Origin of the sequence: Alkalispirillum mobile, from assembly GCF_003664325.1 — a bacterium.
GTDB lineage: Bacteria > Pseudomonadota > Gammaproteobacteria > Nitrococcales > Halorhodospiraceae > Alkalilimnicola > Alkalilimnicola mobilis.
Window position 1 is genome coordinate 55934 of record NZ_RCDA01000004.1, and the last position, 56944, is coordinate 112877.

Consider the following 56944-nt stretch of genomic DNA (forward strand, 5'->3'; position numbering starts at 1 on the left):
CATCGCCGGTGCCGGTGTTATCGGTCTGGCGGTGGGCTTCGGTGCCCAGAAGCTGGTGCAGGACATCATTACGGGGGTGTTCATCCAGCTGGAGAACGCCATCAACACCGACGATGTGGTCACCGCGGCCGGGATCACCGGCACGGTGGAGAAGCTGACTATCCGCTCGGTGGGCATCCGCGATCTGTCCGGCACCTTCCACATCGTGCCCTTCTCCTCGGTGGACAGCGTCTCCAATTACAACCGGGAGTACGCCTACCACGTGGGCGAGTACGGCATCGCCTACCGCGAGGACATCGACGAAACCATAGTGCGGCTGCGCGAGGCCTTCGCCGAGCTGTTGCAGGACGAGGAGCTGGCCCCCGCGATCCTCAGCCCGGAGTTGGAGGTCTTCGGCGTGACCGCGCTGGCGGACAGCTCGGTGAACATCCGGGTGCGGATCAAGACTGTCGGCGGCATGCAGTGGGCCGTGGGCCGGGCCTACAACCGCCTGGTCAAGCGCCACCTGGATGCGGCCGGTATCGAGATCCCGTTCCCGCACCTCACCCTCTACTTTGGCAGCGACAAGGAGGGCGGTGCGCCGCCGGTCAACGCCAACGTGAAGGTGCTGGAGGGCGTGGCCGGGGCCGCGGGGCTGCAGGCGGCGAGTGGGTCGGAGCAGGCCGCCATGCCCGGCCGGGGCACCGCTGCCCCTGGGCGGCACGAGGCACCGGATGTGGACCGGAAGGACGCCCGGCCCAACCCCAAGAAGTGGGAGGACTACGACGAGGAGGGGGACTGAGGCTGAACCGCGGCCGGCGGCCTGAGCGGGCTCTCCGACCGGTGGGCGTCAGCCCTGCCGGCGGCGCCGGTCCTGGCGCTGCTGAGCGAGGATGATACTGAGCAGACCCAGCAGGGCGGCGAGGACGCCGGCTACCTTCCAGAGCGTGCCGTAATCCGGGCGGCTCGGGCCGTCGGGCAGTTCGGCCTGGCGCAGCATGCCCGGGCCGGGCTGTTCCAGCCGCTCCAGCTGATTGGCCAGATCGGCGCGTTCCGCCTCCAGGCGTTCCAGCCGTTCCTGGCCGCTGTCCTCCACCAGCGCTCGGGTGGCCAGGTAGAGGTTGTCCACTTCCTCCGGCCGATCCGCCGAGAGCCGTCGGAGCGTGCCGCGCAGGTCGCTGATGCGGCTGTCCAGCCCCTCCAGGGCGTCCTCAAGCCGGCTGCGCTGGCCGTGGTGATGGCTGCGGAATTCGCTCAGCAGCCCGCGCGACAGGTCTTCGGCCAGCAGTTCCGCCGCCTCGGCGCTCTCACCCTGTACCCGCAGATGGACCCGGTCGCTGTCGGTCTCCAGGGCCAGCAGGGCGGATTCATCCTCCAGTCCTTCAGCGACCCGGAAGCGCTCGATGATCGCCTCGGTCTCATCGGCGTAATCGCTTACCCCCGGCGGCAGCCCGGTGTTGATCACCGCCTCGCTCTCGTAAACCGGGCTGCTGAGCAGGTGGTAGGCGCCGGCACCGCCCAGTACCAGGGCAACGGTCCCGAGCAGCCAGTACTTCTGCCACCAGAGGATGACCAGGCCTTTGAGCAGGGTACGTAGCATGTGCCCTTAACCCAGGTCGAACTCGGCCACCGCCGGCGCGTGGTCCGACGGCCGCTCCCAGGTCCGGGGCTCCCGGTCCACGGTGCTGGCGGTGCAGGCCTCGCGCAGCGCCGGGCTGCCCAGGATCAGGTCGATGCGCAGGCCCCGGTTGCGCTTGAAGTTGTTCATCCGGTAGTCCCACCAGGACCAGGTCTTCTCCGGCTGATCGAACAGCCGGAACGTATCGGCCAGTTCCAGGCCACCGGTGAGACGGGCCAGCGCCTCGCGCTCCGGCGTGGAGCAGAGGATCTTCTCGTGCCACGCCTCCGGGTCGTGGACGTCGCGGTCGTCCGGGGCGATGTTGAAATCCCCCACCACCACCAGCTTGTCGTGGCGGGCGCGCTCCTCCGCCAGCCAGTCGGCCAGCCGGGCCAGCCAGTCCAGCTTGTAGGCGTACTTCTCCGATCCCACCTCGGAGCCGTTGGGCACGTAGAGGTTGATGAAACGAAGATCGCCCACCGTGGCGGCCAGCACCCGGCGCTGCGGGTCCTCCAGCCCGGGGATGTCGCGCACCACGTCCTGCGGCGCCTGGCCGCGGGCGAGCACCGCGACCCCGTTATAGGTGGGTTGGCCCGCGTAGGCCACCTGGTAACCGGCCTCGTTCAGGGCCTCGACCGGGAACCGGTCGTCGGTCAGCTTGGTCTCCTGCAGCCCGACGATGTCCGGTTGCCGGCTCGCCAGCCAGTCCAGCACCTGGGGCAGGCGTACCTTGAGTGAATTGACGTTCCAGGAAGCGAGTTTCATCGACATGGTGGTTCCGTTTATCAGGGGGTTCTCGCCCCGGGTAGCGGGGCTCGGTGTCAGGTGTGGTGGCTCAGCCAGTCGCCAAGGGCTTCGGCGAAGCGCTCGGGTTGCTCCACATGCAGCCAATGGCCGGCGCCCGGCACCCCGGTGATCTCCGCCTGCGGGAACAGACGCCGGATGGCGGGTGCTTGTTCCGCCTGCACGTAGTCGGAGCGCTGGCCGTGGATGAACAAGCTCGGCCCCCGGTACTGGTCGTCATACGCCGGGAAATCCATCAGCAGCGGCAGGGCCTGCTGCAGCGTGGCCACCGGGAGGCGCCAGCCCCAGCCGTCGCCCTCGCGCTGGAGATTGGTCAGCAGGAACTGCCGGACCATGGGGGTGGTGACCACCCGTGCCAGCGCGGCGTCCACGTCCTCGCGCCCCGCCACCCGGCCAAAGTCCACCCCGGCCATGGCGTCGAGGATGTCGTCGTGGCCGTGGTCCGCGGTGCCGTAGTTCACCGGGGCGATGTCGGCCACCACCAGGGCCCGTACCCGTTCCGGGTGCGCCAGGGCCATCGCCATGGCCGCCTTGCCGCCCATGCTGTGGCCCATCACCACCGCCTGCGGGCAGTCGCAGTCGTCCAGCAGCTGGATCAGGTCGGCGGCCATGGCCGGGTAGTCCATGCGCGGGTGGTGCGGCGAGCGGCCATGGTTGCGCAGGTCGGGCAGGATGACCCGGTAGCGCTCGGCCAGCCAGCGGGCGTGCCGCGACCAGTTGGCACTGGAGCCGTACAGCCCGTGGAGGATCAGCAACGGCGGCCCGTCACCGCGTTCCGTCTTGTTCAGTCGGAGTATTTCAGTCATAAAGTCGTCAGGTGCTTGTTAAGGTGGCCCATGATGCCATTGTCGGCATCGCCGCTGCAGGAGTCGCGAACCCATGATCTTGCCCGATTATCGAGGCGGCAGCATCGTCAACCTGATGGCCAGCATCAGCCGGGGGCTGGGCGCACCACGTGTCGGCATCCCCGAGGCACGGCTGCTGCCGGCCCACCAGATCGGCCGCGCCCGCCACGTGGTGCTGCTGATGCTGGACGGGCTCGGTTATGAGTACCTGGTCAGCTATCGGGACGCCCTGCTGCGCCGTTACCTGCTGGGCGAGCTGACCTCCGTGTTCCCCTCGGCCACGGCCATTGCCGTCACCACCTTCGCCACCGGCATGACGCCGCGCCAGCATGGGGTGACCGGGTGGCACATGTACATGGAGGAACTGGACCGGGTCTGCACGGTGCTGCCCTTCCGCGACCGGGTGACCCGCGAGACCATCGCCGAGGTGGACCCGGACGCGGTGCGCGTGCTGGAGCAGCCGCCGCTGGCCGACCTGCTGGACGCCGAGGCCCACCTGGTGATGCCGGCGGAGATCGCCGACTCCACGTACAACCTGGCCACCGGCGGCCAGGCCTGGCGCCACGGGGTGTCCGACCTGGCCGACTACGTGGACACCGTGGCCGGCCTGATCCAGTCGGCGGAGCAGCGCCAGTACGTCTACGCCTACTGGCCCAGGCTGGACAGCCTGGCCCACCAGTACGGCATGGCCAGCACCGAGGTCCAGTCCCACTTCGCCGCACTGGATGCGGCCTTCGATGAATTGCGCCAGGAACTGGCCGGCACTGATACCCTGCTGCTGGTGACCGCCGACCACGGCCTGATCGACACCGCCCCGGACCGGGTGCTGGAGGTGGCCGAGCACCCGGACCTGCTGGCCACGTTGGCGCGCCCGGTTTGCGGCGAGCCGCGGGCGGCTTACTGCTACCTTCGCCCCGGCGCCGAGGATGACTTTCTGGCCTATGTGCACGGCCCGCTGGCCGGCTGGTGCGATGTGCACACGCCCAATGAACTGGTGCAGGGCGGCTGGCTGGGACCGGGACCGGCGCATCCCCGGCTGCTGAGCCGGTTGGGGGACTATGCGCTGGTCATGCGGGACAACCGCGTGATCCACCAGCAGATGAACGGCGATGACCCCTTCCGCCTGATCGGGGTGCATGGCGGGACCAGCGGCGCCGAGATGCGGGTGCCGCTGATCGCCGCCGCCTGCGACTGACCCGGCGACCGGGCTATGGCCCGGTGGCGCCGGCCTGGGCCAGGTTCTTCAGCTCCTGGGTGGTTACCGCCAGCATGGGCAGTTCCACGTGGCCCACGGAGCGCAGCTCGGAGAGAATCTGTTCCACCCGGTCCACGGCGGTGCCGTAGTCACTGAGGAACTGCGACAGGCACTCCTCCGGCGCCTGGTCCGGGTCGCTGTCCCGGACCAGGTCGCGGGTCAGCTCCCGCAGTTGCTGGTAGTAATCCTCCTCCAGACCCAGTCGGAGCCGCTCCTGCCAGGCATCCGCCGGGCTGAACTCGGTGATCGCGCGCCGCAGCCAGTCCAGGCCCAGCTGCTGGGCGAGTCCGAAGTAGAGGCGGGCGACCCGGTCCAGGTCGCAGTCGGTCTCCTGGGCCACCTTGACCAGGTCCAGCGCCGGGTACAGCGCTTCCAGCGTGCCGGCTTGCCGGGCCAGCTCCGCAGGTACGCCCCCGGCCTCCAGCGCGGCCGTCTGGACAGCGAGGTCATCCCGGTCCTGGGCCGGCAGCAGGTCCACCAGCTGCGGCTGCAGCGGAGCCACCAGGGGCTGGATGCGCTGTACCGTCTCGCCGATATCCAGCCTTGCGCCCAGGTTGCGGAGCAGCCAGAGGGTGGCCCGCTCGTGCAGCGCCTGGGCGGCGTGCAGCATGGTGGTCTGGTGGCTGGCGGCCACCCGGTTGTCCAGCCCGCAGACCGCGTGCCACAACCCGCCCAGGCTGAAGATCTCCATGGCCGCGTAGGCCGCCCGGGCCACCGCATCGGGCGGGGCGCTGGCCTTCTCCCCGAGCCGGAAGAAGAAGGTCGGGCCCAGGCGGTTGATCAACAGGTTGGCCACCTGGGTGGTGATGATCTCCCGACGCAGGCGGTGATTGCTGATGCGCTCCCCCCAGCGCTCGCGGATGGGGGCCGGGAAGTAGGCGTGCAGCACGTCCTGCAGCCAGGGGGCTTCCGGCAGGTCGGAGCGCGCCAGGGCCTCCTGGGCAACGATCTTGCCGTAGGCCAGCAGCACCGCCGTCTCCGGGCGGGTCAGGCCCTGACCTGCCGCGGCCCGCTCCGCCAGTTCCTCCTCGTCGGGCAGGGCCTCCAGGCGACGACTCAGCCGCCCGTCCCGCTCCAGCCGGCGGATGAAGTGGACCTGCTCGTTGAGCAGTTGCGGCGCGGCCGCCTCGGCCAGCGACAGCGCGCCGGTCTGGGCGTAATTGTCCGCCAGGACCAGCTCGGCCACCGATTCGGTCATGTCCTCCAGCAGCTGGTTGCGGTGTTTGACGGTGAGGTCCCCGGCGTCCACCACCTCCTTGAGGAGTATTTTGATGTTTACCTCGTGGTCGGAGCAGTCCACCCCGCCCGAGTTGTCGATGGCGTCGGTGTTGATCCGTCCGCCGCGGCGGGCGAACTCGATGCGGCCGCGCTGGGTGATGCCCAGGTTGCCGCCCTCGCCGAAGACCCGCACCCGCAGCTCGCTGGCGTCGATGCGGGTGTCCTCGGTGCTGCGATCCCCCACGTCGCCGTGGTTCTCGCTGCTGGCCTTGACGTAGGTTCCGATGCCGCCGTTCCAGAGCAGGTCCAGCGGGGCGGCCAGGATCGCGCGGATCAGCTCCGCCGGGGTCAGCTGCTGGGCGTCGATGGCCAGCACCTCCCGCACCTGCGGGGTGAGGGTGATGGACTTGGCAGTGCGCGGCCAGATGCCGCCGCCTTCGGATATCAGGGACTTGTCGTAGTCCGCCCAGGAGGAGCGGGGCAGCCGGAACAGCCGCTCGCGCTCAGCGTAGCCCTGCTCGGCATCCGGGTCCGGGTCGATGAAGATATGCCGGTGGTCGAAGGCCGCCACCAGGCGGGTATGGCGTGACAGCAACATGCCGTTGCCGAACACGTCACCGGACATGTCGCCGATGCCGGCGGCAGTGAATGGCTCGTTCTGGATGTCGCGGCCCAACTCGCGGAAGTGGCGTTTCACCGCCTCCCAGGCGCCGCGGGCGGTGATGCCCATCTTCTTGTGGTCGTAGCCGTGGGCGCCGCCGGAGGCGAAGGCGTCACCGAGCCAGAAGTTGTAGGCCTCGGCGATGGAGTTGGCCAGATCGGAGAAGGTGGCGGTGCCCTTGTCCGCGGCCACCACCAGGTAGGGGTCGTCCTCGTCGTGGCGGACCACCTCCGGCGGGGGTTCGGTGCGCCCCTCGACCATGTTGTCGGTGACATCCAGCAGGGCGCGGATGAAGCCCTGATAGCAGCTGCGCACCTCCTGCGCCATGGCCTCGCGGTCCTCCAGGCTGCGCTTGACCACGAAGCCGCCCTTGGCACCCACCGGGACGATCACGGCGTTCTTCACCGTCTGCGCCTTCATCAGGCCCAGGATCTCGGTGCGGAAGTCCTCGCGCCGGTCCGACCAGCGCAGCCCGCCCCGGGCCACAGGGCCGCCGCGCAGGTGCACGCCCTCCACCCGCGGCGAGTACACGTAGATCTCCGCCCAGGGGTGGGGGCGGGGCACGGCCGGGATATGTTCCGGACTGAGCTTGAAGGCGATGGCCTCCACCGGTGCCCCGTCCGACTCGCCCAGGTAGTAACTGGTCCGGCGAGTGGCCTGGATGGCCGCCAGATAGCGCCGCAGGATGCGGTCTTCGTCCAGGCTGGCGACATCGCGCAGGGCGGTTTCGATCTCCGCGACCACCCGGGCCTCCCGGCGCGGGTCGTTATGCCGGGGGTGGAAGCGGGCCCGGAACAGGCGGACCAGCAGCCGCGAGATCTCGGCGTTGTTGCTCAGGGTGTCCTCGATGTAACGCTGGCTGAAGGGGGTGCCCGCCTGGCGCAGGTACTTGCAGTAGGCGCGCAGGATCACCACCTCCCGGGGTTTGAGCCTTGCGGCGAGGATCAGCCGGTTGAAGCCGTCGTCCTCGATCTCGCCCTGCCAGATGCGGATGAAGGCTTCCTGGAAGGGGTCGCGCACCGCGTCCAGGTTGAGGTCCTCCGCCCCGGGGTAGCGCAGGCCGAAGTCGTGCATCCAGCCGATCGGGCGCCCGCTGGGGGCGATCTCGTAGGGGCGTTCGTCGAGCACCTCCACGCCCATGTGCTCCAGCACCGGCAGGGCGTCGGAGAGCACGATGGGCTCGCCCAGCTTGAGCAGCTTGAGGCGCAACTCGTCCGGGGGCGACTCCAGCGACCGGTACAGGCTCATGGCCAGGCCGCCGGCATCCAGCCGCTCCATGCGGCCCACGTCCAGCACCGCGGTTCGCGCCGAGACATCCTCCCGGTAGGCGGCGCTGAAGGCGTGGCCGTAGCGGTTGTGCAGGGCGTTCCCCCGCTCCTCGCCGAAGTGCTCCACCAGGGCGTCGTGCAGGTCGTCCTGCCAGGAGCGCATGGTGGCGGCCAACCGCCGCTCCAGTGCAGCGATGTCGTACTCCGGGATGCCCGGCTGGTCCAGGCGGATGATGAAGTGGATGCGGGCCAGTACGGACTCCGACAACTGCACCGTGAACTCGCTGCGCGAGCCACCCAGCTCTTCCTGCAGGATGGCCTGCATCTGCTCGCGGATCTCGGTGTTGTAGCGTTCGCGCGGGGCGTACACCAGGCAGGAGATAAAGCGCTGGTAGTCGTCATGGCGCACGAACAGCCGCACCCGTTGCCGCTCCTGGAGGTGCAGGATGCCCAGCACGGTCCGGTATAGCCGCTCGGTGTCGATCTGGAAGAGCTCGTCCCGGGGGTAGGTCTCCATTATGTTGACCAGCGCCTTCCCGGCGTGACTGCGCGGGTGGAGCCGGGAGCGGTCGATTACCCGGTGGATGCGCCGGCGCAGCAGCGGGATGGTGCGAGGATTCCGGTTGTAGGCCGCCGACGTGTACAGGCCGAGAAAGCGGTGCTCGCCGATCACCTTGCCGTTGCGGTCGTACCGTTTGATGCCGATGTAGTCCATGTAGCCCGGGCGGTGGACCAGGGAGCGGGAGTTGGACTTGGTGATCACCAGCGGGCAGGGGTCCTGCGCCTTGCGCCGCACCTCCGGCGGCAGGGTGGCGAAGCTGGTGGAGTGGCTGTCGGGGGCGTCGCGCAGGATGCCCAGCCCGGTCTCCGGATGCGACCGCAGTTGCAATTGCCCCCGCTCCTCGCGCAGGTCGTACTTGCGGTAGCCCAGGTAGGTGAAGTGGTCGTCGGTCAGCCAGTCCAGGAAGGCGCAGACCTCGCTCAGCTCATCATCGTTTTCCGGCGGCGGGGTGCGCTTCAGGTTGGTGATGCAGCGACGCATGCGGTCCTTCATGGGCCGCCAGTCCTCCACCGCCCGGCGCACCGCGCGCAGAACCCTTTCCAGTTCCTCGCGCAGGGCGTTCAGCGCTTCGGTCCCGGACTGGTGGTCCACCTCGAAGTGCATGAAGGCCTCGGCCCCGGTCACGTCGCTGGCATCCGGGTCCAGCGCCTCCAGGTGCTGCAGCCGGCCGCTGCCGTCGCGCTCGGCCCGGAGTACGGGGTGGATCACCAGGTGCAGGGTGAGCCCCAAGCGGTTTACGGCCAGGGACAGGGAGTCCACCAGGAAGGGCATGTCGTCGGTCACCACCTGGGCGATGGTGTGGGTGGATTCCCAGCCGTGGCGCTCCGGTGAGGGGTTGTAGACCTGGATCAGCGGCATGCCGGGTCGCCGCTTCTGCGCCAGTTGCCAGTGGGAGAGCGCCGCGCCGTAGAGGTCGTTGGGGTCGCGCTGGGTCAGGTCGTCGGGGGAGGCGTCCTCGTAATAGATGTGAAGGAAGCGCGCGACCTCCTCAGCCTTATTATCGGGCCAGCGTTGCTGGGCCTGGTCGATGACCACCTGAACCAGTTCGTCGTGCTCCCGGTCAACGGCGTAGACCATTCCGCCTCCTTCCAGCGTTCTGGCTTTTTTTGATGGGTTATGGGGCCGGGTGGCTTACCTTCCAGAGTAGCGCAGGGGGGCGGGGTTTTGGGGCCTGGTTGGTGCGGTTCTGCGGTGGCGGGATCAGCGCCGGCGGTAGTCCACGAAACGCGCGAGCACGCGGTCCATTTCGGCGGCATCCAGCAGGTGGGGGCGGCCGGTCTGCAGGGTCTGGTGGTAGAGCCGGCAGAGGTACTCCACCTCGCGGGCCATATCCAGTGCAGCGGTGAGGTCGCCGCCCAGCGCGATCATGCCGTGGTTGGCCAGCAGGCAGGCCCAGCGGCCTTCCAGCGCCTCCAGCGCGGCCTCGGACAGGGCCTGGGTGCCGAAGGTGGCGTAGTCGCTGCAGCGGATGTCGTGGCCGCCGGCCAGCGCCACCATGTAGTGAAAGGCGGGCACCGGCCGGCGCTGGCAGGCAAGGGTCGTGGCGTAGGGGGCGTGGGTGTGCACCACGGCCTGCACCTCCGGCCGGGCCACGAGGATGTCCCGGTGGAAGCGCCACTCGGAGGAGGGGCGGTGACGGCCCCGCGGGTGGCCGTTGAGGCCCATGTAGACCATATCGTCGGGGGCGAGCGTGGCCAGCGGTAGCGCGGAGGGGGTGATCCAGAAGCCCTGGTTGCTGCCTGGGCCGCTGCGCACGCTCAGGTTGCCGGCGGTGCCCTGGTTGAGCCCCAGAGCCTCCAGCTGGCGGGCGGCATCCAGCAGCTCGGCGGCGGTGCTCACGGCCGCTCCGGTCTGTCCTGGAAGAGATCGGGGGCGGTGTCCGGCTGGCTGGGCGGGTTGAGCCCGAAGTGCAGCCAGGCGTTGCGGGTGGCCATCCGCCCCCGGGGCGTGCGCATGAGGTAGCCCTGCTGGATCAGGTAGGGCTCCACCACGTCCTCGATGGTGCCGCGCTCCTCGCCAATCGCGGCGGCCACGCTGTCCAGGCCCACCGGGCCGCCGTCGAACTTCTCCATGATGGCCAGCAGCAGGCGGCGGTCCTGCTCGTCGAAGCCGTTGCGGTCCACGTTCAGCAGCTCCATGGCGGCGTGGGCCACCTCGCCGCTGATGTGGCCGTCGGCGCGCACCTCGGCGTAGTCGCGTACCCGGCGCAGCAGCCGGTTGGCGATGCGCGGGGTGCCACGGGCGCGGCCGGCGATCTCCCGGCAGCCGGTCTCGTCGATGGAGAGGTTGAGCAGGTGGGCGGACCGTTTCACGATGCCGGTGAGGTCGGCCACGTTGTAGTACTCGAGCCGCTGGACGATGCCAAAGCGATCGCGCAGCGGCGAGGTGAGGAGGCCGGCGCGGGTGGTGGCGCCCACCAGGGTGAAGGGGGGCAGGTCCAGTTTTATGGAGCGCGCCGCCGGGCCCTCGCCGATCATGATGTCGATCTGGAAGTCCTCCATGGCGGGGTAGAGGACCTCTTCGACCACGGCGGAGAGGCGGTGGATCTCGTCCACGAAGAGGACGTCGTGGGGCTCCAGGTTGGTGAGCAGGGCCGCCAGGTCGCCGGGCTTGTCGAGCACCGGGCCGGAGGTCTGGCGCATGCTCACGCCCATCTCGTTGGCGATGATGTGGGCGAGGGTGGTCTTGCCCAGGCCTGGGGGGCCGAAGATGAGGGTGTGGTCCAGGGCCTCGCTGCGGCCGCGCGCGGCGTGCACGAATATGTCCATCTGTTCGCGCACGGCGGGCTGGCCGATGTAGTCGGTCAGGCGGCGCGGCCGGATGGCGCGGTCGATGGCTTCGTCGTCGCCGGAGGCGTCCGGGGTGATCAGGCGGTCGTTCATCGCGGCCCTGGGGTTGTTGGTGTGCGTGGGTATGGCAGGTGTGGGGCTCGAGACGGGGTGTCAAAACCCGCGGGCCTCCGATTGCGCACCCCTTCGGGGTGCCCTGCGCTACTCACGAAAAATCGGCGCGCGTGAACTCGCTTCGCTCGGACAGGCACGCACTTTTCCCGATTTTTCGCTCCGTTGCTCGGTGCGCAAAAGTCGGCCCGCGGGTTTTGACACCCCGTCTCGAGCCCCGCACCTGCCACGGATTGTAATGGGCTGCCAGCCGCTGTGCTAATCTGCGCGCAATCAGGGTAGTTCAGCTGCTTGGCGAGGTGTGAGATGGCAGACGCTCAGAAACAGGCCGCTCGGCCCGAGGACGATGCCTCCGGCAATGAGAAGGTCTTGGATGCGCTGCTTTATGGTGCCGGCATGATCGGTGCCGTGATGGTGCTGCTGGTTGTCCGCTGGCTGCTGTCGCTGGCTGGTGTGCTCGCTGGCGATGATCTCTGGGAGGGCATCGGCGTGGTCGCGGCCTTCATGTTCGCCGTGATGGTCGCCGGCGGCGCGGTCTATGGCCTGCTCGGCGATATCCTGGGGTGGTTGCGGGGACGTGATGCCTCCACGGGTCGCCCGGCCTCGGACTAGGGCGCGTCAGAACAGGGCAAGTTGCCGGGCCTGGTCCGGCGTGACGGTGACCAGGCCCGAGACGGTGACGCCCAGCAGGCGCACGGGGGTGCGGCCGGCCTCGGTGTCCTGCAGCAGGGCCGGCAGGCGGGTGCGGATGTCCGCGGCCGATTGCACCGGGTCGCCGCTGAGGCTGCGGGTGATCTGGCGGAAGTCGTGGTATTTCACCTTCAGCGTCACGGTGCGGCCGGCCAGACGGCGCCGTTCCAGGCTGGCGGCCACCTTGTCGGCCAGTAGGGCGAGCCGGTCCAGCATGTCTGCCGGGTCTGTGAGGTCCTGGCCGAAGGTGGTCTCGGCCCCCACGGATTTGCGTTCCCGGCTTGGCCGGACCGGCCGCTCGTCCACCCCCCGGGCGAGGTCGTGGTAGAAGCGTGCCCGGCTGCCGAAGGCGCGTTGCAACTCTAGCAGGGAGAGCCGGCGCAGGTCCGCGCCGGTGTGGATGCCCATCCGTTGCATCTTTGCCTGGGTGGCCTGGCCCACCCCGTGGATCTTGCCCACCGGCAGTTCCGCCACGAAGGCCGCCGCCTGCTCCGGCGGGATGACGTACAGGCCGTCCGGCTTGTCCAGGTCGGAGGCGATCTTGGCCAGGAACTTGTTGCCGGAGACCCCGGCGGAGGCGGTCAGCCCGGTCTGCTCCCGGATGCGGGTGCGGATCTCGCGGGCGATCAGGGTGGCGGAGCCCTCCAGCCGGGGGCAGTCGCTCACATCCAGATAGGCCTCGTCCAGCGAGAGCGGTTCCACCAGCGGGGTGTAGTCGCGGAAGATCGCCTGGATCTGAGCCGAGACGGCGCGGTAGACCTCGAAGCGCGGGCGCAGAAAGACCGCGTCCGGGCAGAGGCGGGCAGCGCGCCAGGCCGGCATCGCGGAGTGGATGCCGTGGCGGCGGGCCTCGTAGCTGGCGGCGGCCACCACGCCCCGTCCGTTGGGGTTGCCGCCCACCACCACTGGCCGGCCGCGCAGCTCGGGCTGGTCGCGCTGCTCCACCGAGGCGTAGAAGGCGTCCATGTCCACGTGGATGATCTTGCGCTGGCTCATCGCGGGGGTGTCTGTTGCGGCGCAACGGGGCCTCGGCTGGTATAGTAGGGCGCTTCCACCACGGGGTGCTTTATGGCCGGACAGCGGCCGGTTAGACTGCGCCCGCCAATCCCTTTCCGAATCAACAGTTCAGCAACGGACTCGCCGCATGAAAAAGCATATCGCCGACTGCCTGCAACAGGCCGTGAGCCGCCTGTGTGATGAGGGGTTCCTGCCCCCGGACACCGAAGTGGACATCCAGGTGGAGCGGGCCCGCGACCGGGCCCACGGCGATTACGCGGCGAACACGGCGATGATGCTGGCCCGGGCGGCGCGGCGCAAGCCCCGGGAGATCGCCGAGGCGCTGGTGGGCGCACTGCCCGCCTCCGAGTACATCGACCGCACCGAGATCGCCGGCCCGGGGTTCATCAATTTCATCCTCACCCCGGCCGCGGCCTGGGCACCGGTGCGCCAGGCGCTGGACGAGGCCGGAGCCTTCGGGCGCAGCGACCTGGGGGGCGGGCGCAAGGTGATGGTGGAGTTCGTCTCCGCCAACCCTACCGGGCCGCTGCACGTGGGCCACGGGCGGGGCGCGGCCTTCGGCGCGGCGCTGGCGGATCTGCTGGATGCCGCGGGCTACGACGTCTACCGCGAGTATTACGTCAACGACGCCGGCCGCCAGATGGACATCCTGGCCGCCTCGGTCTGGCTGCGCTACCTGGAGGCGCGGGGCGAGGCGGTGCGCTTCCCCGACAATGGTTACCGGGGCGGCTACGTGGCCGATATCGCCGCCGGGCTGGCGGAGCAGGTGGGGGATGCGCTGCGCCACCCGGCCGACGCGGTGATGGCTGACCTGCCGCCGGATGCCGAGCAGGGGGGCGACAAGGAGCAGCACATTGACGCCCTGGTGGCCCGGGCCCGGGAGCTGCTGGGTGAAGCGGGGTATCGGCAGGTCTTCGATGAGGGGCTGAACGGCATACTCGCCGATATCCGCGATGACCTGGCCGGCTTCGGCGTCACCTACCAGAACTGGTACTCGGAGCGCTCGCTCACCGAGACGGGGCGGGTGGACCGGGCGCTGGCCAAGCTGGCCGAGGCGGGCCACACCTACGAGGCGGAGGGCGCCCTCTGGTTCCGCTCCAGCGAGTTCGGCGACGACAAGGACCGGGTGCTGCGCCGGGAGAATGGCCAGACCACCTATTTTGCCTCCGATGTCGCCTACCACCTGGATAAGCTGCAGCGCGGCTTCGACCAGCTGGTGGACGTCTGGGGCGCCGATCACCACGGCTACGTGCCCCGGGTGCGGGCTGCGCTGGCCGCCTTCGGCGAGGACGAGCAGCGGCTCTCGGTACGGCTGGTGCAGTTCGCCATCCTCTACCGGGGCCGGGAGCGGTTGCAGATGTCCACCCGCTCCGGCGAGTTCGTCACCCTGCGCCAGTTGCGCGCCGAGGTGGGCGACGACGCGGCGCGCTTCTTCTACGTGATGCGCAAGCCCGAGCAGCACATGGACTTCGACCTGGAGCTGGCCAAGTCCGAATCCTCCGACAACCCGGTCTACTACCTGCAGTACGCCCACGCCCGCATCTGCAGCGTCTTCCGCCAGCTGGAGGAGAAGGGCCTGAGCTGGGACCGCGAGCGCGGCCTCGCCGCCCTCGACCGGCTGGGGGAGGACCACGAGCAGGCGCTGGTCACCGAGCTGGGGCGTTACCCGGAGGTGATCGAGTCCGCCGCGCGAGCCCATGAACCACACCAGGTGGCCGCCTACCTGCGCGAGCTGGCCAACGCCCTGCACACCTACTACAACGCCCACCAGTTCATCGTCGAGGACGAGGGCCTGCGCGATGCCCGCCTCTGCCTGGTGGCGGCCACCCGGCAGGTGTTGCGCAACGGCTTGGAACTGCTGGGCGTGAGGGCCCCGGAGCGGATGTAATCATGGCACAGCGGCCACGCAAGAAGCCCAGTCGCGGCGCGACCCGCCAGGCCCCGCGCAGGAAGTCCGGCGGCTCCGCCGGGGGTGGCGGCGGGGCGCCGGGCTGGGCGCTGTTGTTGGTGGGTGTGGTGCTGGGGGCCGGCCTGGTGCTGGCCTGGGAGGCCCACCAGGATGGCCGCCTGAACATCACCTTCGGTGACGGCGAGCAGCCCGCCGTGGAGCAACCGGCACAGCAGCAGGTGGCCGAGCCCGAGTCCGAGCCCGAGCCGACCCAGCAACGGCCGCGCTTCGAGTTCTACACCCTGCTCCCGGAGGAGGAAGTGGCCGTGCCCGAGGCGGCCCGCGAGGACACCACGGACCAGGCGCCCTCGGACCGGGCCCGGGAGGTGCCGGGCGAGGCGCCGGAGGCCAGCCGGCAACCCACCGAGGTGGAGCCCGGCTACCAGTACCTGCTTCAGGCCGGCTCCTTTGGCCGGGAAGAGGACGCCGAGCGCATGCGCGCCAGTCTGGCCCTGCTGGGCGTGGAGGCGCGCATTCAGCGGGTGGAACTGGACAGCGGCCAGGTGCGTCACCGGGTTCAGGTGGGGCCCTTTGACGATGGCGAGCGGTTAGACCGCATCCGGGCGCGCCTGGAGGACAACGGTTACGAAACCCTGCGCATGCGCGCCAGCAGTTGACCGGCAGCGTCAGCCGTAGCGTGTGCCGCGCTCGCGCAGCGGGCTGGTTCGTGGGAAGTGGGCGCGCAGGAATTCCATCTGGTCGGCCAGGATGCGCCGGCCCTGAAGGTAGACGTATTCGGCATGGGTGGGGGTGAAGGGCACCGCCAGCAGCTCCATGCCAGCCTCCTCCGGCGTTCGGGCCCCCTTGTGGTTGTTGCACCGCTTACAGGCGGTGACCAAGTTGTTCCAGTGATCGGCGCCGCCCTGGGCAACGGGGGTGACGTGGTCGCGGGAGAGTAAACGGTCAGGGAAGCGGTCGCCGCAGTAGAGGCAGAAGTGGTCGTCGCGGCGGAAGAGGGTCTGATTGTTAAGCGGGGGAATGTAGCCGGGGCGTCCTTTGAAGCGAGCCTGCCTTGCGCCTTCCGTGGCCACTATGCTGTGCAAGTCCAGGTGACTCCTTAGCCCCGTTCGGGCATTGAAGCCGCCCCAGATCCGGTACAACCTGCGCCCTACCGAGTACACCACCTGTTCCAGGTAGTAGAGCCGTGCCGCTTCCTGGTAGTCGACCCACTCCAGCGGCATGCCGGATACATCGGTGCGCAGTATGCGGTGCGCCAGTAAGTTCACGCCAGCCCCTCCAGTTACAGGCTTGAGCGTCGTATCCTGGCCCCTTTATTGCAGAAATCGACACCGGGATCAAGATTTTTACGGCCTGCCACGACGCCTTTTGCATGCTGCCGGCCGGCTGTTTCAGCCTGATGAAGCCCTTCGGGCGTGCAATCGGTCACGCGTCTGCTAATATGGCTGACTCACGTAACTCATGTATAGGACCTGGCCTGTAACGAGGTCAGGGTGCGGCAATGTGTCGCGGTCCGCGGTGGCGGCCAAGGTTCACATGAAAAAGCCTTTCCGCTAGCATTCGTCGGTTCCGCATGCCACATTGCAGTGGCAGGCTTCGCTGGCAAGAGTTAAAACCATCGGTACGCCGACGATTAATTGTCGGCAAAACCAAACTCTTAGAACCAGAACCCCGCGCAGTGGCGCGGAACCAATGGGAGCAAAACCATGGCAGTAAAAGTAGCCGTGCCTAAGGAGACCCGTCCGGGTGAGCGGCGCGTGGCCCTCGCACCGGCGGCACTACGGCAGTTCGAGAAACTTGGGGTAGAGCTCCTCCTGCAGAAAGGAGCTGGTCTCGAGAGCGGCTTTGATGACGCGGACTACAAGAACGTCAAGATCGTGGACTCCGAAGAGGAGCTCCTGGGTCAGGCGGATGTGGTCATGAAGGTACAGCCGCCCACCGAGAAGGAGGTGGGCATGATGCGCGAGGGCGCCGTGCTGTTGGGCTACCTGGCTCCGCACGAGGGCGACAGCCGCATCAAAGCGCTGTGCAAACGCAATGTCACCAGCCTGTCCATGGAGCTGGTGCCCCGTATTTCCCGCGCCCAGGCCATTGACGCCCTCTCGTCCCAGGGCGCGATCTCGGGCTACAAGGCGGTACTGATCGCCGCCGAGCGCAGCCCGCGCTTCTTCCCCATGCTGACCACCGCGGCCGGCACTATCCGTCCGTCCAAGGTGCTGGTGATCGGTGCCGGTGTGGCTGGCCTGCAGGCCATCGCCACCGCCCGCCGTCTCGGCGCGCAGGTGGAGGCTTACGACGTGCGCTCTGCCACCGCCGAGCAGGTGGAGTCGCTGGGGGCGAAGTTCGTTGACACCGGGGTGAAGGCCGAGGGTGAAGGGGGCTACGCCCGCGAGCTCACGGCGGAAGAGAAGAAAAAGCAGGCCGAGGTGCTGAATGATCACATCGCGGCCTCCCACGTGGTGATCACCACGGCGGCGATTCCCGGACGCCCCGCGCCGAAGATCATCGACAAGGCAACCGTGGAGCGCATGGGTCGCGGTTCGGTGATCGTCGACCTGGCGGCGGAGACCGGCGGCAACTGCGAACTGACCGAGGCCGGCAAGGATGTGGACCACAACGGCGTCGTGGTGGTTGGGCCCACCAACGTGCCCGCCTCTGTGGCGGTCCACGCCAGTGAGATGTACTCGCGCAACCTCTACAACCTGCTGACCCTGCTGATTCAGGAGGGTGAGCTGCACCTCAACTGGGATGACGAGGTCATTGCCGACAGCTGCCTGACCCACGGTGGCGAGGTCAAGCATGATCCCACCCGGGCGCGTCTGGAAGGAGATAAGTCATGATCGAAGGTATGACGGGCGTTATCGCCATCTACGTCTTCATGCTCTCGGCGGTGGCCGGCTACGAGGTCATCGCACGGGTGCCGGTCATCCTGCACACCCCGCTCATGTCGGGTTCCAACTTCGTGCACGGCATCGTCGTCGTGGGCGCCATGGCGGCCCTGGGCATGGCCCAGACGCCGCTGGAGCAGGCGCTGGGCTTCCTGGCCGTGCTGCTGGGTGCCGGTAACGCCGTCGGCGGTTACGTGGTGACCGAACGCATGCTGGAAATGTTCAAGTCCAGCGACAAGGACAAGAAGCAGGGAGCCAAGTAAATGTCTCTCGTGATTCAGTTCAGTTATTTCGCAGCGGCGCTGCTCTTCATCCTCGGGCTGAAGGGCATGGCCTCCCCCCTGACGGCCCGCAAGGGTATCGTCTGGGCCGGGGTGGGCATGGTGATCGCCACCGTGGCCACCTTCTTCGAACCGGTCATCGTGGGCACCACCAACTACGTGCTCATCATTCTGGCCATCGCCATTGGTAGTGCCTTCGCCTACGTCACCGCCAAGAAGGTGGAGATGACCGAGATGCCGCAGATGGTGGCCATCTACAACGGCCTGGGTGGCGGTTCCGCCGGCCTCATCGCCGCGGTCTCCTTGGTCAAGGCGCAACGTGAGCTGCACACGGTGGCCGTCGACGAGGCCTCCACGGTGGCGGCCAGCCACAACCTGCCCCTGGACGCCGCGTTGCGGCTGATAGATGGCGGCAGCATCGGTGGCTGGTTGGGCGCCGATGTGGCCATCCTCGCCCTGCTGGGTGCGGTGATCGGTACCGTCGCCTTCTCCGGCTCGGTGATCGCCTGGGCCAAGCTGGACGGCCGCATGAAGCGGAACAAGCTGGTGGGTGGCCACCAGTACGTCAACATCCTGCTGGCCGCGGCCACTGTGCTGCTGGGCATCTGGGTGTTTTTCAGCGGTAGCGGCTTGCCGATCTTCCTGTTCTTCCTGGCTGCCTTCCTTTTGGGCATGTTCATCACCACCCCCATCGGCGGGGCGGACATGCCGGTGGTCATCTCCCTGCTCAACGCCCTGACCGGCTTGGCGGTCGGCTTCAAGGGTTACGTGCTGGGTAACCCGGCGCTGATCATCGCCGGTATCGTGGTGGGCGCCGCGGGTATGCTGCTGACCCACCTGATGGCCAAGGCGATGAACCGCCCGATCAGCAACGTGCTGTTCAGCGGCTTCGGCGCGGCCCCGGATGCCGGCGGCGACGGCCCCGAAGGCGAGATGAAGGAAGTGGGTCCGGACGATGCGGCCTACATGATGGGCTTTGCCGAGAAGGTCATCATCGTGCCGGGTTACGGCATGGCCGTGGCCCAGGCCCAGCACAAGGTCTGGGAGATGGTCGAGCTGCTCGAGGAGCAGGGTGTGGAGGTGAAGTTCGCCATCCACCCGGTGGCCGGCCGGATGCCGGGTCACATGAACGTGCTGCTGGCCGAGGCCGGGGTGCCCTACGACAAGATCTTCGACATGGAGGAGATCAACGCCGAGTTCGCCACCACCGACGTGGTCCTGGTCATCGGCGCCAACGACGTGGTCAACCCCGCTGCCAAGACCGACGAGAGCAGCCCGATCTACGGCATGCCGATCCTGGACGTGGACGAGGCCGACAACGTGCTGATCGTCAAGCGTGGCCGTGGCGCCGGCTTCTCCGGTGTCGAGAACCACCTGTTCTTCGACGAGAAGACCCGCATGGTCTTCGGCGACGCGCAGAAGGTGGTCAACGGCATGATCCAGACCGTCAAGACGCTGTAACTCGTCCCGCCCGTACCCGGGCCAAGGCAGGGGTCGTCTCCGCGAGGGGGCGGCCCCTTTTTCATGGGGGTGCCGGCGCCGCGGGTCGGCCCGACGCCCGTTACAATGGGGGCAATCGAGGGTGCCGCCTGATGGGCACGAACCGAGCTATCCGTCGCGAGCTATCCGTCGAAGGAGTCCCGGTCAACTACCCCGGCCTGAAGGCCGGAGCTTGTGAAGGCAAGCTCGGTTGACCAGGGAGAGCGGTAACCAATCCGCTACGTCAACAACAGGTCGTCAAGACCCACTCCGGGATGCTTCCTCAGTCCCGGACACTGGAAGGTCTGGATCATGTTGGCGAAAGGTAAAGCGCCGAAGGTCTGGATCGCCGCAGAGGCGGGAGCCGGTTCGTGACATTCCCGAGGGGAGACGGGGCGCAAGCCCCGCGTGACAAGGCCCGTAAGGGCAGCGAACAGGAGGTATGGCATGGCCGTACTGGTGCTGGACAAACGAAAGCGACCGCTGATGCCGTGTTCGGAAAAGCGGGCCAGGTTGTTGCTCGACCGTGGCCGGGCGGTGGTGGTGCGGGTTCACCCGTTCACAATCCGTCTCAAGGATCGGGTGGGCGGTGACACCCAGCCGACGCGCATCAAGATTGACCCCGGCAGCCGGATCACGGGCATGGCGCTGGTGCGGGAAGGGGCTGACGGTACCGAACACGTCCTCTGGCTGGGTGAGATTGCCCACCGGGGGCACGCCATTCGAGACCGGCTGGCGCAGCGTCGGGCGTTTCGTCGGCGGCGTCGAAGCCAGTTGCGTCACCGCGCCCCCCGCTTCGACAACCGGACCCGGCCAGCCGGGTGGCTGGCGCCGAGCCTGCAACATCGCCTTGGTACCACCATAGCGTGGGTGAAACGGCTGCGGCGCTGGGCGCCGGTCACGGCGGTCAGCCAGGAATTAGTGCGTTTTGATACGCAGAAGATGGAAAACCCAGGGGTCAGCGGCGTGGAGTACCAACAGGGCACCCTTCAGGGTTTTGAGGTCAGGGAATATCTGCTGCACCGCCACCAGCACCAATGCGCCTACTGCGCCGGGCGATCGGGGGACCCGGTGCTGGAAGTCGAGCATGTACATCCTCGCCGCCGTGGCGGAAGTGATCGGGTGGGCAACCTCGTGATCGCCTGTCGCTGCTGCAACCAGGCCAAAGGCAACCGCACGGCCGGCGAATGGGCCGAGGCGCTGGGTCAGCGCTCAATGCTGGATCGAACCCGTAAGGCGAACGCCGAGCGGATCGAAGCTGGCAAGCGCCCGAGCCTTCGGGATGCCTCGGCAGTGAACAGCACCCGATGGGCGCTGTTCCATGCCCTCAAGGCCACGGGCCTGCCGGTGGCGGCTGGAACCGGCGGGCGGACCAAGTGGAACCGCCAGCGTCTGGGTATCCCGAAGGGCCATGCACTCGATGCCGCCTGCGTCGGCACAGTGGAATCTGTCGTGGGATGGAATTGCCCCGTACTGGCGATCAAGGCATCGGGGCGCGGCAGTTACCAGCGCACTCGCCTCGACCGGTACGGGTTCCCCCGTGGGCACCTGATGCGAGCCAAGCAGGTCCGTGGTTTCCAGACCGGCGATCATGTCCGGGCGGTGGTGCCGACCGGGCGGAAGGTCGGCACGCACACGGGACGCTTGGCCGTCCGGGTCAGCGGCAGCTTCAACATCCAGACGCCAAAAGGCGTCGTGCAAGGCATCAGCCACCGCCATTGCGTGCTCACGCAGCGGGCCGATGGCTATGGCTACACCGCAAAACCCAAACCAATGGAGGAACGGGAACGGGCGGCGTGATCGTGCTCCGCACGATGCGCTATCCCTCCCCGCCCTGAACGGCGGGGTCTCCCGCGCAAACTGATGAGCCAAGCTGACGATCTATGGGAATTCTCCATTCGCTTCTACCGCCAACCCGGGGTGGAGCCCGCCTGCCTGCGCCTGCAGGCCCGCTACGGCCTGTCGGTGAGCCTGCTGCTGGCGGCTATGTGGTTCGGTCGCGAGGGCTGGGGCCGGCTGGGAGCCACCGAGATGGAGGCCGCCATTCGCCGGGCCCAGGAGTGGGACCGGGAGGTCATCGAGCCGCTGCGCGCCCTGCGTCGGCATCTGAAGAAGCACCCGCCCCGGGGGCTGGAAGAGTCCACGGAGGCGCTGCGTCGGGACCTGCTGGGACGGGAGCTAGAGGCGGAGCGGATCGAACAGCGGCTGTTCCTGGCCGACTACCCGCAGGGCATGCCGGTGGACGCGGTGCGCTGGCAGGATGCGGTGGTGAACGCCGCGCTGGTGGTCCGTCGCAAGTGCCCGCGGCTGGACGAGCACGCCCGTGAGACCCTATGTGAGATCTTTGCGGAGGCCTTTCCGGAGGTGTCGCGGGACGAGTTCGTGGCGCCGATGCGCCTGGTCTGGCCGGACAACGGTGCGCTGGCCGGCTGACGGGTCAGTCGGGCCGCGGTTGTTGCTCTGCGCGCAGCCGGGCGTTGATGAAGTCGGCGTGCCGGACGTAGATCAGTTCGGCGACCCGGCGGACCAGGTGCTCCTCGTCGTGGTGCAGGCGGGCGTCGGCCAGCGCCACCTGCCACAGGTATTCGATCAGCCGTACCCGCTGGCCGTAGTCGAAGTGGTCCTTGATCAGCGACGTGAACTGGAAGTAGTCCATGGCCTCGGCCAGCTCGGCGTCGGCCAGCGCGATCAGGTCGCGGCTTTCCTCTGCAGTCAGGTCCAGCTTATCGCGCACTGCCCGCTCGGCCGCCTCGCGCTGTACCGGCTGCAGCCCCCCATCCATCCGGGCCATTTCCAGTAGCAGGGCGGCGGCGGCCAGGTGTACGGCGTGCTCATCCGGGTTCTCCGGCGCGGCGGCCGGCGCGATGTGACCATTGAAGTAGCGCTTGATCGCCTCGAGCATGGCGCCTCCGGACGGGTGGATCTATCAGTGAGACCGGGAATCAGCGGCGGCGTTCAGCGTCCGCGTCCTCCACCGGCGGCGTCTGGCCGTGGGCCAGGACCTTCTCCGCCCAGTCGATGACCCGGCAGACGCGGGGGGCGGCCAGTGCCCGCGCTTTCTCCAGCGGTAGCCAGCGGTACTCGTGGTGTTCCGGGCGACCCAGTTCCGGGTTGATGCCCAGGACCACCCGCTTGGTTTCGGTGACGGCGATGTAGTAGCGCGCCACCTTGCCTCGGGCGTAGGGGCCGGTCTCGGTGAAGCCCAGGCCCCAGGCGAAGTCCAGGGTGGTGATGCCGGTCTCCTCCTCCACCTCGCGCAGGGCGCCCTCGAAGGGGGTCTCTCCCGACTCCACCTTGCCCTTCGGGAAGTCCCAGTACTGCCAGGCGCGCAGCATGAGCGCCCGCCAGGCACCGTGCTCCCGGCGGAGCACGATGACGCCGGCGGAGAGGGTGCGGACCCGGGGCTTCCTAGCCCTGGGTGAGGCTGGACGCCTCCGCCTGCTGCTCATGGTATTGCGGGCTGAATTGGTGGACGGCCTCGATCATGGCGCCGGCATGCTCCGGCGGGATCGCCGGGTGGATGCCGTGACCGAGGTTGAAGACGTGGCCGGGGCCGCTGCCGTAGCTCGCCAGCACCCGGGCCACCTCGCTGCGGATGGTATCCGGCGAGGCGTAGAGTACGCAGGGATCCAGGTTGCCCTGCAGCGCCACGCGGTCGCCCACCCGCGCCCGGGCCTGGCCAAGGTCGGTGGTCCAGTCCAGCCCGAGGCCGTCGCAGCCGGTGGCGGCCATGGCCTCCAGCCATTGCCCGCCGCCCTTGGTGAACAGCACCACGGGGACATGCCGGCCGTCTGCTTCGCGGGTGAGGTCGCGGACAATCCGCTCCATGTAGGCCAGGGAGAACAGCCGGTAGGCGTCGTGGGCCAGGGCGCCACCCCAGGAGTCGAATACCATGACGGCCTGCGCCCCGGCGGCGATCTGGGCGTTCAGGTAGGCGGTGGTGGCCTGGGTGACCTTGTCCAGTAGCCGGTGCAGCAGCTCGGGCTCGTCGTAGAGCATGGCCTTGCAGCGGCGGTAATCCTTGGAGCTACCGCCCTCGATCATGTAGGTCGCCACGGTCCAGGGGCTGCCGGCGAAGCCGATCAGCGGGACGTCGCCGTTCAGTTCGCGGCGGATCAGGCTGACCGCGTCGGTGACGTAGCGCAATTCATCGCACGGGTCCGGCACCGGGAGGTGGTCGATGTCGGCCGCGCTGCGCACCGGGTGATCGAACACCGGCCCCTCGCCGGGGAGGAAGCGAAGCCCCAGCCCCATGGCGTCGGGGATGGTCAGGATGTCCGAGAACAGAATGGCCGCATCCAGCGGAAAGCGGCGCAGCGGCTGGAGGGTCACCTCGCAGGCCAGGTCCGGCGTGCCGGCCAGTTTCATGAAGCTGCCTGCCTGGGCGCGCAACTCCCGGTACTCCGGCAAGTAGCGGCCGGCCTGACGCATCATCCAGACCGGGGTGCGATCCACCGGCTGGCGCTGCAGCGCTCGGAGCAGTCTGTCGTTTTTGAGTTCGGACACCTGGGAACTCCCATTGGGGGATGTGGCGCAAGGATACCATCTCGAGCCCGGGTGTGTGGACGCGCGCCCTCCCCGTCATCGCGAGGGCCGAAGGCCCGCGGCGATCCACACGCCGGCATGGACTGCCACGCCCCTACGGGGCTCGCAGCGACGGGGGCAACTGCCACGCGGGCTTCGCCGCCTCGCAGTGATGGCGGAGTAACCCCGTACCCCGCAGTGGCGGTGGGGACAGCCCCGCGCGCGCAGTGCCGGGAACGCGGGTCCGAACCGCGGTGTCGGGCGGTCAGACCTCCAGGTAGTCGAGGATTCCCTCGGCGGCCTGGCGGCCCTCGAAGACGGCGGTGACCACCAGGTCGGAGCCGCGCACCATGTCACCGCCGGAGAAGACCTTCTCGTTGCTGGTCTGGCCCCACGGCCTGCGCCCGCCCTTGGCGATGGTCACCCGGTCCCGTTCATCGGTGCTGATGCCGAATTGCTCGAACCAGGGTGCCGGGCTGGGCCGGAAGCCGAAGGCGATGAGCACGCGGTCGGCGGGAATGACCTCTTCGGAGCCGGGCACCGGCTCCGGGCGCCGCCGGCCGCGCTCGTCCGGGGCGCCCAGCTGGGTGCGGACCACCTTGACGCCTTCCACCCGGTCGTCGCCCACGATCTCCACCGGCTGGCGGTTCCAGAGGAACTCCACGCCCTCCTCCTTGGCGTTGGCCACCTCCCGCCGGGAGCCGGGCATGTTGGCCTCGTCACGGCGATAGGCGCAGGTGACAGAGGTGGCGCCCTGTCGGATCGAGGTGCGGTTGCAGTCCATGGCGGTGTCCCCACCACCCAGCACCACCACGCGCTTGCCCTTCATGTCGATGTAGTCGCCGGCTTGCTGCTGGAAGCCCATCAGGCGGTTGATGTTGGAGACCAGGAAGGGCAGGGCCTCGTAGACGCCGGGCAGGTCCTCGCCGGGGAAGCCGCCGCGCATGTAGGTGTAGGTACCCATGCCGAGGAAGACCGCGTCGTAGTCGTCCACCAGCTGCTGGAACTCGATGTCCTTGCCGATCTCGGTGTTCAGCCGGAATTCCACCCCCATGCCCTCCATGATCTCGCGGCGGGTGCGGATGACCTCCTTCTCCAGCTTGAAGGGGGGGATGCCGAAGGTGAGCAGGCCGCCGATCTCCGGGTACTTGTCGAAGACCACCGGCTGCACGCCGTTGCGCGCCAGGATGTCGGCGCAGCCCAGCCCGGCCGGCCCGGCGCCGACGATGGCCACCTTCTTCCCGGTGGGCTCCACGCCCGACATGTCCGGGCGCCAGCCCTGCTTGACGGCCTCGTCGGTGATGTACTTCTCCACCGAGCCGATGGTTACCGCCCCGAAGCCGTCGTTGAGGGTGCAGGCCCCCTCGCACAGCCGGTCCTGGGGGCAGACCCGCCCGCAGACCTCGGGCAGCGAGTTGGTCTTGTGCGAGAGCTCCGCCGCCTCGAACAGGTTGCCCTCGGAGACCAGGCGCAGCCAGTGCGGGATGTAGTTGTGCACCGGGCACTTCCACTCACACCAGGGGTTGCCGCAGTCCAGGCAGCGCGCGGACTGGGCGGCAGCGACCTCCGGGTCGAACTGGCGGTAGATCTCCTTGAACTGGCGGGATCGGACTTCAGGGCGCTCCTTGTCCGGGTCCTGCCGCGGGACGTCGAGAAACTGAAAGACGTTGGACATAGCTCGTGATCCGTTTTCGCGGCCCCCGGGCGGCGAATGCCCGGGGGCGTGGGCGCAATCAGGCTGCCTGGCGCAGGGTGTCCAGGACAGTGTTGATGTCGGCGGCCTTGGGTTTCACCAGCCAGAACCGATTCACGTAGTCGCGGAAGTTCTCCAGCACCTCGGTGCCCCAGGCGCTGTTGGTGGCTTCCACGTACTCGCTGAGCAGCCGGCGCAGGTACTCGCGATGGGCCTGCCGGTTCTCGGCGACCAGCCGGTTGATGTCGATCAGCTCGTGGTTGTAGCGGTCGACAAACCGGTTGTCGTGGTCCAGCACGAAGGCGATGCCGCCGGTCATGCCGGCGCCGAAGTTGAGCCCGGTCTCACCCAGCACGCAGACCACGCCGCCGGTCATGTACTCGCAGCCGTGGTCGCCGATGCCCTCCACCACCGCGGTGGCGCCGGAGTTGCGCACCGCGAAACGCTCGCCGGCCAGGCCGGCGGCGAACAGCTTGCCGCCGGTGGCACCGTACAGGCAGGTGTTGCCCATGATCGGCGTATCGCGGGTGTCGAAGCGACTGCCGGCGGGGGGGCGGATGCTCAGCTGGCCGCCGGCCATGCCCTTGCCCACGTAGTCGTTCGCATCACCCTCCAGGTCCAGGTGCAGACCGCCGGCGTTCCAGACACCGAAGCTCTGCCCCACCGACCCGTTCAGCTTCACGGTGATGGGCCGGTCCGCCATGCCCTGGTTGCCATGGCGGCGGGCGATCTCGCCGGAGAGCCGTGCGCCGATGGACCGGTTGTTGTTCTTGACCGCGTATTCGAAGGTGCCACCCGATTTCGACTCGATGGCCGGCAGGGCGTCCTGCACCATCTGCTCGGCCAGCTCGCCCTTGTCGTAGGGCACATTGCGCTCGCTCATGCAGAACTGGGGCTTGTCCTTGGCCAGGCCCCAGTCGGAGAGGATCGGGCGCAGGTCCAGGCGCTGCTGGCGCGGGGTCTCGCCGGGCAGGATCTCCAGCAGGTCGGTCCGGCCGATGAGGTCCTCCAGCCGGCGGACGCCCAGACGGGCCATCCACTCCCGGGTTTCGCGGGCGACGAACTTGAAGAAGTTCATCACCTTCTCGGGAGTGCCGACGAAGTGTTTCAGGCGCAGCACCTTCTCCTGGGTGGCCACGCCAGTGGCGCAGTTGTTCAGGTGGCAGATGCGCAGGTACTTGCAGCCCATGGCGACCATCGGCGCGGTGCCGAAGCCGAAGCTCTCGGCCCCGAGGATGGCGCCCTTGATGACGTCCAGCCCGCTCTTCAGGCCGCCGTCGGTCTGCAGCCGCACCTTGTCGCGCAGGTTGTTCTGGCGGAGGGTCTGGTGCGTCTCGCTCAGGCCCAGCTCCCACGGACCGCCGGCGTACTTCACCGAGGTGACGGGGCTGGCGCCGGTGCCACCGTCGTAGCCGGCGATGGTGATGAGGTCGGCGTACGCCTTCGCCACCCCCGCGGCCACGGTGCCCACCCCGGCCTCGGCGACCAGCTTCACCGAGACCAGCGCCTCGGGGTTGACCTGCTTGAGATCGAAGATCAGCTGCGCCAGGTCCTCGATGGAGTAGATATCGTGGTGTGGCGGCGGCGAGATCAGCGCCACGCCCGGCTTGGAGTAGCGCAGGCGGGCGATCATCTCGTTGACCTTGTGGCCGGGCAACTGGCCGCCCTCGCCGGGCTTGGCGCCCTGGGCCACCTTGATCTGCAGCACCTCGGCGTTCACCAGGTAGTGCGGGGTGACGCCGAAGCGGCCGGAGGCGATCTGCTTGATCTTGGACACCCGGTCGGTGCCGTAACGTTCTTCGTCCTCGCCCCCCTCGCCCGAGTTGGAGCGCCCGCCCAGCCGGTTCATGGCCATGGCCAGCGACTCGTGGGCCTCCGGTGACAGCGCGCCCAGGGACATGCCGGCGGAGTCGAAGCGCGGCAGGATGGCCTCTTCGGGCTCCACGGCGTCCAGCGGCAGCGGCTTGGCAGCCTCCTTGACCTTGAACAGGTCGCGCAGCACGGCGGCCGGTCGGTCGTTTACCAGCTGGGCGTAGTGCTGGTAATCCTCGTAACGGCCCGACTCCACCGCGCGCTGCAGCCAGGCGACGATGTCCGGGTTGTAGGCGTGGTACTCCCCGCCATGGATGTACTTGAGCAGCCCGCCCTGGTCGATGGGCTGCGAGGGGCGCCAGGCCTTGGCGGCCAGTGCCTGTTGGTCCGCCTCCAGGTCCTCGAAGTGGGTGCCCTGGATGCGGCAGGTGGTGCCGGTGAAGCACAGGTCCACCACGTCCTGGTGCAGGCCCACCGCCTCGAACAGCTGCGCACCGCGATAGGAGGCGATGGTGGATATGCCCATCTTCGAGCAGATCTTGTACAGGCCCTTGTTGATGCCCTTGCGGAAGTTGCGCAGCAGCTCGGCCAGGTTCTGGTTGTTGATCCGGCGGCTGCGCGCCATCTGGGCCACGCAGTCATAGGCCAGGTAGGGGTACACCACGGTCGCGCCGTAGCCGATCAGCACGGCGAAATGGTGCGGGTCGCGGGCGGTACCCGTCTCCACCACGATGTTGGCGTCGCAGCGCAGCCCCTGGCTGACCAGCCGGTGGTGGACAGCGCCGGTGGCCAGTGCCGCGTGGATGGGCAAGCGCCCCTTCGCCACCTGGCGGTCGGAGAGCACGACCAGCACCGTGCCGTCGCGTACCGCCTGCTCGGCCTGGTCACACACCGCCCGGATCGCTGCCTCCAGGCCCTGCTCCGCGTCGTAGTTGAGGTCGATCCGCACGTGGCGGTAGTCGGGGTCTGTGTCCCCCTCGGCCAGCAGCGCGCTGAACTTTTCGTCGGAGAGCACCGGCGAGTCCATGGTCAGTCGCTTGGCGTAGTCCTCTTGCTCGTGGAAGAGGTTGCACTCCCGCCCGATGCAGGTCTCCAGCGACATGACAATGCGCTCGCGCAGCGGGTCGATGGCCGGGTTGGTGACCTGCGCGAATTGCTGGCGGAAATAGTCGTAGGGCGAGCGGACCTTGCGCGAGAGCACCGGAAGCGGCGTGTCATCGCCCATGGAGCCCACGGCCTCCTGGCCGTTCTCCGCCAGCGCCTTGAGGATGTGGTCGCGCTCCTCGAAGTTGACGTTGAACAGCTTCTGGTAAATACCCAGCTCGCGGTCATCGAGGGACGGGCGCCGGGGTGCGGTGCCATTGGGCAGGTTGGAGCCCAGCTCCCGCATGTGCTTTTTCAGCCACTGCTTGTAAGGCTGGCTGCTCTTTACCCGCTGGTCGATGTCAGCCGGCTCCAGCAGGTCCCCGGTCTCGGTGTCGGCGGCCAGCATTTCGCCGGGCTTCAGTCGGCCCTTGGCCACGACCTGCTCGGGGGCGTAATCCCACACGCCCACCTCGGAGGCCAGGGTGATATGGCGGTCGTCGGTGATCACCCAGCGGGCCGGGCGCAGGCCGTTGCGGTCCAGCACGCAGGCCGCGTGGCGGCCGTCGGTGAGCACAATGCCGGCGGGCCCGTCCCAGGGCTCGAAGTGCATGGAGTTGTACTCGTAGAAGGCGCGCAGGTCCGGGTCCATGCTGTCCACGTTCTGCCAGGCCGGCGGCACCAGCAGGCGCATGGCGCGGAAGATGTCCATGCCGCCGTTGAGCATCACGTCCAGCATGTTGTCCAGGCTGGAGGAGTCGGAGCCGTCGGTATTGACCAGCGGGCGTACCGTGGCCATGTCCAGCAGGTCCGTCTCGAAGACGTGGGAGCGGGCGTTGGCCCAGTTGCGGTTGCCCTGGATGGTGTTGATCTCGCCGTTGTGGGCCAGGTAGCGGAAGGGCTGGGCCAGGCGCCACTGGGGCAGAGTATTGGTCGAGAAGCGCTGGTGGAACACGGCCATGGAGCTGGCCAGGCGCTCGTCCTGCAGGTCGCGGTAGAAGGCCGGGAGGTTCTCCGGGAGCACCAGCCCCTTGTAGGAGAGCACCCGGGCCGAGAGGCTGGGGACGTAGAAGTCCGGTTCGTCGGCCAGGGCTTTCTCGGCCTGGCGGCGAGCAATGAACAGTTGCCGCTCCAGCGCCTGTTCGTCCATCTCAGTGCGGGCGTTGACGAACACCTGCTCAATACGCGGCAGGGAGGCCAGTGCCTCTTCGCCGCAGGCCTCGGTGTCCACCGGGACCTCGCGCCAGCCCGCCGGCGCCAAGCCCTGCGCCTGCAGGGCGGCTTCCATCGCCTCGCGGGCGCGCTTGGCGGCGTCGTCGTCGCGGCTGAGGAATACGCAGCCCACGGCGTACTGCTCGTTCAACCGGATGCCTGCCTCCTGGGCGACGGCGCGCAGGAAGCTGTCCGGTTTGGTGATGAGCAGGCCGCAGCCATCACCGCTCTTGCCGTCGGCGGCGATGGCGCCCCGGTGGGTCAGGCGGGCCAGTGCCTTGATGGCGGTGTCCACCAGCCAGTGGCTGGGTTTGCCGTCCATGTGCGCGATCAGGCCGAAGCCGCAGTTGTCTTTCTCGAATTCCGGACGGTAGAGGGTCGTCGGTGCGCTCAGGTTCTCGTCTTTCACGGGAGACCTCTGGTGCGGTGTATGGGCTAGGGATGCCGTGAGTACTGCCGTGTCTGCAGTATAGGCGGCGGCTGCGCCGGTATTCCGGCCGCGCCTTGAGGGGGTGTTTTTAGAAGTAGGGCTCGTTGTTGCAGCGCATCATCGAGTGCCTTTCAAAAAACGGTCGGCCAATATATCGCGATGCAATGGATTTGCCAAGCAGTTCAAACCGGGGTTCGGCGAATTTTTACGGGGCAGGGAGGGGGCGCGGGTGCCAGGGAGGTCGGCACCCGCGAAAGGCCGGATTCAGTCTGCGTGGGCGCAGTAGTGGGCGAGGGTGGCCTGGAGTGCGGCCGGATCAAAGGCGTCGGTGACCACGGCGTCGCCCAGGGCGCGCAGCAGCACCAGGCGCAGGCGACCGTCCTGCACCTTTTTATCCACCGCCATCAGCTCGCGGAAGCGTTGCCCGGTCATCTCCGGTGGTGCTACCGGGAGCCCGGCGGCGGAAAGCAGCCGCTCCAGGCGTTGGAAATCGGCCTCGCTGAGCCAGCCCTGGTGCATGGACATCCAGCCGGCCATGACCATGCCCGCGGCCACCGCCTCGCCGTGCAGCCACGCCCCATAGCCGGTGTGGGTCTCGATGGCGTGGCCGAAGGTGTGGCCCAGGTTAAGCAGGGCGCGTTGGCCGGCCTCCAGTTCATCCTCGGCCACCACGGCGGCCTTGTGCCGGCAGGAGCGTTGCACGGCCTCGGCCAGGGCGGGTTTGTCCCGGGCCAGCAGGGCCGCCATATTTGCCTCCAGCCAGTCGAGGAAGCCGGCATCGCGGATCAGCCCGTACTTGATGACCTCGGCCAGGCCGGCCCGCAGCTCCCGGTCGGGGAGGGTGTCCAGGGTGTCCATGTCGGCGACCACGCAGCGGGGCTGATGGAAGGCCCCGATCATGTTCTTGCCGCCGGGGTGGTTCACCGCGGTCTTGCCGCCCACCGAGGAGTCCACCTGCGCCAGCAGGGTGGTGGGCACCTGCAGGTAGCGAACGCCGCGCTGCCAGGTGGCCGCCACGAACCCGGCCAGGTCGCCGATCACGCCGCCGCCCAGTGCCACGATGGCGGAGCCGCGGTCGAAGCGGTGCTCGATGAGGCTGTCATAGACCCGCATGGCCGTCTCCAGGCTCTTGAAGCGCTCGCCATCCGGCAGCACGACGCTGTGGGCCTCGCGGTCGCCCAGACTGTCCAGGACGCGGTCCAGGTAGTGGGGGGCCACGGTCTCGTTGGTGACCACCAGCACCCGCCGCGCGGGCAGGTGGTCGGTGAAAAGCGGGGACTTGTCCAGCAGCCCGGTGCCGATATGAATGGGGTAGCTGCGACTGCCCAGGTCTACGTGCAGGGTAGTGGTATCGCTCATGGTTGTAGCTCCTGGCCCGCGGGCGTCTCCAGCGCCTTGAGGATCTGGCGGGCTACCGACCTGACGGTGCCGCCTCGGGTGTCCACGACGATGTCGGCGATCTGGCGGTAGAGGGGGTCGCGCTCGCCCATCAAGGCTTCCAGCCGGGCGCGCGGGTCGTCTGTCTGCAGCAGCGGGCGGTTGCGGTCCTTGCCGGTGCGGGCGAGTTGGGTCTCTACGGGGGTGTAAAGGTAAACGACGATGCCGCGGGCACCGAGCAGGTCGCGGTTGGCGGGGGTGGTCACCGCGCCGCCCCCGGTGGCCAGCACCAACTCCTCTCGCCCGGTGAGGGCGCGGATGGCGTCATGCTCTCGCTTGCGGAAGCCCGCTTCGCCCTCGATCTCGAAGATAGTGGGAATGTCCACGCCGGTGCGAGCGACGATGTAGCTGTCGCTGTCCTCAAAGGGCAGGCCGAGCGCGTCCGCCAGCCGGCGTCCGACCGTGCTCTTGCCGGCTCCCATGGGACCAATGAGGTAGATGCGGGGCGGATGGTTCATGGTACTCGCGAGCTCCCTGTTTCAGGGGGACACGATACCAGAAAAGCCAGGGGCCGGCGGTGCCGGCCCCTGGCTGAATAACGGGTCCGAGCGGGTCGGCCTATTGCCCGGCGTTCCGGGCGTTCAGCGACTCGTCCAGGATCCGCGGGGTGACGAAGATCAGCAGCTCCGAGTGTTCGTCCTGGGTTTCTCGGTTCCGGAACATCCAGCCGACACCGGGCAGGTTGCCGAAAAAGGGAACCCGGCGGACCTGGTCCCGGGAAAAGCGCTCATAGACGCCCCCCAGCACGACGGTTTCCCCGTTGTCCACGAGTACCTGCGTTGTGACGGATTGGGTGTTGATCGCAGGGCCATCCGGGGTGTTCTCGCCTCGGGAGTCCTGGCTGACGTCGAGGTCGAGTACGACCCGCTCGTCAGGGGTGATCTGAGGGGTCACCGTCAAGCCCAGTACTGCCTCCTTGAACTCGGTCTCGGTGCCGGCATCGGAAACGGTCTGGTAGGGGATCTCCTCACCCGTGCGAATGTTGGCCTCACGCTGATTCGCGGTGATGACCCGCGGGCTGGAGATGATCTCACCCCGACCTTCGGATTCCATCGCGGAGAGTTCCAGTTGCAGCAGACGGCTCCCTACGCGGCCGATAGCCAGGCCTACGGAGCCGGTCGCTCCGGTGGCGGGCATATCCACCATGAAGTCATCGAGCCCTGCATCCGTGTCGGCGCTTCCTCCAGCCTGAATGCCGGTGCCGCTGTCCCGATCGACGCCATCGCTACCCGATCGGGCGCTGGCTCCGAAGCGCACGCCCAAGTCCTTTGCGAAGTCATCGTCGGCGATCACGATTCGCGATTCGATGAGCACCTGCTGCACCGGGATATCCAGCCGCTCAACCAATCGACGGATATCATCGATATTGCGCTCCATGTCCTGCACGATCAGCAGGTTGGTTCGCTCATCCACGCTGACCTGGCCGCGCTCGGACAGTAGGCTGGTGGCATCGCTGCGAAGCATGGCGGCGATGTCCGATGCCTTCGCGTAATTGACCTGAATGAACTCGGAGGTGAGCGGCGTGACCTCCTCGACCGACCTCTGGGCCTCCGCACGCGCCCGGTCTCGGGAGGCAAGTTCCTCTGTGGGGGCGAAAGTGAGCACATTGCCTCTTTCGCGCACATCGAGCCCTCGGGATTCCAGGATGATCTCCATGGCCTGATCCCACGGGACTTCGACCAGCCGCAGGGTGATGCGGCCGTCCACGCTGTCGCTGATGACCGCGTTCTTGTCGTCAAAGTCCGCCAGAATCTGCAGGACTCGCCGTACCTCCACGTCCTGAAAGTCCAGGTTGATCGGATCCCCCGTGTACGTGGGTTCGTCCTCCAGTTCGTCCTCTTCCACGCGCGGGTCAATGTCCAGGGTGAAGCTGTTGCCGGTCTGGAAGCCGGCAGTGCGGAATGGCCCGGTGGCGGTGATCGTCATGCGCACCCGGTCCTCGCGCTGCCGCGTCTCGATCTGGTTTACGGGGGTGGCGAAGTCGGTCACGTCCAGGCGGCGGAGCAACTCTTCCGGTACCTCGGTGCCCGGGAACTCCAGCACTACCCGGTCAGAGCGCTCGTCCATGTTAACGGGCACGCGGCCGTCACTCAGGGACACGACGATGCGCCCGCCCTCATCCTCGGTGCGCCGGAAATCGATGTCATCTATCCGGCTGGTCGCGGTGCGTTCGCGGGGATCTTGATCGCGACCAATCCGGGCCGCGTCGCTTACGCCGCCCTCCAGGGCGATGAAGATCTGGTTACCCTCCACGCGGACGTCGTGATCTACCTGGCGGCTCAGTTGTACCGCCACGCGGGTGCGGTCACCCGACTCGGTGGTGGTCACCCGGCGCACGTTGCCGGTGTCCACCTCCATCCGGCGATCCGAGAGGCGGTTCCGGGTGTCGCGCAGGTCCACGACCAGGCGGGCGGGGTCGCTGATGGTAAAGCTGCCCGGCTCGGCGGGTTCGCCGTCCAGGGTAAGAATCAGCTTGACCCGGTTACCCGGCGCAGTGGTGTATTCCATGTCTGTCAAACTGAGCGTATCGGCCCAGCCGGTGGTTGGCAGGAACGCCCACGCCAGCAATGCAGCCGCCAATGCCTTGACGGCCAGGCCGCGGGATCGGGCCACCGCGGTGCCGCTTCGTCCTGAAATGGCTTTGCCAAACATCTTCTTTTCTCCCTCTGAAATCCCGGGCTGCTGCGTCAGTCGGCGGACTGCAGGTTGATCTCGGCCGGACGTTCAACGATGTCCCCGTGGCGATCTCTGACCTTCTCTGCGAGCACGATGCGTTCGGGCGAAATCTCGACGATACGCCCCGATGCGCGCCCCAGATAGTTGCCGGTCGTTACCAGATGAACCTGCTGTTCCGGGTCCTGGATCATGGCGTGGCGCTTATCGCCCCGACCGAGCGTCCCGACGAAGCGGAGGCTGTCCCGCTGGAACTGTTCCAGCGGCTCTCGCGGTCGGTCCGGGTCGATCTTGGCCGGTTCCATTTCCTGTTCCTCGTCACGCTCGGGGCCGAAGCCCAGCGGACGGAATGGATCGCGGGGCAGAACCTGGGGGAAGCGCACGGTATCCGGCTCGTCGAATGTCGGGATCGGATCGATCTCCTGCTCTTCAACAGGCTCGGCGATCTTGCGCTCCAGGTCGGTCATGTCCTGGCTGCAGCCGGCGACAAAAAACGCGGTGAGTGCCAGGGTGGGCCAGCTCAGTCGTAGCGTGGGGCTCTGATGCCAGTTCCTTCTCTGCATGCCTAGTCCTCCGGCTCCAGGTACCAGTAGGTCCTGGCGGTCATGTTCATGGCCAGCTGGCTGCCCCCGTCCCGCGGTTCGATGGTCAGGTTGTGCAGGGTGACAATCCGGTCCATGTTGGCCACGCCGCTGACGAACTCGCCGATCTGCTGGTAGGTGCCGATCACCCGCATGTCGACGGGCAGTTCCGCGTAGAATTCTCGCTCGCTGGGGCTGCGGGTGTTGTACGAGGAGATCTCGAGCCCCGCCTCCGACGCCTGCAGTGAGATGTCCTCAACGAGGCTCGGTTGCGCCACGTCACTGGGCAGGCGGCCCAGCATCTCCACCAGCTCGGTTTCGATCTGCTCTTTCTGCTGCCGATACGCGTCCAGGTTGGCGGCGCGGTGTTTCTTGAGCTCCAACTGGCTGAGCAGTTCCGGTTCGCGTGCCTCGGCCCGCTCCAGCTCAGCCATTTTTCCGGACCAGCCAAAGTGCCAGCCCCCGGCCACTGCCAGTACGAAGACCAGGGCAATGGCCGCTGCCCGTACCCCGCCCGGCCAGGCGCCGGGGTTATTCGGGTCCAGGTCACGGAGTTCGTCAAGCTTCATTGGGCGTCCTCCCTGAGCGCTCAGCGATTAGCCTGCTGGGACGTGCGAGCCGCGAAGTTGTAGTAACGCGGCTGGCCGTCTCCATCCGGGCCGCCGGCCTCGAAGGAGTCGAGATCCGGGTCGCCCAGCAGGCTGGAGTTGTCGATATTCTGCAGGAAGACGGAGACCTCCTGCGGCGAGCGGGAGCGCCCCTGGATGGAGACTCGTCCATTCTGCTCCTGTATCCGGGTGAGGTAGATGCCATCGTGGAGGATGGAGACCATCTCCTCCATCAGCTGTACCACGGAGGTCCGGCCATCCTGGAGGTCCTGGATGACCTCGGCGCGGCTGAGCAACCGCTCCAGCTCCTGTTCCAGGTCCTCGATCTCGGCGATCTTGCTGTCGAGTTCTCGGGAGGCCTGCTGTATTCGGTCGTTGCGGGCCTCCTGGTGGGAGATCAGCCCGTCCATGTACCAGGATGCCCCGTACCAGACCAGCGCGGCGGCCAGAACGGCCGCGCCGAGTTGGATGAAAAAGCTCTTCTTGCGCTGTTCGCGCTCGGCTTCCCGCCAGGGGAGGAGGTTGATTCGGGTCATCAGTCAAAGCTCCTCATGGCCAGTCCGCTGGCAATCATCATGGCCGGGGCGTCGGCGGCCAGGACCTTCGGGTTAATGCGCCGGTTCACGGTCATGCCCGTGAAGGGGTTGGCGACCACCGTGGGCGTACCGGTGTGTTCCGCCACCACCTGCGCGGCGCCGGGGATGGTGGCACAACCGCCGGCGAAGAGCACGTAATCGACAGTGCTCGTCTGGCCGGAACCGAAGAAGAACTGCAGCGCCCGCGAGACCTGCTGGGCCATGGCCTCCTTGAACGGCTCCAGCACCTCCTGCTCGTAGGTGTCGGGAAGCCCGCCCAGGCGCTTGGCCTTGCCCGCCTGCTCGAAGGTCATGTCGTAGCGGCGCATGATCTCCTCGGTGAGTTGCCGGCCGCCGAAGAGCTGTTCGCGGGTGTAGACAATACGGTCGTCGGCCATGACGGTCAGCGCGGTCATGGTGGCCCCGATATCCACCACGGCGACCGTTTTGCCATCGCCATTGTCCGGTAGCGCCCGGGACATCAGGTGGAAAGCGTTCTCCACCGCGTAACTCTCCACGTCCATCACCTCGGCGGTGAGGCCCGCGGCGTCGAGGGCGTCCACCCGGGATTCGATGTTGTCACTGCGGCAGGCAACCAGCAGCACCTGGACTTCGTCGGACCGGCCGGGTGCCGGGCCCAAGCGCTGGAAGTCGAGATTGACCTCATCGAGGGGGTAGGGCACGTACTGATCAGCCTGGGCGCGGATCTGCGCCTCCATTTCCTCGTCGTTCAGATCGGCCGCCAGGTTGATCACCTTGCTGATCGCCGCCGAGGAGGGCACCGCCAGGGCAACGCCCTTGGTGCGACTGCCGGACTTCTGGTAGGCCGCGTTGATGCTGTCGGAGACGGCGTCCACCTCGACGACGTTCTTCTCCACCACGGCGTTGGCGGGCAGCGGTTCGACGGCGTAACTCTCTACCTGAAGCCCCCCGCCCCGCTGCTCGCTGAATTCGAGCAGTTTTACGGCCGTGGTGCTGATGTCGATGCCCAGCAACGACGGCCGCTTCTTCCTGAAAATCTGCACAGCAAAGTCCCTATTATTGCCCCAAGTATTTCACTCTCTCGAGTCTTTGTATCAATACTCGCCGCAACTATAGAGCAATGCAAGGAATTCTTTCACGTAGCGGAACCGAAGGTTTATGGCGGTTGTCCTGATATACTCTATCCTCCGGCTCTACTCCAAGCGCGCCTTACGATCCTATGCGGCTACTCTCTCGTCTCTCTCTCTGGGTGCTCGCCAGCGTGGTCTCCCTCGGCCTGGTCGGGCTGATCGCCGCTGCGGTGGCTTACGCAATGCTTGCACCGGGATTGCCATCGGTGGAGACCTTGCGCGATGTCCGTCTCCAGGTTCCGCTGCGCGTGGTCAGCCGGGAGGGTGGCCTGATAGCGGAGTACGGTGAGCAGCGGCGGATCCCGCTGCAGTCCGAGGACCTGCCGCCGCAGTTGGTGCAGGCCTTTCTCGCTGCAGAGGATGACCGCTTTTTCGACCACCCGGGTGTCGACTATCAAGGCATCGCCCGGGCCGTGCGCCACCTGCTGCTTACCGGTGAGAAGGGGCCCGGGGGCAGCACCATTACCATGCAGTTGGCGCGGAACTTCTTCCTGACCCGGGACCAGACTTTCCAGCGCAAGGCACAGGAGATCCTGCTCGCACTCAAGATAGAGCGCACCCTTTCCAAAGAGGAGATCCTTGAGCTTTACCTGAACAAGATTTACCTGGGCCAACGGTCGTACGGCGTGGGGGCGGCCGCGCGCATCTACTACGGCAAGTCGGTGGATGAGCTGGACCTCGCGCAGACTGCCATGATTGCCGGTCTGCCGAAGGCCCCGTCGGCCTACAACCCCATTGCGAACCCCCCGCGGGCAAAGATCCGCCGCGCCTACGTGCTGGGTCGGATGCTGGCCGAGGGCTATATCACCCCGGAGGAGCACGCCGAGGCCGTGGATGCGCCGATCACCGCCGAGGTCCACGCCGCGCCCGTGGAGGTGTCTGCCCCCTACGTGGCCGAGATGGTGCGTCAGACCATGGTGGCCCAGTACGGGGAGGAGGAGGCCTACACCGGCGGTTACGTGGTGCGTACCACCGTGGATGGGCGGATGCAGGCTGCCGCCGACCGGGCGTTGCGGGACGGGCTGCGCGCCTACGACCATCGCCGAGGGTATCGCGGTCCCGAGCGGCAAGTGGAGCTGACCGGTGACGAGGACGAGAGTGAGCGTGAAGCCCTGCTGGCGGACCATCCGCGGTACGGGGGGCTCGAGGCCGCGCTGGTGCTCTCAGTGGATGACGAGGCGGAGTTGGCCCGGGTCTGGGTGCGTCGCCACGGTGAGCTGGAGCTCCCCTTCGAGGGCATGGCCTGGGCGCGCCCCTACCTCAGCCGTACCACGCGGGGGCCAGCGCCCGAAAACGTTTCCGATGTCGTCTCGGTCGGTGACATTATCCGGGTGGACCGCGCGCCGGATGTTCCGAGGCTGGCTGCCATCCCGGCGGTGGAGGGCTCAGTGGTGGCGCTGGACCCGGAGAATGGTGCGGTACTGGCGTTGGCGGGTGGTTTCGACTTCTTCCGCAGTTCTTTCAACCGCGCGGTGCAATCGCGCCGTCAGCCCGGCTCGGCGTTCAAGCCCTTCATTTACGCCGCTGCACTGGAGCAGGGCTACACGCCGGCGAGCATGCTCAGTGACACGCCGATCGTCATGCATGACGAATCCCTGGAGACGAGTTGGCGGCCGACCAACTACAGCGGGCGGGTCTACGGACCCACCCGCTTCCGCGAGGCCCTGGTGCACTCGCGTAACCTGGCCTCGATCCGCCTGCTCCGCAACGTGGGCATCGATGAAACGCTGGATTACCTGGCCCGGATCGGGCTCGACACCAGTGTCATGCCCAACGGCCTCTCGCTGGCCCTCGGCAGCGGGGAGATGACGCCGTTGGCCATGACCCAGGGATACGCCCTGTTTGCCAACGGAGGCTTCCGGGTGATGCCCCACTTCATCGATCGGATCGAGAGCGCTCAGGGCGAGGTCCACTTCCAGGCTCGGCCGCCCGTTGCCTGCGTCGACTGCAGCCGGATGCAGGTGCAGGCCGACCTGCAGGAGGAGGCTGGTAGCGTGGCGCTGCAACCGGTGGCGGACTCGGTCCTGCCGGCCACCGATGCCTACCTGATGACCAGCATCATGCAGGACGTGATTCAGCGGGGCACAGGTCGGGCCGCGCAGCGTCTGGGGCGGAACGACCTGGCGGGCAAGACGGGCACCACGAACGACGGCCGGGATGCCTGGTTTGTCGGCTATAACAACCGGGTAGTGGCGAGTGCCTGGGTGGGCTTTGACAACAATGACCAGTTGGGCCCCCGGGAGACCGGCGCATCCACGGCGCTGCCCATCTGGACCGACTTCATGGAGCAGGCCCTCAACGGGGTGCCCGATGCGCCACTGCGGCAGCCCGATGGGCTGGTAACCGTGCGGATCGACCCGGAGGACGGGCGCCGTGTACGGGCCGGTGAGGGTGGCATGTTCGAGATCTTCCGCGAGGACAATCTGCCCGATGTGGCGCCGCGGGGCTCTGGCGGCAGTGGCTCGGGCAGCCGGGAGCAGGATATCTTCTAGCCAGGGCGTCAGCCCGGGAGGTGGTCATGGCCAAGCGATCCAACACCAAGGACCAGCGCATGCGCGAGCGACTCATCCAGGAGGCCGCCCGCATCATGGCCGAGGAGGGGGTTCGTGACCACTTCCAGGCCAAGCGCAAGGCCGCCGAACGCCTGGGTGCCCCGGACACCCGCAACCTGCCCAGCAACCGCGAGGTACAGTCGGCGCTGGTGGAATACCAGCGGCTGTTCCTCGGCGAGGAGCAGGGGGCCTGGCTGCGGTCGCTGCGCGAGGCGGCGGTGCAGGCCATGGGGTTCTTCGAGCCCTTTCGACCCCGCCTGGTGGGCCCGGTGCTGAGCGGCACGGCGGATCAGGGCTGTGATGTGCATCTGCACGTCTTTGCCGAGACCCCGGAGGAGATCACGCTCTTCCTGATGGAGCGGGGTGTTCCTCACGAGACGAGCGAGCGTCGGCTGCGCTTCGGTCGGGACCAGTGGGAGGCCCTGCCGGTGATCCGTTTCGTGGCCGGCGAGCATGTGGTGGACCTGACCGTCTTTAGCCCCAAGGGGCTACGCGAGGCGCCGCGGAGTCAGGTGGATGGTCGGCCGATGGCGCGGGCCGCGGTGGCCGAGGTGGAAGCCCTGCTGGCCGCCGATGAGGCGGGGGCGGCGGAGGCGTTTCCGCCCTGACCGGTCACCGGGGGTTGTGGCAGCCCCTGCCGGACAAAGAAAACCCCGGGCGGCCATTGGCCGTCCGGGGTTTTTTAAGGCCTGATCGGGTGACGATCAGCCGCGCTGGTCCACCGGCGTATAGTCGCGCTTGGCGGCACCGGTGTAGAGCTGGCGCGGACGCCCGATGCGCTGCTCGGGGTCGTTGACCATCTCCATCCACTGCGCCAGCCAGCCCGGGGTGCGCCCGAGGGCGAACAGCACCGTGAAGAACTCGGTGGGGATGCCCAGGGCCCGGTAGATGATGCCGGAGTAGAAGTCGACGTTCGGGTAGAGCTTGCGCTCCACGAAGTAGTCGTCCTGCAGGGCGATATCCTCCAGCTCCATGGCCAGCTCCAGCTGCGGGTCCTTGCCCACGCCCAGCTCCTCCAGTACCTCGTGGCAGGTCTTGCGGATGATGGTGGCGCGCGGATCGAAGTTCTTGTAGACCCGGTGGCCAAAGCCCATCAGGCGGAAGGGGTCGTTCTTGTCCTTCGCCTTTTCAATGAATTTCGGCACGTTGGAAACGTCGCCGATCTCGTTGAGCATGTTCAGCACCGCCTCGTTGGCACCCCCGTGGGCCGGTCCCCACAGCGCGGCACAGCCGGCGGCGATGGCGGCGAAGGGGTTGGTGCCGGTGGAGCCCGCCAGGCGCACCGTGGAGGTGGAGGCGTTCTGCTCGTGATCGGCGTGCAGGATCAACAGCTGGTCCAGCGCCCGCTCCGCCACCGGGTTCACCTCGTACTTCTCGGTGGGGCGGGAGAACAGCATGTTCAGCAGGTTGCCCGAGTAGGACAGGTCGTTCCGCGGGTAGACGAAGGGCTCGCCCACCAGGTGCTTGTAGGCCGCGGCCGCGATGGTCGGCATCTTGGCGATGACCCGGTGCGCGGTGAGTTCGCGGTTGTTCGGGTCGTTGATGTCCAGCTCGCCGTGGTAGAAGGCGGACAGTGACCCGACCACGCCGGTGAGCATCGCCATGGGGTGGGCGTTGTAGTGAAAGCCGTCGAAGAAGTCCTTCAGGCTCTCATTGAGCATGGTGTGGTTGGTCACCGAGCTGACGAACTGGTCCAGTTCGGCCTTGTTCGGCAGTTCCCCGTGCAGCAGCAGGTAGGAAACCTCCAGGAAAGAGCTTTTCTCGGCCAGCTGCTCGATGGGGTAGCCGCGGTAGAGCAGCACGCCGTTATCACCATCGATGTAGGTGACACGGCTCTTGCAGCTTGCGGTGGAGGTGAAGCCTGCATCGTAGGTGAAGTAGCCCAATTCGCCGAAGACACTTTTAATGTCGACGACTTCGGGGCCATGGGTGCCTTGGTAGACCGGCAGCTCCACGGACTTGCCGGTGCTGTTGTCGGTCAGGGTGACGGTCTTCTCGGACATGGAACGCTCTCCTAGACAGCTCTCGAAATACCGTGATGCCGGCCGGCGCCCGCGGGCGCGTCGCGATGCCCCCCTCAGGGCACCGGCGTATGTCTACCGGTCACGGTCCGGGAGTTACTGAAAGGGCGTTGAGATAACGCCCGTGTCATCAGCAATCCGTTCCTCTGGGGCCCATACCCCGACGCGGATGGGCCCCTCGCCCGCCTCCATGGTGCGTGGTGTCGGGCGACTCCGGGGGGCAGGCGCTGGCCTGCTACTGACAGGTGGCCAGGGTGCTGGCGTTCCTGCAGAGGACCCCGGTGATTTATTTGCGGTGGTTAACCGCTTGTTATAATACGTATCTCGCCGTTTTGCAGTGAGATACAAAAAAGCGCCCGGGGTGCAGGCGCTTTTCAGGGGAGAGGGGTAGAAACGCCCTCGCCCCTCAGTTGCCGGTGCTGATGCCGAACTTCTTCTGGAACTGATCCACCCGGCCACCGGAGCTCAGCGCACGCTGCTTGCCGGTGTAGAAGGGGTGGCTCTTGCTGGAGACCTCTACCTTGAACAGCGGGTACTCCTTGCCGTCCTCCCACTGGATGGTCTCGTTGGTACGGACCGTGGAGCGGGTCAGGAATGCAAAATCGGAGGAGATGTCCTGAAACACAACCTCACGGTATTTGGGATGAATGCCTTGCTTCATGGTTGCCACCTGATTCGCGGGACCGGGCGCTATTGTCCCGGAAATGGCTGAACTCGAAAGGGCGGTATCATAATGCCCGCCCGCTTCCTAGACAAGTCCTGCGAGAGTATGACTAATATAGGGGTCGCCCGCCAGGTCTCTGGTCCGCCGTCCGCCCCGCAGCCAGCAGGAGCCAACGCAGTGTCTGACCCACAGGCGCCAAGCCCCATGGATCCGGGTTTCCCCTTGCCGGAGCGCGCCTGCCGGGCTGACGGTCAGTCGCGCCTGGTCGGCTTCGAACTGGAGTTTGCCGGGCTTTCGCCGGACGGCGCCGCGGATGCGATCCAGGAGGTGTTCGGCGGCGAGGTCCGGAGGGAGAGCCGCTTCGTAAACCGGGTCTGCGATACCGCCTGGGGCGAGTTCAAGGTAGAAGTGGACGCCCGGGTGCTCAAGGAGCGCAGCTACCGGAGCCTGCTCACCCAGATGGGTTTCAACCTCGAGCCCGAGACCCTGGACAACCTGGACGAGCAGGTCTTGCGGTTGGCGAGCACCGTGGTGCCGGTAGAGGTGGTTACCCCGCCGGTGCCCGTCACCGAGGCCGGGCAGATCGAATCGCTGCGCGAAGCCCTGCGCCGACGGCTCGCCCAGGGGACCCGGGCCGGCCTCATGTACGCCTTCGGCCTGCACCTCAACCCCGAACTGCCCGACCTGGAGGTGGATACCCTCCGCAGCACCCTGCAGGCCTATCTGCTGCTGCTGCCCTGGCTGAAGTGGCGCGATGACACCGATGCCGTGCGTCGCCTCACCCCCTTCATACAGGACTTCCCGGCCGAGTACGTGCGCCAGGTGCTGCGGCCGGGTTATCGGCCGGACCAGCATGCGTTCATCCGGGACTTCCTCGCCTGGAACACCACCCGCAACCGCAGCCTGGACCTGCTGCCCCTGCTCACCCACCTGGACCGGGACCAGGTCCGCAGGGCCTTGCCGGATGACCCGTTGACCCAGGCGCGGCCAACCTGGCACTACCGGCTGCCCAACTGCCTGGTGGACGACCCCGACTGGCGCATCGCCCGCCCCTGGGTCGACTGGCTGATGGTGGAGCGCCTGGCCGGAAACGGGTCGCTGCTGGAGCAACTGATCAGCGACTGGCTTGCCCGGGGTTTCAGCCTCACCGATCAGCGCTGGATCCAGCACGTGGACCGATGCCTCGCCCGCAGCGGCCGCTGATCGGGGTCACCGGCCCCGACCGGGGTGGCGCCGCGGCCTGGTTGATGGCCGCCCTGGCGGTGCGGCTGGCCGGGGGGCGGCCCTGGCGGGTCTCACCGCGGCGTCCTGAGCCGCCCCGCCCCCTGGACGGTCTGATCCTGGGCGGTGGGGCGGATGTGGACCCGGGGCTTTACGGCGAGGAGCGGGTGGAGCCCGGGGAGATGCGCCGCGGGCCCACGGCCTGGTGGCGGTTCCTGCTCTCCTGGCTGTTGCTGCCGGTGATCTACGTGCTGCGCTGGCTGCTCAGCATCAGCCCCGGCCCCCGGGGCGACTACGCTCGTGATGCCCTGGAATGGCGCCTGCTGGCCGATGCCCTCGCCCGGGACATCCCTGTCCTGGGCATCTGCCGCGGCGCGCAGTTGCTCAACGTGTACATGGGGGGCTCGCTCCACCAGGACCTGAGCAGCTTTTACGAGGAGAGTCCCCAGGTGCACAGCATCTGGCCGTACAAGCGGGTGACAGTCAGCCGCGGTTCCGGGTTGTACCGGTGGCTGGGGCCGGAGGCACGGATCAACTCCCTGCACCGCCAGGCCATTAATGAACTGGGCGATGGCCTGGCCGCCGTGGCCTGGGAGCGGGCCGGCGTGGTGCAGGCGGTGGAGGGGCAGCGGGGCGCCCTGCTACTGGGCGTGCAGTGGCACCCCGAGTACCTACCCCAGCGCCGGGAGCAGCGGGCGCTGTTCCGCGCCCTGGTGCGGGCCGCTGTAGCAGCGCGCAAAAATAACGGCGATTGAACAGCGGCGGGTCCCGGTGGGCATGCCCCGGTGCCCGTGGTAACCCTCGCGTTCAGTTACCTGAGAGCATCGGCCGCAGAAAACGCCCGGTATGCGAGGCTTCTACCCGGGCGATGGCCTCCGGCGTGCCGGTGGCCACGATGCGCCCGCCGCCGTCGCCGCCCTCCGGGCCCAGATCGATGACATGATCGGCCGTCTTGATGACGTCCAGGTTGTGCTCGATGACCACCACCGTGTTGCCGTGCTCTACCAGACGCTGAAGCACCCCCAGCAGTTGCGCGATGTCGTGGAAGTGCAGCCCGGTGGTGGGTTCGTCCAATATGTAGAGTGTCTTGCCGGTGTCCCGCCGGGCCAGTTCCCGGGCCAGTTTCACCCGCTGGGCCTCGCCGCCGGAGAGGGTGGTGGCGCTCTGGCCCAGGTGGATGTAGCCCAGGCCCACGTCCATCAGGGTCTGCAGCCGGCGGCGGATGCCGGGGATGGCGTCAAAGAGGTCCAGCGCCTCCTCCACGGTCAGCTCCAGCACCCGGGCGATATCCAGCCCCTTGTAGCGGATCTCCAGGGTCTCCCGGTTGTAGCGCCGGCCCTTGCAGACGTCACAGGGCACGTGCAGGTCGGGCAGGAAGTGCATCTCCACCCGGATCACCCCGTCCCCCTGGCAGGCCTCGCAGCGCCCGCCTTTCACGTTGAAGGAGAAGCGCCCCGGTCCGTAGCCCCGGGAGCGGGCCTCCGGGGTGCCGGCGAACAGCTCCCGCAGCGGCGTGAACAGCCCGGTATACGTGGCCGGGTTGGAGCGGGGGGTGCGGCCGATGGGGGCCTGGTCGATTTCGATGACCTTGTCGAACAGTTTCAGGTGGTCCATGCCCCGGCAGGGGGCCGGGGCGGCGCTGGCGCCGTTCAGCTCCCGGGCGGCGTAACGGTAGAGGGTGTCATTGATGAGGGTGGACTTGCCGGAGCCGGACACCCCGGTGACTGCCACGAACAGCCCGGCGGGGATGCCCACGTCCACGTTTTTCAGGTTGTGCCCGGTGGCCCCCCGCAGCCAGGCCACCCGGTCGGCCTGCACCGGGCGGCGCTCGGCGGGCACCGGGATCTCGCGCCGCCCGGCCAGGTAGTCGCCGGTGAGCGAGTCCGGGTGGTCGGTGACCTGCTGCGGGGTGCCCTCGGCGATCACCCGGCCACCGTGCACGCCGGCGCCGGGGCCCATGTCCACCACGTGGTCGGCGGCGCGGATGGCGTCCTCGTCGTGTTCCACCACGATCACGGTGTTGCCCAGGTCGCGCAGCCGCACCAGGGTGTTGAGCAGCCGCTCGTTGTCCCGCTGGTGCAGGCCGATGGAGGGCTCGTCGAGCACATACATCACGCCCGTCAACCCGGCGCCGATCTGGCTGGCCAGGCGGATGCGCTGGGCCTCGCCGCCGGAGAGGGTGTCGGCGGCCCGGTCCAGGCTCAGGTAGTCGAGCCCCACATTGACCAGGAAGCTCAGCCGGGTGGTGATCTCGCGCAGGATGCGGCCAGCGATCTCGCCCCGGGCGCCCTCCAGTTTCAGCGCCTCGAAGTGGCCCAGGCAGCGGCCCACCGGCAGGCGGGCCACCTCCGGCAGGGTCAGCGGCCCGACGAAGACGTGCCGGGCGGTGCGGTTGAGGCGGGTGCCGTCGCAGGTCGGGCAGGTCTGCACCGCCTGGTAGCGCGCCAGCTCCTCGCGCACCGCCGTCGAGTCGGTCTCCCGGTAGCGCCGGCTCATGTTGGGGATGACCCCCTCGAAGGGGTGGGTCTTGCGGGTCTCGCCCCGGGGGCCGGGGTAGCGGAACTCGATCGCCTCGTCGCCGGAGCCGTAGAGCAGGGTGTCGCGGATGCCACCGGGCAGGTCCTGCCAGGGGGTCTCCGGGTCGAAGTCGAAGTGCCGGGCCAGGGACTGGATCATGGCGTGGTACCAGGCGTTGCGCCGGTCCCAGCCCCGTATGGCGCCGCCGGTCAGTGGCAGTTCGGGGTGGATCACCACCCGCGCTGGGTCAAAGAAGGTACGCACCCCCAGCCCGTCACAGTCGGGGCAGGCCCCGCGCGGGTTGTTGAAGGAGAAGATGCGCGGCTCCAGCTCGCTGATGGCGTAGCCGCATTGCGGGCAGGCGTAGCGGGCCGAGAAGACCAGCGGCTCCCGCGCCGGGTCGTCCATCCAGGCGGCGCGCAGCAGGCCGTCGGAGAGGGCCAGCGCTGTCTCCACCGAGTCGGCCAGCCGGGTGGCCAGGTCGGGCCTTACCCGGAAGCGGTCCACCACCGCCTCGATGGTGTGCCGCCGCTTCGGGTCCAGCGCGGGCACGCTGTCGATGTCGTACACCTCGCCGTCCACCCGCAGGCGCACGTAGCCCTGGGTGCGCAAGGTGTCGATCACGTCCCGGTGTTCGCCCTTGCGGCCGTCCACCACCGGGGCGAGCAGCATGATCTTCTCCCCCTCCGGCAGCGCGAGTACCTGGTCGACGATCTGCGAGACGGTCTGGGCGTTCAGCTCGATGTCGTGCTCGGGGCAGTGGGGGCGGCCGGCCCGGGCGTAGAGCAGGCGCAGGTAGTCGTGGATCTCGGTGACCGTGCCCACGGTGGAACGGGGGTTGTGGGAGGTGGACTTCTGCTCGATGGAGATGGCGGGCGACAGCCCCTCGATGTGGTCCACGTCTGGCTTCTCCATCATGGAGAGGAACTGCCGGGCGTAGGCGGAGAGCGACTCCACGTAGCGGCGCTGGCCCTCGGCGTAGAGGGTGTCGAAGGCGAGCGACGACTTGCCCGAGCCGGACAGGCCGGTGATCACCACCAGCCGGTTGCGGGGCAGGGACAGGTTGATGTCCTGCAGGTTGTGGGTGCGGGCCCCCTCGATGCGGATGTGATCCATGACACTCCCGGATTGGATGGTCGAACGGCCGCCATCGGGATTCGTGGCGAACCTGCTAGTATATCGCGCCTGTTCGCCGTGAATGGAACGCATGCCCGTGTCCGACCCGACCGCCGCCAAGACACCGCTCAACGCCACCGAACGCCGCGCCGCCGCCGGCCTGGCCGGGGTGTTCGGTCTGCGCATGTTCGGCCTGTTCCTGATCCTGCCGGTGTTCGCCCTGTATGCCCCGGCACTGGAGGGGGCCACGCCGCTGCTTATCGGCCTGGCCCTGGGGATCTACGGCCTCACCCAAGCGGTGCTGCAGATCCCCATGGGCATGGTCTCGGACCGCTGGGGCCGCAAGCCGGTGATCGCCGCCGGGCTGGTGGTATTTGCCGTGGGCAGCGTGGTGGCGGCCACCGCCGACGGCATCTGGGGGGTGATCATCGGTCGGGCCCTGCAGGGCGGCGGCGCGATCGCGGCGGCGGTCATGGCCCTGGCTGCGGACGTGACCCGCGAGACCCACCGGGGGCGGGCCTTCGCCGTTATCGGCATGAGCGTCGGGCTGGCCTTCCTGCTGGCGCTGATGATCGCGCCCCCGCTTACCGCGCTGGGCGGCCTGCAGGGACTCTTCTGGCTCACCGCCGGGGCCTCGCTGGTGGGGCTGGTCATCGTCGCCCGCATGCCCCGGCCGGCGCGACCGGCCCAGTCGGCGGTCTCCGGCAGCCTGCGGCGCAGTTTTACCGACCCGGACCTGATGCGCCTCAACGTGGGCATCTTCGTACTGCACGCGGCACTCACCGGCATCTTCGTGGCCCTGCCGCTGCTCATCCAGGCCCGATTCGGCCTGGAGGCGGCCCAGCACTGGCGCGTCTGGGTGCCGCTGCTGATTACCTCGGTGGCGGGGATGCTGCCGCTGCTGATCCTGGCCGAGCGGCGCCGGATCATGCACCGGCTCATTCCGGCCGCCGCGACCGCCATGGCCCTGGGCCTGATGGGGCTGGGTCTGCTGGCCGAGGCCCCGGTGGCGTTCTGGCTGTTCGCCCTCTGGCTCTACTTCGTCAGTTTCAACCTGCTGGAGGCGGCGATGCCCTCGCTGGTCTCCCGCTTTGCCCCCGGTGAAGCGCGCGGCGCGGCCATGGGGGTCTACGCCTCGGCGCAGTTCCTGGGGGCCTTCGCCGGCGGGTTGATCGGCGGGGCGTTGGCCGGGGGCTTTGGGGCGGCCGGGGTCATGCTGGGGTGCGCCATCATGGTGAGCCTGTGGGCATTGCTGGCGCGCGGTCAGCGTGCGCCGGTGCCGGTCGGTGACCCACAAGCATCTGAGGGCTCGGGTTGAATGACCGAATAGGTGTGCGGTTGGGCGGGCCCCCGGGTTTCACGCCCGGGTCAAAAACGGTAGATTGTCTCCCCAGCCTGGGGCCGGATCGGCCCGCCTTAAGCAACAGGAAGCCAGGGGCCGTCACCACGGGCACTACAGGGACGTAAACCATCCGGCACCCCGCCGGCCACCACCTTCAGGAGCAAGCAGTCATGGCAAGAGGCGTCAACAAAGTCATCCTCATCGGTAACCTGGGCGTGGACCCGGAAGTGCGCTACACCGCCAACGGCAGCGCGGTCACCAATGTGCGCCTGGCCACCACCGACTCCTGGCGCGATCGCCAGACCGGCGAGCAGCAGGAGCGCACCGAGTGGCACCGTATCGTCTTCTTCGGCAAGCTCGCCGAGATCGCCGGTGAGTACCTGCGTAAGGGCTCCAAGGTCTACATCGAGGGGCGGTTGCAGACCCGCAAGTGGCAGGGTCAGGACGGCCAGGACCGTTACACCACAGAGATCGTGGCCAACGACATGCAGATGCTGGACAGCCGTGGCGGCGCTGGCGACATGGGTGGCCCGGGAGGCGGCGGCCAGTCGCGCGGCCGGCCCATGGATGACCGTGGTGGGCGGCAACAGGACAGCATGGGCGATGATGCCGGCGCGTTTGAGGACGACATCCCGTTCTGAGAAGCACCGTGCTCTCCCTCATGGTATAGCGACAGAGACCAGTGGCTCCGTGATGCGGAGCCGGCTGTTCCCCCACAGGAGGGGCCCGTCATTCCGGCGGGCCCCTCCTGCGTTTCAGGCCCGCCCCCAATCTCCGTGTGCCGTGCCGGGCCCACCCCGCCGCACATGTGTCATTCCCGCACACGGTTCTGATCAGCGGCACAGCTTCGTAAGTTATTGATTTTACGGATTTGCATCAGTTGGCACGCCCCCTGCAATCTCCAGGTTGAAGCCGAGAGGGCCTCAGCGAAGGCCAAAGGCTTTGAAGCCAAGACGTTTTCTTCGCAAGTAAATCGCAGGAGGAGCTCATGACTCTGAAGTCCAAACTCCGCTACATGCTGTTGACCTTCATCGCGGCTATGGTGCTGGGCGTTGGTGGCGCTCACGCCGGGGCGTTCGACTCCGACGACGACGCCATGGACGACCAGGAGACCGCCGATGAGTGGGCGGACTTCGAGGAAGAGACCGATGATGAATGGGGTGAGCCGGACGACGATGAGGACGACGGCTGGTAATTGCCACACCCCAGGCTGATGGCGAGAGCCGGGTCCCGTGCAGCGGGGCCCGGTTTTTTTCGGTAGGGTGTGCGTATACGCTGCCAAGCTTGCACTCTCCGGGCGAACCCACCATGACCACTGCCGCCACGACAACCCCTTACCGCCCTGGTAGCGGCGCAGCCAGTCGCCTGCCCACCCTGGATGTGCTACGCGGGGTGGCCGTGCTGGGCATCCTGCTGATGAATATCCAGTCCTTCGGACTGATTTCCAGCAAATATGCCAACCCCAAGGCCCTGGGCGATCCCCCGCCCCTGGACTGGCTTGTCTGGCTGATCAGTCACCTGGTGGCGGACGAGAAGTTCATCTCCATGCTCACCATCCTGTTCGGGGCCGGACTGTTATTGATGGCGCAGCGCAGTCGCGCACCGGCCGCCGAATTCGAGGCGGTCTTCCGGCGGCGGATGTACTGGTTGTTCCTGTTCGGGTTGGCCCATGGGCTGTTGGTGTGGCCGGGGGATATCCTTGCGGCCTACGCGGTGTGCGGGCTGATTGTCATGCACTTCCGCCATTTGAGCGTGGCCCGTTGGCTGCTGGCCAGCGTGGTGCTGTTCGCGGCGGTCATGCTGCTCTGGGCTCTGATCAGCGCGGTGCTGATGTTCCTGTTGCCCACCGACACCCTGGATTCCCTGGCCGCGCGCTACTGGACACCCAGCGCCTCTGCAGTGGCCTCGGAGGTGGACCGGCTGACCCACGACTGGGTGAGCGCCTTCGGTGAGCGGCTGATCAACGCGGTCGGGGCGCAGGTCTGGATGCTCGGCACGGACCGGCTCTGGCGAATGACTGCCATGATGTTCCTGGGGATGGCGCTGTTGCAGTTGGGTTTCCTGTCCGGGCGCTGGTCCATGCGGGCCTATGCCTGGGTGGCAGCACTGGGGCTCGGGATGGGCGTACCGGTGGTATTGCTCGGGGTCTGGTTCAACGAGGCGGTGGATTGGGATTTCGCCTATTCGCTGTTCCTGGGGCGAATCTTCAACCACTGGGGCAGTGTGGCGATCTGCCTGGCCTGGCTGGCCATCGGGATCATGCTGGTGAAAAGCGGTGCCTTGCAGCGCACGCTGCGCGCCCTGCAGGCGGTAGGGAGCATGGCGCTGACCAACTACCTGGGCCAGTCGCTGATCTGTGGCGCCATCTTTTATGGTTTCGGGCTCGGGCTATTCTCCCAGCTGAGTCACGTCGAGCTCCTGGGCTTGGTGGTGGCGATCTGGGCCTTTCAGATCGTTTTTTCCCTGCTCTGGCAACGTTACCTGGGGCGGGGGCCCTTCGAGCGGGTCTGGCGGCACGTCTCCCGACCCCGGTGATGCCCCGTCGCGTGCCCGGCACGGGTGGTTCAGGCGTTGAACACCACCCGGCCCAGGCCGCTGAGGTCGTAGCCGTGCATCTCCTCGGCATGGGCCTGTAGTCGCGGGTTGGCCGCGAACCGCATCAGGGCCTGTACGGCGGGCTCGAAATAGCTGCGCCGGCGCATGGCCAGATCGAAACACTCCCAGTGCAGCGGGATGAACGTCAGGTCGTGGCGGCGGGCGGCGGCTTCCACCGCCAGGCCGGCATCCGCCTCCCCCTGATGCACCGAGAGGGCCAGGTCGTCCTCGGTGAGGGCCGGGTGGGGGGTGAGGTTGAGTCGGGCGCGGTCCAGCCCCTCGCGCTGCAGCAGCCAGCGGAACAGGGTGTCCGCGCCGGCCTCCGGCTGCCGGTGGGCAACGCGCAGGTCCGGGCGAGCCAGGTCGGCGATCCCCTGGATGCCCCGGGGGTTTGCGGGCGCCACCAGAAGGCCCTGCCGCCGCCTTGCCCAGCGCAGGATGACCAGGTCGCGCATTCCGCCCAGCCCCAGCCTGCCGGGCACGTTGTAGCCCCCGCTTTCCGGGTCCAGGATGTGCATCCCCGCCACCATGGCATCGCCCTCCAGCAGCCGCCGGGTACCGTCGCCGCTGCCCTGGCAGAGGGTGGCCAGGCCGGCGCCGGACTCGCGCAGGGCCCAGTCCAGCAGGGGATCCTGGCTGCCCGCCACGATCGGCGGCACCGCCCGGGTGCTGCGCTGATCCCCCTCCAGGTGGTTCATGATCCACAGGTCAATTACCTCCCTCGGGAAGAGCAGTTTGCCGGTCACCTTGGTGCAGGGGATCAGGCCCTGACTCACCAGGTCGTAGACCTTGCGCGGTTTCAGGCGCAGGTAGGCGGCTACTTCGGAGGTGGTGAGATAGTAGTGAGGGGTGGGGGCGTCGTTTAGTTGCATAAAGTTGTTCTAATTTCTTCACGCCCAGCAGTCAAGTCATTTCACCGCGACAATGTGCCTATATTCCTGGGGGTGAGAATAGGGTATGCAAGAAAACGCCTTCGCGGCCGCCTTCGAACTGATCATCGGGATGGACCCGGTGCTGCTCGGCATCGTCAGCCTGTCGCTGCAGGTCTCGCTGACGGCCGTGCTGGTGGCCAGCGTGGTCGCCCTGCCTCTGGGTGCGGTGGTGGCGCTTTGGCGGTTTCCGGGACGCGGTTTCATTGTCGTAGTGCTCAACGCTTTCATGGGGCTGCCCCCGGTGGTGGCGGGGCTCATGGTCTATCTGATGCTCTCCCGGGCGGGGCCACTGGGGCAGTTCGGGCTGCTGTTTACCCCCACGGCGATGGTGATCGCCCAGGTGGTGCTGGTGCTGCCCATCATTGCCGCCCTCTCCCGCCAGGTCATCGAGGATCTGTGGCAGGAGTACGGCGAGCAGTTGGGTTCCCTGGGGGTCTCCAGGGCCAGGGCCATCCCCACGCTGCTGTGGGATGCCCGCTTCAGCCTGATCACCGTGGTACTGGCCGGTTTCGGGCGGGCCAGTGCCGAAGTGGGGGCGGTGCTGATCGTCGGCGGCAACATCGACGGAGTGACCCGGGTGATGACCACTGCCATCGCATTGGAGACCAACCGCGGCAACCTGGCTCTGGCACTGGGCCTGGGCATTATCCTTTTGACCCTGGTGGCCATCGTCAACGGCGTGGCCTTTCTGGTCAGTGAAGTGGCCAAGCGACGGGAGGCCTGAGCATGCTGCAGACGGTGTCGGAACCGAAGAGCGCGTCCACGGTGGCCCCCGATTCGGGGGATTCGACCCTGCTGCCGCTGGAGCTGAAGGGGGTCGGCTTTCGGCACCGCGGGCAGCAGCTGCTGCAGGGGATCGATCTGCGGATCGGCGGCCGCGGCAAGACCATCGTCATGGGGCCGAACGGGGCGGGGAAGAGCCTGCTGCTGCGCATCTGTCATGGGTTGCTGGCGCCTACGGAAGGTGAGCGCGTCTGGTGCGGGCCCCGGGGGCACCGGGCGGAGGACCGGCGCCGGCGCCAGGCCATGGTCTTTCAGCGGCCGGTGATGCTCCGGCGCTCGGCACTGGCCAACGTCACCTACGCGCTGGCGGTACAGGGCTATCCGCGGCGTAAGCGGCGGGAGCGGGCAACGGCGGCCCTGACCCGGTTCGGGTTGGCGTCACTGGCCCAGCGGCCGGCGCGGGTGCTCTCCGGTGGCGAGCAGCAGCGGCTGGCCCTGGCCCGGGCCTGGGCCCTGGCCCCGGAGGTGCTGTTCCTGGATGAACCCACCGCCGCCCTGGACCCGGCCGCCATCAAGGCGGTAGAGGAGGCAGTGGCCGGCTTCGACCGCATGGGCACGCGCATCGTCATGACCACCCACGACCTTGGCCAGGCCCGGCGGCTGGCGGATGAGGTGGTCTTTGTCTGCCGGGGGCGGATTCTGGAAAAAACGCCGGCCGAAGAGTTTTTTGACACACCCCGGAGCCGGGAGGCGCAGGCCTTCACACGGGGCGAACTGGTCTGGTAACCGCCATCGGGCACTGCCCCGGCGCTCCGGTTACAGGCCAAAAAAACTGAGTGAAACGGAAGCGAGGAGAAGCGGCATGTCTACAATAAAACGTTTGATGGCAGCAGGGCTGGTGGTAGTGGCGCTGTCCGGTGGTGCCAAGGCGTCGGAGTACATCACGGTGGCGTCGACCACCTCCACGGAACAGTCGGGACTGTTCGAGCACATCATTCCCAAGTTCAAAGATGAGACCGGTATAGACGTCCGGGTGGTTGCCGTGGGCACCGGGCAGGCCTTCGCCATCGCCCGGCGCGGTGATTCCGACGGCCTGCTGGTTCACGACACCGCCGGCGAGGAGGCCTTTGTAGAGGACGGCTACGCCACGGAGCGCCGCGACGTGATGTACAACGATTTCGTCATCATCGGCCCGGCGGACGATCCGGCCGATATCCGTAACGCCGGCGATATCGCCGATGCCATGCAGCGGATCGCCAACGCCGAGGCCCCCTTCACCTCACGGGGCGACGACAGCGGCACCCACCGGGCAGAGCAGCGCCTCTGGGAGCTGGCAAGTGTCGAGCCTGCCAGGGGCTGGTACCGGGAGCTGGGCAGCGGCATGGGCCCCACTCTGAACACCGCCGCCGGGATGGATGCCTACGTGATGTCCGATCGCGCCACCTGGATCGCCTTCGACAACCGCCAGGATCTGGAGATCCTCTTCGAGGGCGATGAGGCCCTGTTCAACCAGTACGGCACCCTGCTGCTCAGCGAGGAGCGCCACCCGCACCTGAAGCATGAGCAGGCCCGGCAGTGGCACGAGTGGCTGCTGTCCGAGTCCGGCCAGGAGGCCATCGCCAGCTACGAGTTGCGGGGCGAGCAGTTGTTCTTCCCCAACGCGGAGTGATTCCCACCGGGGTGGTGGCTCGGTGGGGTACCCGGCTAGCCGGGTGTCGATGCCGCCGCCCCACAACTGAAGCCCCCTTTTGAAGTCCACGCCGCGTGGGAGGGGGGTGTTTGTGCCAGAACCGAGGCTAACCGAGGTCAAAAAATGATGAGAAAAGCAGCCTTTGCCAGCGTTTGTGTCGCCGCCATGGCCCTGCCCGCCGCCGCCAGTGCCGCGGATATCGAAGTCTACGGTCAGGCCCATCTGGCCGCGAGCTACCTGGACAACGACGAGGACTACAGCGCCTTCAACCTGTCCAGCAACGCCAGCCGACTGGGCTTCCGCGCGGGGCATGACTTCCTGCCCAATCTGCGGGGCCTGATCCAGATCGAGGGGCAGGTGGACTTCGATAGCAACGACAGCGATTACGAGGTCAACAGCCGTGACACCTTTGCCGGGCTGACCGGTGACTGGGGCCTATTGCGCGTGGGCCGCTTCGATACGCCGATGAAGATCCTTCGTACCCGGGTGGATTTCTTCGGTAACCAACTGGGTGACGCGCGGAACGCCATCGGTGGCAATTCCCCGGGTGCCCGGTCCGGATTCGATTCCCGCTTCAAGAACGGAATCGCCTACCGCACCCCGTCCATCAATGGCTTTACCGGCGAGATCCACTATTCGCCGGAAACGGACTCGGGTTCCAACGCGGCGGATAGCAACGATAACGACGCATGGAGCGCATCGGTGACCTTCCGGCAAGGCGATCTTTACGCCGCCGCGGCCTACGAGCGCTGGAGTTTTGCAGAAGATGAGTTCGAAGATGGCGATGGGAACACCCAGCAGTTCGAGTACGACAGCCGCGAGGCCTTCCGCCTGGCCGCCTACTACGACCTGGGCCCGGTTCGCCTCGCCGGCCTCTATCAGCAGGCCCAGGATCCGGATGATGACGCCTATGGTTTCGGTGTTCGCTGGAGCCTGGACAGCCAATGGGCACTCAAGGCGCAGTACTACGCCCTGGATGCGGATGACTCGGATTACGATACGAACCTGATCGCCCTCGGCGTTGATTACCAGGTGGTGCCGGAGCTGCGGCTCTACCTGAACTACGCCCGCATCAGCAACGATGACGAACAGGGCCGTGAGCCTTGGACCACCGCCAGCACCCTCAGTGGAACCGGTGAAGTCGGGCACGACCCTCAGGGCGTCGCTCTGGGCATGATCTACAACTTTTAGGGCACTGCGGAGGTGGGACCATGGGCAATAAATGGTTTGTCTCATTGGTATGCGGGGCCGTCATGACCACGGCCCTGTCCAGTGCCCACGCCAGCGAGCCGGTCGCATTGTATGCGGCCGGCAGCCTCCGCGCGGCGCTGAATGACGTGGCCGATGCCTATACGGCCCAGTATGGTGTGGAGGTGGAACGCACCTTCGCCCCGTCCGGACTGCTCCGTGAGCGTATCGAAGGGGGTGAGGCCCCTGACGTTTTCGCGTCCGCCAACATGGCTCACCCGGAGCGCCTCGCCGCGGCCGGGCAGGGCGGCCCGGTAGTGCGTTTTGCGCGTAACCGCCTGTGTGGACTGGCACAGGCCGGGCTCGACGTGGACCGGGAGCGCTTCCTCGAGGTGCTGCTCGACGATGACGTCCGGGTCGGTACATCCACGCCGAAGGCGGACCCCAGCGGTGATTACGCCTGGGAACTGTTCGAGCGTGCAGAGGATGCACGGCCGGGCAGCTACGAGCAGCTGGACGGCAAGGCGCTGCAGTTGACTGGCGGGCCTGACTCCGAGCCCGCCCCGGACGGCCGTAACCTCTACGCCTGGGTGATGACCGAGGATCGGGCGGATATCTTCCTGACCTACTGCACCAATGCGGTGCTGGCGCGGGAGGACACCGGAAGCCTTCAGATCATTCAGGTGCCGGACGCGCTCGGTGTGGGCGCGGACTACGGTCTGACTGTGCTGTCGCCGGGACGTGCGGATGCAACCCGCCTGGCCCTGTTCATGCTGTCCGCGGAGGGCCAGTCGATTCTGGCAGGCTACGGATTCGACACCAGTGAGAATCCGGCGACTGAAGAGTGAGGTGATTGACATGCAGATCAGTGCACGCAACAACTGGCCGGCCGTGGTGGAGCATGTGGAGAAGGGGCCTGTCTCTGCGGAGATCCTTTTGCGGTTGGATACCGGAGACCCGGCGGTGGCCATTATCACCACCGGGTCGGCCAATGGCCTGCGGCTGCAACAGGGTGCCCGGGTTCGCGCCCTGGTCAAGGCCTCCAACGTGGTGATTCTTGCAGGTGATGGTTCCGGGGTGGGTACCAGCGCCCGTAATCGTCTGCCCGGCGAGGTGGCCGCCGTGGACCATGGCACTGTGCAGTCCATCGTTACCCTGAAGACGGCGGTAGGCACCGAGATTGCCGCGAGTATCACCAAGGCCTCTGCAGAGGGGCTGAAGTTGACCGCAGGTTCCCCGGCAGCCGCGCTGATCAAGGCGAGCGATGTCCTT

General features: G+C 67.5%; 48 protein-coding genes (2 of these 48 cut by a window edge). 24 read left to right on the top strand and 24 right to left on the bottom strand.

The window, feature by feature from the left end; genetic code table 11:
• Window positions 1-781: the 3' portion of a mechanosensitive ion channel domain-containing protein gene (locus tag DFR31_RS11525; protein ID WP_245971177.1), read on the top strand. It extends 1670 nt beyond the left edge of the window; 781 of the gene's 2451 nt are visible here — the last part of the coding sequence; its start codon lies off the left edge, out of view; the stop codon is at window positions 779-781.
• A gap of 48 nt (window positions 782-829) precedes the next feature.
• Here DFR31_RS11525 and DFR31_RS11530 read toward each other — a convergent pair whose 3' ends face one another.
• From DFR31_RS11530 to DFR31_RS11540, 3 genes are read right to left on the bottom strand one after another with little or no spacing between them, the layout of a single operon-like run.
• Complete coding sequence (locus tag DFR31_RS11530) at window positions 830-1579, bottom strand: GumC domain-containing protein (protein WP_121442844.1); 750 nt, start codon at window positions 1577-1579, stop codon at window positions 830-832.
• A gap of 6 nt (window positions 1580-1585) precedes the next feature.
• Complete coding sequence (gene xth / locus DFR31_RS11535; protein WP_121442845.1) at window positions 1586-2362, bottom strand: exodeoxyribonuclease III; 777 nt, start codon at window positions 2360-2362, stop codon at window positions 1586-1588.
• Window positions 2363-2418: 56 nt separating this feature from the next.
• Window positions 2419-3207 carry an alpha/beta fold hydrolase gene (locus DFR31_RS11540; RefSeq protein ID WP_121442846.1) on the bottom strand — a complete coding sequence of 263 codons (789 nt, stop codon included), beginning with the start codon at window positions 3205-3207 and terminating at the stop codon, window positions 2419-2421.
• A 73-nt stretch (window positions 3208-3280) separates the two neighbouring features.
• Here DFR31_RS11540 and DFR31_RS11545 point away from each other — a divergent pair, with 73 nt between their 5' ends.
• Window positions 3281-4441, top strand: coding sequence for an alkaline phosphatase family protein (locus DFR31_RS11545; protein WP_121442847.1), 1161 nt, complete (start codon window positions 3281-3283; stop codon window positions 4439-4441).
• 13 nt (window positions 4442-4454) lie between these two features.
• On the opposite strand, the gene DFR31_RS11550 is transcribed toward DFR31_RS11545, so the two are convergent.
• The 3 genes from DFR31_RS11550 to ruvB all read right to left on the bottom strand — a co-directional run bounded on the left by DFR31_RS11550 (window position 4455) and on the right by ruvB (window position 11092).
• On the bottom strand, window positions 4455-9287 hold the full coding sequence (locus DFR31_RS11550) for an NAD-glutamate dehydrogenase (protein ID WP_245971178.1): 4833 nt from the start codon (window positions 9285-9287) through the stop codon (window positions 4455-4457).
• A 123-nt stretch (window positions 9288-9410) separates the two neighbouring features.
• Window positions 9411-10049 (bottom strand): class II aldolase/adducin family protein, encoded by a 639-nt coding sequence (locus DFR31_RS11555; protein ID WP_121442849.1) that lies wholly within the window; start codon window positions 10047-10049, stop codon window positions 9411-9413.
• Complete coding sequence (gene ruvB / locus DFR31_RS11560; RefSeq protein WP_121442850.1) at window positions 10046-11092, bottom strand: Holliday junction branch migration DNA helicase RuvB; 1047 nt, start codon at window positions 11090-11092, stop codon at window positions 10046-10048. Before ruvB ends, DFR31_RS11555 begins: the two co-directional genes overlap by 4 nt.
• Window positions 11093-11416: 324 nt before the next feature.
• Here ruvB and DFR31_RS11565 point away from each other — a divergent pair, with 324 nt between their 5' ends.
• Entirely contained in the window at window positions 11417-11722 is a 306-nt protein-coding gene (locus DFR31_RS11565; protein ID WP_121442851.1) for a hypothetical protein, read from the top strand.
• A 6-nt stretch (window positions 11723-11728) separates the two neighbouring features.
• Here DFR31_RS11565 and dinB read toward each other — a convergent pair whose 3' ends face one another.
• Window positions 11729-12796: a DNA polymerase IV gene (gene dinB, locus DFR31_RS11570; RefSeq protein WP_121442852.1), complete on the bottom strand. Its 1068-nt coding sequence runs from the start codon at window positions 12794-12796 to the stop codon at window positions 11729-11731.
• 148 nt (window positions 12797-12944) lie between these two features.
• Here dinB and argS point away from each other — a divergent pair, with 148 nt between their 5' ends.
• Window positions 12945-14705, top strand: a complete 1761-nt coding sequence (gene argS / locus DFR31_RS11575; protein ID WP_121442853.1) for an arginine--tRNA ligase — start codon at window positions 12945-12947, stop codon at window positions 14703-14705.
• Between the two features lie 2 nt (window positions 14706-14707).
• Complete coding sequence (locus DFR31_RS11580; protein WP_211328299.1) at window positions 14708-15382, top strand: SPOR domain-containing protein; 675 nt, start codon at window positions 14708-14710, stop codon at window positions 15380-15382.
• A gap of 9 nt (window positions 15383-15391) precedes the next feature.
• Here the strand turns inward: DFR31_RS11580 and DFR31_RS11585 are convergent, their stop codons facing one another.
• Window positions 15392-15946 carry an HNH endonuclease gene (locus DFR31_RS11585; RefSeq protein ID WP_121442986.1) on the bottom strand — a complete coding sequence of 185 codons (555 nt, stop codon included), beginning with the start codon at window positions 15944-15946 and terminating at the stop codon, window positions 15392-15394.
• Between the two features lie 483 nt (window positions 15947-16429).
• Between DFR31_RS11585 and DFR31_RS11590 the strand changes: the two genes are divergently transcribed.
• From DFR31_RS11590 to DFR31_RS11615, 5 genes are all read left to right on the top strand, one after another.
• Window positions 16430-17563 (top strand): Re/Si-specific NAD(P)(+) transhydrogenase subunit alpha, encoded by a 1134-nt coding sequence (locus tag DFR31_RS11590; RefSeq protein WP_121442854.1) that lies wholly within the window; start codon window positions 16430-16432, stop codon window positions 17561-17563.
• Entirely contained in the window at window positions 17560-17874 is a 315-nt protein-coding gene (locus DFR31_RS11595) for an NAD(P) transhydrogenase subunit alpha part 2 (RefSeq protein WP_121442855.1), read from the top strand. Before DFR31_RS11590 ends, DFR31_RS11595 begins: the two co-directional genes overlap by 4 nt.
• Window positions 17875-19353: an NAD(P)(+) transhydrogenase (Re/Si-specific) subunit beta gene (locus DFR31_RS11600; RefSeq protein WP_121442856.1), complete on the top strand. Its 1479-nt coding sequence runs from the start codon at window positions 17875-17877 to the stop codon at window positions 19351-19353.
• 465 nt (window positions 19354-19818) lie between these two features.
• Window positions 19819-21171, top strand: coding sequence for an RNA-guided endonuclease IscB (gene iscB, locus DFR31_RS11610; RefSeq protein WP_121442858.1), 1353 nt, complete (start codon window positions 19819-19821; stop codon window positions 21169-21171).
• 63 nt (window positions 21172-21234) lie between these two features.
• Window positions 21235-21804 (top strand): TIGR02444 family protein, encoded by a 570-nt coding sequence (locus DFR31_RS11615; RefSeq protein WP_121442859.1) that lies wholly within the window; start codon window positions 21235-21237, stop codon window positions 21802-21804.
• Window positions 21805-21808: 4 nt separating this feature from the next.
• Here DFR31_RS11615 and DFR31_RS11620 read toward each other — a convergent pair whose 3' ends face one another.
• From DFR31_RS11620 to DFR31_RS11675, 12 genes are all read right to left on the bottom strand, one after another.
• A complete protein-coding gene (locus tag DFR31_RS11620) occupies window positions 21809-22273 on the bottom strand; it encodes a tellurite resistance TerB family protein (protein WP_121442860.1) in 465 nt (154 codons plus the stop codon).
• A gap of 40 nt (window positions 22274-22313) precedes the next feature.
• A complete protein-coding gene (locus tag DFR31_RS11625) occupies window positions 22314-22820 on the bottom strand; it encodes an NUDIX domain-containing protein (protein ID WP_121442861.1) in 507 nt (168 codons plus the stop codon).
• Window positions 22780-23877 (bottom strand): uroporphyrinogen decarboxylase, encoded by a 1098-nt coding sequence (gene hemE / locus DFR31_RS11630; protein WP_121442862.1) that lies wholly within the window; start codon window positions 23875-23877, stop codon window positions 22780-22782. The genes DFR31_RS11625 and hemE overlap by 41 nt, the downstream gene beginning before the upstream one ends.
• A gap of 283 nt (window positions 23878-24160) precedes the next feature.
• On the bottom strand, window positions 24161-25570 hold the full coding sequence (locus DFR31_RS11635; RefSeq protein ID WP_121442863.1) for a glutamate synthase subunit beta: 1410 nt from the start codon (window positions 25568-25570) through the stop codon (window positions 24161-24163).
• A 58-nt stretch (window positions 25571-25628) separates the two neighbouring features.
• A complete protein-coding gene (gene gltB / locus DFR31_RS11640; RefSeq protein WP_245971180.1) occupies window positions 25629-30104 on the bottom strand; it encodes a glutamate synthase large subunit in 4476 nt (1491 codons plus the stop codon).
• A 285-nt stretch (window positions 30105-30389) separates the two neighbouring features.
• Window positions 30390-31484, bottom strand: a complete 1095-nt coding sequence (gene aroB / locus DFR31_RS11645) for a 3-dehydroquinate synthase (RefSeq protein ID WP_121442864.1) — start codon at window positions 31482-31484, stop codon at window positions 30390-30392.
• The gene (gene aroK / locus DFR31_RS11650; RefSeq protein ID WP_121442865.1) at window positions 31481-32020 is read right to left on the bottom strand and encodes a shikimate kinase AroK; all 540 of its coding nucleotides are present in this window, start codon (window positions 32018-32020) and stop codon (window positions 31481-31483) included. The genes aroB and aroK overlap by 4 nt, the downstream gene beginning before the upstream one ends.
• A 100-nt stretch (window positions 32021-32120) precedes the next feature.
• Complete coding sequence (locus tag DFR31_RS11655; RefSeq protein ID WP_121442866.1) at window positions 32121-34214, bottom strand: type IV pilus secretin PilQ; 2094 nt, start codon at window positions 34212-34214, stop codon at window positions 32121-32123.
• 35 nt (window positions 34215-34249) lie between these two features.
• Window positions 34250-34798 carry a pilus assembly protein PilP gene (locus DFR31_RS11660; RefSeq protein ID WP_121442867.1) on the bottom strand — a complete coding sequence of 183 codons (549 nt, stop codon included), beginning with the start codon at window positions 34796-34798 and terminating at the stop codon, window positions 34250-34252.
• Between the two features lie 2 nt (window positions 34799-34800).
• Window positions 34801-35385, bottom strand: coding sequence for a type IV pilus inner membrane component PilO (locus DFR31_RS11665; RefSeq protein WP_121442868.1), 585 nt, complete (start codon window positions 35383-35385; stop codon window positions 34801-34803).
• A gap of 20 nt (window positions 35386-35405) precedes the next feature.
• The gene (locus DFR31_RS11670; protein WP_121442869.1) at window positions 35406-35960 is read right to left on the bottom strand and encodes a PilN domain-containing protein; all 555 of its coding nucleotides are present in this window, start codon (window positions 35958-35960) and stop codon (window positions 35406-35408) included.
• Window positions 35960-37024, bottom strand: a complete 1065-nt coding sequence (locus DFR31_RS11675) for a pilus assembly protein PilM (protein WP_121442870.1) — start codon at window positions 37022-37024, stop codon at window positions 35960-35962. The genes DFR31_RS11670 and DFR31_RS11675 overlap by 1 nt, the downstream gene beginning before the upstream one ends.
• 176 nt (window positions 37025-37200) lie before the next feature.
• Between DFR31_RS11675 and DFR31_RS11680 the strand changes: the two genes are divergently transcribed.
• Window positions 37201-39603, top strand: a complete 2403-nt coding sequence (locus DFR31_RS11680; RefSeq protein ID WP_121442871.1) for a penicillin-binding protein 1A — start codon at window positions 37201-37203, stop codon at window positions 39601-39603.
• A 26-nt stretch (window positions 39604-39629) separates the two neighbouring features.
• Complete coding sequence (locus DFR31_RS11685; RefSeq protein WP_121442872.1) at window positions 39630-40271, top strand: hypothetical protein; 642 nt, start codon at window positions 39630-39632, stop codon at window positions 40269-40271.
• A 96-nt stretch (window positions 40272-40367) separates the two neighbouring features.
• Here DFR31_RS11685 and DFR31_RS11690 read toward each other — a convergent pair whose 3' ends face one another.
• Both DFR31_RS11690 and DFR31_RS11695 read right to left on the bottom strand, forming a co-directional pair.
• On the bottom strand, window positions 40368-41666 hold the full coding sequence (locus DFR31_RS11690; RefSeq protein ID WP_121442873.1) for a citrate synthase: 1299 nt from the start codon (window positions 41664-41666) through the stop codon (window positions 40368-40370).
• A gap of 424 nt (window positions 41667-42090) precedes the next feature.
• The gene (locus tag DFR31_RS11695; protein ID WP_121442874.1) at window positions 42091-42345 is read right to left on the bottom strand and encodes a type B 50S ribosomal protein L31; all 255 of its coding nucleotides are present in this window, start codon (window positions 42343-42345) and stop codon (window positions 42091-42093) included.
• A gap of 180 nt (window positions 42346-42525) precedes the next feature.
• On the opposite strand from DFR31_RS11695, the gene DFR31_RS11700 reads away from it, so the two are divergent.
• Together DFR31_RS11700 and DFR31_RS11705 are read left to right on the top strand one after the other, a co-directional pair.
• Window positions 42526-43551 carry an amidoligase family protein gene (locus DFR31_RS11700; protein ID WP_170153685.1) on the top strand — a complete coding sequence of 342 codons (1026 nt, stop codon included), beginning with the start codon at window positions 42526-42528 and terminating at the stop codon, window positions 43549-43551.
• Entirely contained in the window at window positions 43527-44324 is a 798-nt protein-coding gene (locus DFR31_RS11705) for a gamma-glutamyl-gamma-aminobutyrate hydrolase family protein (protein ID WP_121442876.1), read from the top strand. The genes DFR31_RS11700 and DFR31_RS11705 overlap by 25 nt, the downstream gene beginning before the upstream one ends.
• Window positions 44325-44376: 52 nt before the next feature.
• On the opposite strand, the gene uvrA is transcribed toward DFR31_RS11705, so the two are convergent.
• On the bottom strand, window positions 44377-47202 hold the full coding sequence (uvrA, locus tag DFR31_RS11710; RefSeq protein WP_121442877.1) for an excinuclease ABC subunit UvrA: 2826 nt from the start codon (window positions 47200-47202) through the stop codon (window positions 44377-44379).
• 91 nt (window positions 47203-47293) lie between these two features.
• Here uvrA and DFR31_RS11715 point away from each other — a divergent pair, with 91 nt between their 5' ends.
• The 4 genes from DFR31_RS11715 to DFR31_RS11730 all read left to right on the top strand — a co-directional run bounded on the left by DFR31_RS11715 (window position 47294) and on the right by DFR31_RS11730 (window position 51079).
• Window positions 47294-48520, top strand: a complete 1227-nt coding sequence (locus DFR31_RS11715) for an MFS transporter (protein WP_245971181.1) — start codon at window positions 47294-47296, stop codon at window positions 48518-48520.
• Window positions 48521-48714: 194 nt separating this feature from the next.
• Window positions 48715-49185 carry a single-stranded DNA-binding protein gene (ssb, locus tag DFR31_RS11720; RefSeq protein WP_121442878.1) on the top strand — a complete coding sequence of 157 codons (471 nt, stop codon included), beginning with the start codon at window positions 48715-48717 and terminating at the stop codon, window positions 49183-49185.
• 347 nt (window positions 49186-49532) lie between these two features.
• Entirely contained in the window at window positions 49533-49739 is a 207-nt protein-coding gene (locus tag DFR31_RS11725) for a hypothetical protein (protein ID WP_121442879.1), read from the top strand.
• A 113-nt stretch (window positions 49740-49852) separates the two neighbouring features.
• Window positions 49853-51079, top strand: coding sequence for a DUF418 domain-containing protein (locus DFR31_RS11730; RefSeq protein WP_121442880.1), 1227 nt, complete (start codon window positions 49853-49855; stop codon window positions 51077-51079).
• 29 nt (window positions 51080-51108) lie between these two features.
• Here DFR31_RS11730 and DFR31_RS11735 read toward each other — a convergent pair whose 3' ends face one another.
• Window positions 51109-52011, bottom strand: coding sequence for a helix-turn-helix transcriptional regulator (locus DFR31_RS11735; RefSeq protein ID WP_121442881.1), 903 nt, complete (start codon window positions 52009-52011; stop codon window positions 51109-51111).
• Window positions 52012-52096: 85 nt separating this feature from the next.
• Here DFR31_RS11735 and DFR31_RS11740 point away from each other — a divergent pair, with 85 nt between their 5' ends.
• The 6 genes from DFR31_RS11740 to DFR31_RS11765 form a co-directional block, all read left to right on the top strand.
• Window positions 52097-52795, top strand: coding sequence for an ABC transporter permease (locus DFR31_RS11740; RefSeq protein ID WP_121442882.1), 699 nt, complete (start codon window positions 52097-52099; stop codon window positions 52793-52795).
• A 2-nt stretch (window positions 52796-52797) separates the two neighbouring features.
• The gene (locus DFR31_RS11745) at window positions 52798-53580 is read left to right on the top strand and encodes an ATP-binding cassette domain-containing protein (protein ID WP_121442883.1); all 783 of its coding nucleotides are present in this window, start codon (window positions 52798-52800) and stop codon (window positions 53578-53580) included.
• Window positions 53581-53656: 76 nt separating this feature from the next.
• Window positions 53657-54463: an ABC transporter substrate-binding protein gene (locus tag DFR31_RS11750; RefSeq protein WP_121442884.1), complete on the top strand. Its 807-nt coding sequence runs from the start codon at window positions 53657-53659 to the stop codon at window positions 54461-54463.
• 144 nt (window positions 54464-54607) lie between these two features.
• Window positions 54608-55675: a porin gene (locus DFR31_RS11755; RefSeq protein WP_121442885.1), complete on the top strand. Its 1068-nt coding sequence runs from the start codon at window positions 54608-54610 to the stop codon at window positions 55673-55675.
• Between the two features lie 20 nt (window positions 55676-55695).
• Window positions 55696-56520, top strand: a complete 825-nt coding sequence (locus DFR31_RS11760) for a molybdate ABC transporter substrate-binding protein (RefSeq protein WP_121442886.1) — start codon at window positions 55696-55698, stop codon at window positions 56518-56520.
• Between the two features lie 10 nt (window positions 56521-56530).
• Window positions 56531-56944: the 5' portion of a TOBE domain-containing protein gene (locus DFR31_RS11765; RefSeq protein WP_170153686.1), read on the top strand. Its footprint extends 15 nt past the window's final position; 414 of the gene's 429 nt are visible here — the first part of the coding sequence; its start codon is at window positions 56531-56533; the stop codon falls past the right edge of the window.

Coding starts and splice junctions, on each gene's coding strand:
- DFR31_RS11695 (WP_121442874.1), bottom strand. CDS start 42,345: ATGAAGCAAGGCATTCATCCCAAATACCGTGAGGTTGTGTTTCAGGAC.
- ruvB (WP_121442850.1), bottom strand. CDS start 11,092: ATGAACGACCGCCTGATCACCCCGGACGCCTCCGGCGACGACGAAGCC.
- DFR31_RS11740 (WP_121442882.1), top strand. CDS start 52,097: ATGCAAGAAAACGCCTTCGCGGCCGCCTTCGAACTGATCATCGGGATG.
- DFR31_RS11680 (WP_121442871.1), top strand. CDS start 37,201: ATGCGGCTACTCTCTCGTCTCTCTCTCTGGGTGCTCGCCAGCGTGGTC.
- DFR31_RS11735 (WP_121442881.1), bottom strand. CDS start 52,011: ATGCAACTAAACGACGCCCCCACCCCTCACTACTATCTCACCACCTCC.
- aroK (WP_121442865.1), bottom strand. CDS start 32,020: ATGAACCATCCGCCCCGCATCTACCTCATTGGTCCCATGGGAGCCGGC.
- DFR31_RS11755 (WP_121442885.1), top strand. CDS start 54,608: ATGATGAGAAAAGCAGCCTTTGCCAGCGTTTGTGTCGCCGCCATGGCC.
- DFR31_RS11600 (WP_121442856.1), top strand. CDS start 17,875: ATGTCTCTCGTGATTCAGTTCAGTTATTTCGCAGCGGCGCTGCTCTTC.
- DFR31_RS11590 (WP_121442854.1), top strand. CDS start 16,430: ATGGCAGTAAAAGTAGCCGTGCCTAAGGAGACCCGTCCGGGTGAGCGG.
- DFR31_RS11665 (WP_121442868.1), bottom strand. CDS start 35,385: ATGAAGCTTGACGAACTCCGTGACCTGGACCCGAATAACCCCGGCGCC.
- DFR31_RS11670 (WP_121442869.1), bottom strand. CDS start 35,960: ATGACCCGAATCAACCTCCTCCCCTGGCGGGAAGCCGAGCGCGAACAG.
- DFR31_RS11530 (WP_121442844.1), bottom strand. CDS start 1,579: ATGCTACGTACCCTGCTCAAAGGCCTGGTCATCCTCTGGTGGCAGAAG.
- DFR31_RS11760 (WP_121442886.1), top strand. CDS start 55,696: ATGGGCAATAAATGGTTTGTCTCATTGGTATGCGGGGCCGTCATGACC.
- aroB (WP_121442864.1), bottom strand. CDS start 31,484: ATGAGCGATACCACTACCCTGCACGTAGACCTGGGCAGTCGCAGCTAC.
- DFR31_RS11730 (WP_121442880.1), top strand. CDS start 49,853: ATGACCACTGCCGCCACGACAACCCCTTACCGCCCTGGTAGCGGCGCA.
- DFR31_RS11550 (WP_245971178.1), bottom strand. CDS start 9,287: ATGGTCTACGCCGTTGACCGGGAGCACGACGAACTGGTTCAGGTGGTC.
- iscB (WP_121442858.1), top strand. CDS start 19,819: ATGGCCGTACTGGTGCTGGACAAACGAAAGCGACCGCTGATGCCGTGT.
- xth (WP_121442845.1), bottom strand. CDS start 2,362: ATGAAACTCGCTTCCTGGAACGTCAATTCACTCAAGGTACGCCTGCCC.
- DFR31_RS11595 (WP_121442855.1), top strand. CDS start 17,560: ATGATCGAAGGTATGACGGGCGTTATCGCCATCTACGTCTTCATGCTC.
- DFR31_RS11585 (WP_121442986.1), bottom strand. CDS start 15,946: ATGCCGCTGGAGTGGGTCGACTACCAGGAAGCGGCACGGCTCTACTAC.
- DFR31_RS11685 (WP_121442872.1), top strand. CDS start 39,630: ATGGCCAAGCGATCCAACACCAAGGACCAGCGCATGCGCGAGCGACTC.
- DFR31_RS11580 (WP_211328299.1), top strand. CDS start 14,708: ATGGCACAGCGGCCACGCAAGAAGCCCAGTCGCGGCGCGACCCGCCAG.
- argS (WP_121442853.1), top strand. CDS start 12,945: ATGAAAAAGCATATCGCCGACTGCCTGCAACAGGCCGTGAGCCGCCTG.
- DFR31_RS11620 (WP_121442860.1), bottom strand. CDS start 22,273: ATGCTCGAGGCGATCAAGCGCTACTTCAATGGTCACATCGCGCCGGCC.
- DFR31_RS11540 (WP_121442846.1), bottom strand. CDS start 3,207: ATGACTGAAATACTCCGACTGAACAAGACGGAACGCGGTGACGGGCCG.
- DFR31_RS11565 (WP_121442851.1), top strand. CDS start 11,417: ATGGCAGACGCTCAGAAACAGGCCGCTCGGCCCGAGGACGATGCCTCC.
- DFR31_RS11545 (WP_121442847.1), top strand. CDS start 3,281: ATGATCTTGCCCGATTATCGAGGCGGCAGCATCGTCAACCTGATGGCC.
- DFR31_RS11625 (WP_121442861.1), bottom strand. CDS start 22,820: ATGAGCAGCAGGCGGAGGCGTCCAGCCTCACCCAGGGCTAGGAAGCCC.
- DFR31_RS11655 (WP_121442866.1), bottom strand. CDS start 34,214: ATGTTTGGCAAAGCCATTTCAGGACGAAGCGGCACCGCGGTGGCCCGA.
- DFR31_RS11705 (WP_121442876.1), top strand. CDS start 43,527: ATGCCTCGCCCGCAGCGGCCGCTGATCGGGGTCACCGGCCCCGACCGG.
- DFR31_RS11750 (WP_121442884.1), top strand. CDS start 53,657: ATGTCTACAATAAAACGTTTGATGGCAGCAGGGCTGGTGGTAGTGGCG.
- DFR31_RS11715 (WP_245971181.1), top strand. CDS start 47,294: ATGCCCGTGTCCGACCCGACCGCCGCCAAGACACCGCTCAACGCCACC.
- DFR31_RS11660 (WP_121442867.1), bottom strand. CDS start 34,798: ATGCAGAGAAGGAACTGGCATCAGAGCCCCACGCTACGACTGAGCTGG.
- ssb (WP_121442878.1), top strand. CDS start 48,715: ATGGCAAGAGGCGTCAACAAAGTCATCCTCATCGGTAACCTGGGCGTG.
- DFR31_RS11725 (WP_121442879.1), top strand. CDS start 49,533: ATGACTCTGAAGTCCAAACTCCGCTACATGCTGTTGACCTTCATCGCG.
- DFR31_RS11615 (WP_121442859.1), top strand. CDS start 21,235: ATGAGCCAAGCTGACGATCTATGGGAATTCTCCATTCGCTTCTACCGC.
- dinB (WP_121442852.1), bottom strand. CDS start 12,796: ATGAGCCAGCGCAAGATCATCCACGTGGACATGGACGCCTTCTACGCC.
- DFR31_RS11635 (WP_121442863.1), bottom strand. CDS start 25,570: ATGTCCAACGTCTTTCAGTTTCTCGACGTCCCGCGGCAGGACCCGGAC.
- uvrA (WP_121442877.1), bottom strand. CDS start 47,202: ATGGATCACATCCGCATCGAGGGGGCCCGCACCCACAACCTGCAGGAC.
- DFR31_RS11690 (WP_121442873.1), bottom strand. CDS start 41,666: ATGTCCGAGAAGACCGTCACCCTGACCGACAACAGCACCGGCAAGTCC.
- DFR31_RS11745 (WP_121442883.1), top strand. CDS start 52,798: ATGCTGCAGACGGTGTCGGAACCGAAGAGCGCGTCCACGGTGGCCCCC.